This is a genomic window from Streptomyces sp. NPDC006332, assembly GCF_040612855.1.
In the GTDB taxonomy this organism is placed as follows: domain Bacteria; phylum Actinomycetota; class Actinomycetes; order Streptomycetales; family Streptomycetaceae; genus Streptomyces.
Genome location: NZ_JBEXRA010000019.1, coordinates 1 through 57,500, shown reverse-complemented (window position 1 = coordinate 57,500; position 57,500 = coordinate 1). Strand labels below are relative to the sequence as shown.

Below are 57,500 nucleotides of genomic sequence, written 5' to 3'. Positions count from 1 at the left end.
TGGCGCTGATGGCCGGCGCCGACCGGGTCGAGGGCTGCCTGTTCGGGCAGGGCGAGCGCACCGGCAACGTCGACCTGGTCACCCTGGGCATGAACCTGTTCTCGCAGGGCGTCGACCCGCAGATCGACTTCTCCGACATCGACGAGATCCGTCGTACGTGGGAGTACTGCAACCAGATGGAGGTCCACCCGCGCCACCCGTACGTGGGCGACCTGGTCTACACGTCCTTCTCCGGCTCCCACCAGGACGCCATCAAGAAGGGCTTCGACGCCATGGAGGCCGACGCGGCCGCGAAGGGCGTCACCGTCGACGACATCGAGTGGGCCGTGCCGTACCTGCCGATCGACCCGAAGGACGTCGGCCGTTCCTACGAGGCCGTCATCCGGGTCAACTCGCAGTCCGGCAAGGGCGGTATCGCCTACGTCCTGAAGAACGACCACAAGCTGGACCTGCCGCGCCGGATGCAGATCGAGTTCTCCAAGCTCATCCAGGCGAAGACGGACGCCGAGGGTGGCGAGGTCACCGGCGACGCCATCTGGGCGACCTTCCAGGACGAGTACCTGCCCAACCCCGAGAACCCGTGGGGCCGCATCCAGGTCACCAACGGGCAGTCGACGACGGACAAGGACGGCGTGGACACCCTCACCGTCGAGGCCGAGGTGGACGGCGTCGAGACCACGCTGGTCGGCACCGGCAACGGTCCGATCTCCGCGTTCTTCCACGCGCTGCAGGGCATCGGGATCGACGCCCGCCTGCTGGACTACCAGGAGCACACGATGAGCGAGGGTGCCTCCGCGCAGGCCGCCTCGTACATCGAATGCGCGATCGACGGCAAGGTCATCTGGGGAATCGGCATCGATGCGAACACGACACGTGCGTCGCTGAAGGCGGTCGTCTCCGCCGTCAACCGCGCGGCACGCTGATCAGCCTCACCAGCGGTTTAGGGCCCCGTTCGCCTGTTGTACGGCGGGCGGGGCCCCGTCGTATACCGGCCAATCCCTGTGGAGGTCACGGAAAGGTCTCCTCCGGGGTACTGACTCCACCTCACGGATGTGGCTAACATCACGCAAGCGCGGCGATGTTGCCGCGGGGTTACGGAGGTGCGACGTGCTGCCAGGACGGGGACGAACCGGCTCTGCTGCCAGGCATGCGCGCCTCCTGGGCACCCGTACCGCGTGGACGACCGTCGGCGACGGCGAATTCTTCTGCCCCGGCTGCGGCGGCGACCGCAACTACCAGCGGCTGACCGGGCGCCGCCGTTTCACCCTCCTCGGCATGCCGCTCGTCCCGCGTGGCGAGACCGGCCCGGTCGTCGAGTGCGCCGCCTGCCGCGATCACTTCGGCACCGAGGTCCTCGACCATCCGACCACCACCCGCTTCTCCGCGATGCTCCGCGACGCCGTCCACACCGTCGCCCTCGCGGTGCTCGCCGCGGGCGGCACCTGCTCCCGCACGGCCCTGGAGATGGCCGCCGCGACGGTCCGGGCGGCCGGCTTCGACGACTGCACCGAGGACCAGCTGGAGGCCCTGGTCGAGGCCCTCGCCGCCGACACCGGCCGGTTCTACGACCGCCCCTGCGGAACGGGCCTCGCCATAGAGCTCCACGAGGCCCTCGACCCGCTGGCCCCGCACCTCGCCCCGGCCGGCCGCGAATCGATCCTGGTCCAGGGCGCTCGTATCGCGCTCGCCGACGGCCCCTACACCCCCGCCGAACGCGACGCCCTCACCACCGTGGGTGCCGCGCTGACCATCTGCGCGGACGACGTGACCCGACTGCTGGCGGCGGCCCGCACACCGTCGTAGACCACCGCGGTCCGCCGCGGTCCGTCGCCGTGTGCCCGCCGTTACTCCCCGGGGAGTAGTCCCGGCCCGCCGTCACCCCGGGCAGTACTCCCCACCTCGTCCTCCCGCCCGACGAGTTGCCCCCGCCGCGCCGGAAGTCTGGAACCTGACCGGACACCGACCGGAGGGGAGGCCTGTCACATGGGGGCCGCAAGAGCTTGGACATCGAGGCACCGACGGAGCGTGCCGTGGCTCGTGCTCGGACTGTGGGTCGTCGTGCTGGCGATCGCGTCGCCGTTCGCGGCGAAACTGGCGGACGTCCAACGAGACCGGGCGGTGGACTATCTGCCGGCCAGTGCCGACTCCACGCAGGTGGCCAAGATCCAGGAACGGCTGCCCGGCGGGGCGGCCACCGAGATGGTGATCGTGTACCACCGCGACGGCGGGCTGACGGCGAAGGACAGGGCCACCGCGGCCGAGCAGCTGGAGCGGATCGCGGGGGCGCACCGGCTCACCGGTGAGCCGCGGGGCGTACCGTCCGAGGACGGGACCACGGTCATGTACCCGGTCGCCAGCACCGAGCCGGGGACGGACGAAAAGGCCCGCGACGCGCTGGTGGGCGACGTACGGGACATCGCCAGGGGCGCGGACGGACTGAGCGTCGACGTCGGCGGGGAGGGGGCGCTCGCCACCGACGCGAGCGAGGTCTACAACTCGCTCGGCGGGCCGCTGCTCTACACCACCGCCGCAGTGGTCGCGCTGCTGCTGATCCTGATCTACCGCAGCCCGTTCCTGTGGCTCGTGCCGCTCGCCGTCGCGGGCCTCGCCGACTACCTGTCGATGGGCGTCGCCTACGGGCTCAACCAGGGCTTCGGAACCTCCGTGTCCGGCCAGAGCTCCGGGATCATGACGATCCTCGTGTTCGGCGCGGGCACCGACTACGCGCTGCTGCTCGTCTCCCGCTACCGCGAGGAACTACGGCGCACCGAGCGGCCCTACGACGCCATGACCGCCGCCCTGCGCGGCTGCGGGCCGGCCGTGCTCGCCTCCTCCGGGACCGTCGCCGCCGGGCTGCTGTGCCTGCTCGCCGCCGACCTCAACAGCAGCCGCGGCATGGGGCCGCTCGGCACGGTGGGTGTGCTGTGCGCGCTCGTCGCCATGCTGACCCTGCTGCCCGCGCTCCTGGTGCTGCTCGGGCGGCGGGTGTTCTGGCCGCTCGTACCGCGCTACGGCAGTACGCCCAAGGCCCGCCGGTCGCTGTTCGCCGCGATGGGCAGCTCCGCCGGACGCCGGCCGCTGACCGTGCTCGCGGGTGGGGCCGTGCTGCTCGGCGCGCTGGCGCTGGGCGCGCTGAACCTGCCCGGCGGTCTCAAGCAGGGGGACTCCTTCACCAGCGAGCCCGACGCGGTCGCCGCCATGAAGACCCTGGCCGCCGCCTACCCCGGGCACGGCACCCAGCCGCTCACCGTCATCACGCCCACCGACCGCGCCGACGCCACCCTCGCCGAGGTCCGCCGCACCCCGGGTGTCGACAGCGCGGAGCGCGGCCGGGGCGGGGGAGGCTGGACGGAGCTCTCCGTCACCGCCGGCGCCCCGCCCCAGTCGGCGGGCGAGACCGCCACCATCGAGGCCCTGCGCGACCGGCTCGACGGCTCCTACGTCGGCGGGCCCAGCGCCGAACAGCTCGACCTGAGGGACACCAACGCCCGGGACCGTCTGATCGTCGTCCCGCTCGTCCTCGTCTCCGTCCTGCTGATCCTCGTCGTGCTGCTGCGCTCGCTCGTCGCGCCGCTGCTGCTGGTCGCCGCCGTGGTCGCGGTGTGGGGCGCGGCCCTCGGCATCGGAGGGCTCGTGTTCGGGCCGCTGTTCGGCTTCGAGGGCACGGACCCGGGACTGGGACTGCTGTCCTTCGTGTTCCTGGTGGCGCTGGGCGTCGACTACGGCATCTTCCTGATGCACCGGATGCGGGAGGAGTCCCTGAACGGCGCCGAACCGGTCGCCGCCGCGCTCACCGCGCTGCGCACGACGGGCGGGGTCATCGCCTCCGCCGGACTCGTCCTCGCCGCCACCTTCGCCGTGCTCACCAGCATGCCGCTCGTCCAACTCGTGGAGCTGGGCTTCGTCATCGCGGTGGGCGTGCTGCTCGACACGTTCCTCGTCCGTACCTACCTGGTCACCAGCGCGAGCGTGGCGCTGCGGCGGCGGGTGTGGTGGCCCGGAAGCCTGTCGCGGGAACCCGGGACGCCGGTACGGCCGGAACGCCAGCCGGAGCCGGTGTGAGCTCACACCCCCGCGGGGCGCCCCTCCCCTCCCGGAGGGGCGCCCGTGTGCCGCAGGATGAGCCGGTGCAGCAGACGACGAGAGCGAAAGCCCGCCCCCGCATCGGCGAGCGGATCATGGAGGCGATCAACCGCGACCCCCGCACCGCCCCGCACGGCACCCGCAACGACGCGCTGCTGACCGTGGCCCTCGCCGTCCTGGCCGTGTGCCTGGTGCTCCTCGGCAACGGGGACGGCCGCCCCGACGCACTCGACGAGGGCCACAGCCCGGGCGCCCTCGGCTGGACACTGCTGCTCGCCGCGCACGTTCCGCTCGTGTGGCGGCGTCGTCATCCGATGCTCGTCCTCGCCGCGGTGGTGGCGCTTGTCGTGCCTTACCACGCCTTCGACAACAACCACAACGGCCCCACACCGGCGGCCTTCGTCGCGCTCTACACGGTCGCCGTCACCGGCCGCCCCCTGCGCACGGTGCTGGCGGGGGCCACCGTCCTCGCCGTCTCCGTGAGCGCGATGCTCACCGTCGACACCAAACAGGCCCTCGAACTCCTGCGCATCTCCGGCTGGATCATCGCCGTCCTGCTGTGCGGCATCGACGTCCGCTACTACCGCCACTACGTCTCCTCCATCGTCGACCGCGCCGAGAAGGCCGAACGCACCCGCGAGGAGGAGGCCCGCCGCAGGGTCGCGGAGGAGCGGCTGCGGATCGCCCGGGACCTGCACGACCTGCTCGCGCACAGCATCACCCTCATCGGTGTGCAGACCTCCGTCGCCGCACACGTCCTGGCCGCCGACCCCGACCGTCTCGACCGGAAGACCGTCGCCAAGGCGCTCGACGACATCGCCGAGACCTGCCGCGGCGCACGCGGCGAACTCCGTACGACACTGGAGGTGCTGCGGGCGTCCGAACACGGCGAGTCCCGCGGCCCGTTGCCCGGCCTCGACGGGCTGACCGACCTGGTGGAGGCCGCGCGGCTCGCGGGCGCCCGGGTCGAGCCCGAGGTCCGCGTCCGGCAGGCTCCGCCCGCCGTGGGCGCCGCCGCCTACCGGATCGTGCAGGAGGCGCTGACCAACGCGGTCCGGCACGCCGGCCCCGAACCCGCCGTACGGGTCGAGCTGTACGAGGCCCGGGGCGCCCTGTGTCTGACGGTCACCGACGACGGCACCGGACCCACGCCGGGCACCGCCCCCGGCTACGGGCTGGTCGGAATGCGCGAGCGGGCCCGCAGCGTGGGTGGCACACTCGACGCCGGACCACGGGGCGGGGGCGGCTTCGAGGTGACCGCCGTACTTCCGCTGACCTCGACCACGCCCGAATGGGGGACCGGATGACCGTCCGGGTACTGCTCGCCGACGACCAGACCCTCGTACGGGAGGCGTTCGCGATGCTCGTCGAGTCGGCGCCGGACATGGAGGTGGTCGGACAGGCGGCCACCGGGCGGGAGGCCGTGCGGCTGGCCGGCGGCACACGGGCCGACCTCGTGGTGATGGACCTGCGGATGCCCGACCTCGACGGCATCGAGGCGACCCGGCTGATCGCCGCGAACGAGGACCTGGCCGGGGTGAGGGTGCTGGTCCTCACCACCTACGACACCGACGAGAACATCGTCGAGGCGCTGCGCGCCGGCGCTTCCGGGTTCCTGGTCAAGGACACCCGCCCGGCCGAACTTCTCGACGCGATCCGCACGGTGGCCGCCGGGGACGCGCTGCTGTCGCCCGGGCCCACCGCCCGGTTGATCGAGCGGTTCTTACGCAGCCCGTCCGCGCGGGTGGCCGGAGGCGGGCCCGGATGTCTGTCGCAGCGGGAGCGGGAGGTGCTCGCGCTGGTCGGGCGCGGACTCAACAACACGGAGATCGCCGAGCTGCTGGGGCTCAGTCCGCTGACCGCGAAGACCCACGTCAGCCGGATCATGGGGAAGCTGGGAGCGCGGGACCGGGCCCAACTGGTCGTCGTGGCCTACGAGTCGGGGGTGGTGACCCCGGGGAGCGTGTGACGGGGTGACGGCGCCCGGCCCGACCGGCTCCGGGGGCGCCGACCCCTGTGCGGCGCCCCCGGAGCTTCGCCTCACGGGAGGGTCTTCTCGTACGACGTGTCCTGGTCGGAGTCGTAGACCAGCGTGCCGGCGGCGTCGTAGCCCTTGAGCCGGGGTGCGCGGGTGACCTGCTGGTTCAGGGTGCCGGAGGCGACGAACCAGCCGTGGTCGAGGACGGCGTCGCCGGCGGCGTCGCCGTAGGAGACGGTCACCTTGGCCACGGACGGCTCGACCGTGCCGATCACACCCCAGCGGAACGGCAGCTTCCATCGGCCCTTGTCGAGGAACGACTGCTGGTACAGCTTGCCGCCGTTGATGTCGGCCAGCACGGGAGGGGAGTCCGGCCGCCGGTCATCGCCGACGCTGGTGTTGATCCCCGCGTCCTCGCCGGGCTTGACGTCGCAGATCAGCCGGGTCGGAGTCGGCTTCTCCCGCACGGCGACGACGAACATGCCGTCGCCGGGCGCGTTGGAGTCGCCGGTGCTGTTCATCGCCAGGATGATCCGGTAACGGTCGGCCTCGCCCAGGTCCATGCCGCCCATCCGGCCGGAGGCGTACTTGCGGCTGGAGGCGTACTCGCGGTCGTCGGCCAGACACTTCTCCAGCCCGTCCGAGGCCTGCGCCCACGTGATCCCGTCGAGCAGCTGCCCCGGCGTGGCGGGCCTAGCGGGACCGGTCGCAGTCGGCGAGGACGACGGCGGCGGTGTCGCCGTACGTGCGGCACTCGCCGACGGCTTCGAAGCCGTCGTCCGGGCGTCCCCGCCCGGCGCGCCCAGCGCGTACGCGCCCACCGGCACCGCGGCCAGCGTCACCAGCACCGCCCCGGCCGCCGCCACCCGGCGCCGCCGTTCGACCATGCCCCGGCGTCGGATCGCGGGGTACGGGGCCGGCGAGGGCCGGATCGTGTAGGCGTCCTCGGCGAGCAGCTCACGCACCTGTTCCTCGAAGTCCCCGCCGAGGTCCGCGTCGGCGGGGACCTCGCCGTCCTGTCCGCGCCACTGGTCGTCGTTCACCTGGTACCTCCCTGCCGGGACGGCATCTCTTCCTTGCCGGTGCGGGCGCGGCCGGATCCGTCCATGACCTGCGCGAGCCCCGGATACGCACGCAACTTCGCCAGCCCCTTGGACGCCTGGCTCTTCACCGTGCCGGTGGAGCAGCCGAGGACCTCGGCGACCTCCGCCCCCGACATGTCCTCCCAGTAGCGCAGGACGATCACCGCCCGCTGCTGGGGCGGCAGCCCGGCCAGCGCGCCGAACAGGGCGCTGCGCTCGTCGGCGTACGAGATCGCGTCGCGCGCCGCCACCTCCGGCGGCGCCGCCGTCAGTGCCTCCGTGACCCGCCGCTTGCGGAACCGGTCGCTGTTGCAGTTGACGAGCACCCGCCGGACGTACGCGTCCGGGTTGTCGCTGCGCGACACGCGCCGCCAGGAGCGGTACACCTTCGCCAGCGCCGTCTGCGTCAGATCCTCGGCGTGGTGCGCGTCGCCGGTCAGCAGATAGGCGGTCCGTACCAGACGGGACCACCGCGCTCTGACGAATTCCTGGAACCGTTCCTCTTGTTCGGCCTGCATCAAGCACCCTCCCCTCGCCCTCCAGACCACCGTTTCGGCGAATTCGGTTGCCCGGGATCCGGTACCGGGTTCGAATGGTTGCCGTGACGAGCGAAGCGGGCGGGGACAGCCGACAGGACCGGGAGCCGTGGGGCGAACGGGCCCCCGGTGTACTGCGGTTGCCGTCCGGGCGGCTGGTGCGGGGCCGGGGCCTGCGGCGTCCGCTCGCCCCGGGCGCGCCGACACCGTCGTACGGCGTCTACCTCCTCGGCAAGCGGCCGCCCGAGGTCGCCTGGGAGTCCCGCTGGATCCGCTGGCCCGACTTCCGGCTGCCGGCGGACCGGGACGCCGCCCAGGCGATGCTCACCGAGGCGTGGGCGCGGGCCGCCGACGAGCGCGTCGAACTCGCCTGCGGCGGCGGCCGTGGGCGTACGGGTACGGCGCTGGCGTGTCTCGCGGTCCTGGACGGCGCACCGCCGGAGCGGGCTGTCGCCTACGTCCGCGAGCACTACGACCGGCACGCGGTCGAGACGCCGTGGCAGGCGCGTTATGTCCGACGGTTCCGGAAGGGCTAGCCCTGCCGGTGCCCCTGACGCGGGGCGCCGTTCCGTAGCGGTACGAAGCGGACGGGGAGGCCCGGTGGGGCCTGGGCGGCGGCGGACAGATGGCTCTCCGGCACGACGCCGATGACGGGGTATCCGCCGGTGGTGGGGGAGTCGGCGAGGAAGAGCACGGGCTTGCCGTCGGGCGGCACCTGGACCGCGCCGAGCACCATGCCCTCGCTGGGGAGTTCGTCGTCCACCGCGCGTTCCAGGGCGGGTCCGTTCATCCGCAGGGCGATGCGGTTGCTGTTGGGGGACACGGAGAAGCGGCCCGCCGCGAGGGTGCGCACGGCGGCGGCGGTGAACCAGTCGTCGCGCGGGCCGAGCAGCACCGGGAGCACCAGTTCGCGCGGGGGCCCGTCCCACAGGGCCAGGTGGTGCGGGGGTGGGCCCGCGCCGTCCGGTTCGCCCAGGGGGAGGATGTCACCGTCCTTGAGGGGGGCGGGGCCCAGTCCGGACAGCAGGTCGGTGGAGCGGCTGCCGAGGACCGGGGACACGGCGACGCCTCCGCTCAGGGCCACGTAGCAGCGCAGGCCGAAGGTGGCGGTGCCCACGTCGAGCACCGCACCGGCCGGCAGGTGGACGGGGGTGCCCCAGGCGGCCGGCCGGCCGTCGCCGCGTACCGGGGCGGGTGCCCCGGTGACGGCCACGGTCACCGGCCGGGTGGCGCGTACGGCCACGCCTGTCAGGGTGGTCTCCAGGGTGGCGGCGTCGGCGGGGTTGCCCACCAGCCGGTTCGCCAGGCGGTGGGACGGCTGGTCCAGGGCGCCGGAGCGGGGTACGCCGAGTGCCGCGTGGCCGAACCGACCTTCGTCCTGGACGGTGGTCAGCGCACCGGCCCGCAGTACTTCCAGCTTGCCGTCACTCATGCGGTCCCCTCCTCTGCGAGAGGCACGAAACGCACTCGGGTCCCCGGTACGAGCAGGGCCGCCGGCTGCCGCTCCAGGTCCCACAGCGTCACCGAGGTCCTGCCGATCAACTGCCATCCGCCCGGCGAACTCCGGGGGTAGATGCCGGTGTAGTGACTGGCCAGGGCCACCGACCCGGCCGGCACCGAGGTGCGTGAGTCCGCCCGGCGCGGTACGACGTACGGCTCGCCCAGGCCCGTCATGTACGCGAATCCCGGGGCGAAACCGGAGAACGCCACCCGGTGTTCGGTGCCGCTGTGCACCCGTACCACCTCGTCCTCGCTCATGCCCCACAGTTCGGCCACCACGCCCAGGTCGGCCCCGTCGTACCGGACGGGTATCTCCACCAGTTCGCCGCTGCCCGCCGCCGGCGGGGGTGCGGACCAGTGGCGCAACTCCGCCTGGAAAGCGGGGAGATCGCGCACCCCGTACAGCAGGACGGTCTTCTCCCCGGGCACGATCTCCCGCACCGGCGCCAGGGCGCCCGCGCCGATGCGGCGCAGCAGTTCGGCGTGCCAGGCCTGCGCCTCGTCCGGTCCGTCCAGATCGACGAGCAGCGAGTCCTGCCCGACCGGCAGCAGTCTCATACGAACGCCTCCAGCCGGACTCCCGCGTCCCGCAGTGCCGTGCGGACCCGGAGCGCGAGGTCGACCGCGCCGGGGGTGTCGCCGTGCAGGCACAGCGACCTCGCTCGGATCTGTACCCGCTCACCGGTGAGCGCGGTGGTGTGGCCGTCGCGGGCCAGTGAGACCGCCTGCCAAACCACCTGATCGGGGTCACTGATCACGGCGCCCGGTGTGCCGCGCGGTACCAGGGTGGCCGCCGAGGTGTAGGCGCGGTCCGCGAAGGCCTCGGCGACCACGGGCAGCCCTTCTTCGGCGGCCGCTCGGTGCAGGGCCGAGCCGGGCAGGCACAGCACGGCCAGCCCGGAGTCGGCGCGCCTGGTGCCCTTCGCGACGGCGGCGGCCTGCTCGGGGTCGGCGACCACCCGGTTGTACAGCGCCCCGTGCGGCTTGACGTAGACGACGTCCGCCCCGGCGGCGCGGGCGAAGACCTGGAGGGCGCCGATCTGGTACGTGACCTCGTCGGCCAGTTCGTCGGCGGGGACGTTCATCGCCCGGCGCCCGAATCCGGCGAGGTCCCGGTAGGAGACCTGGGCTCCGATCCGCACTCCCCGCTCGACGGCCGTGTCACAGACCCGGCGCATGATGCCGGGATCGCCCGCGTGGAAGCCGCAGGCCACATTGGCGCTGGTCACCAGCTCCAGCATGGCCTCGTCGTCGGTGAGGACCCACCGTCCGTAGCCCTCCGCGAGATCCGCGTTGAGATCCATCACGACGTCTGTCATCCCTGGTGCCTGTTCTCCTCGCGACCGCACATGTTCCATACCCATCACCCGGCTCGCCTCACCCGACGCGGTAGTCGCTGTCCCGCGCGTCCGTGATCAGCATGTATCCGGGCGCGTGGGTGATGGCGAAGGGCGGCCGTGACGCCATCAGGGCGGCCTGCGGGGTGACGCCGCACGCCCAGAAGACCGGGACGTCGCCGGGCTCCGCCTCCACCGGGTCGCCGTAGTCGGGGCGGGCGAGGTCGTCGATGCCGAGGGCCGCGGGGTCTCCGGTGTGTACGGGCCCGCCGTGCACCGCGGGCATCCGTTCACTGACGCGGATCGCCGTGTCGACCAGGTCGGCCGGGATCTGGCGCATCGACACCACCATGGGGCCGTGCAGCCGACCCGCCGGCCGGCATGCGCGGGAGCTTCGGTACATCGCGACGTTGCGTCCCTGCTCGACGTGGCGCAGTGGTACGCCCGCCTCGGCCAGGGCGGTCTCGAAGGTGAAGCTGCATCCGATCAGGAACGTGACCAGGTCCTCGCGCCAGTGACCGACGACGTCGGTCGGCTCGTCGATCAGCCGGCCGTGCTCCCAGACGCGGTAGCGCGGCACGTCGGTCCGCAGGTCGGCGTCCGGGGCGAGCGCCGTGGACCACGAGCCGGGGTCCGTGACGTCGAGCACCGGACACGGCTTGGGGTTGCGCTGGCAGAACAGCAGCACGTCGTAGGCCCAGTCGGCGGGCACCGTGATCAGATTCGCCTGGGTGAAACCCCCGCACCACCCGGTGGTCGGCCGACTCGTGCCGCCTCGGAACAGTTCCCGGGCCTGAGCGGGGCTGAGGGCTGAGGGCTGAACAACGGTTTCCACCGGCGTTTCCTTTCGACAGGGGAAGCCAAGGACGAGTTACCCGTCCACAACGTCAGGCTAGAGTATTGTTGAACAATCCGACAAGAGCCGTGTTGTCTCATCCCCGACTTTTGGGTTGACTGGCCCCGGAGCATCACGACGGGGAGGACCAAGAAGATGGCTGCCGAACTGGATCCGGCCGTGCTGGTGGGGGATCGCGTCCTGCTGGGGCGCTCCAGCACCGCCGAGCGGGTCGCCGACATCCTGCGCACCCGCATCTCGGAGGGTCACCTCGCGCCGGGCAGCAAGCTCTCCGAGGACACCATCGGCAAAGCGCTCGGGATCTCGCGCAACACCCTCCGAGAGGCGTTCCGGCTGCTCACACACGAGAAGCTGCTGGTCCACGAACTCAACCGCGGCGTCTTCGTCCGGATGCTCACCGTCCAGGACATCAGCGACATCTATCAGGTGCGCCGGCTCATCGAGTGCTCGGTGGTCCGCCACCTGGGCAACCCGCCCTACGGCCTGGCCGGCGCCGAGGCCGCGGTCGCCGAGGCCGGACAGGCCGCCGAGGAAGGCGACTGGCTCCAGGTCGGTACCGCCAACACCCATTTCCACGGCGCGGTGGTGGCCCTCGGACAAAGCGACCGCCTGAACGAACTGATGCGTGGCGTGCTGGCCGAACTGCGCCTGGCCTTCCACGCGATGAGCGGTCTGCGTGACTTCCACGAGCCCTACCTGGTGCGCAACCGGGACATCCTCGCCGCCCTGAGAGCCGGGGCCACCGTGAAGGCGGAGCTCCTGCTCGCCGACTACCTCGACGACGCCGAGCGGGAACTCGTCCGGAAACACTCCGGGTTGGGCACGGCCGAAGAGGGCCAGGCCGGGTAGCGCCGGACGAGGCACCTACGACATGGGCCACCGCAGCCGCGCGCGGGCCACGTCGAACGGGTAGACCAGGCGGTAGCTTCCCTTCTGGACCTGCTCCACGACGCCTCGGGCTCCGATGTTCTGACGGTTGTCGTCGAACCTCACGCCGTCCCACGGCATGATCGTGTCCCGCCCCGGGACGTCGAGGTTCACCAAGGCGGAACGGATGTCCGCGGGGGAGGGGGAAGCCGCCTCGTCGACCGCCTGGGCCAGAGTCATCACCGCCGTGAACGCGCGCGCGGCGTCGTCGTTCATCGGGCGGTGGTACGTCGTCCGGTAGAGCTCGGCGACGGCCCGGGCCGCGGGATTGCGCGCGGCCAGATCCGCGGACCAGGCGAACCGACTGCACACTCCTTCCGCATCGTCCCCCTCGCGCTTGACGAAGTCCGGGTCGGCGTAGCCCGCTCCGAAGGCCATGAGCGCAGGCGGCTCGTACGAGGCGGCGCGGAAGTCCTCGCTCAGTGCGAGCGCTTGTGGCGTGTACAGCAGTGTCAGGACGACATCGGGATCCGAAGCCCTCACCTCTCCCACGGCCCTCGAAAGGTCGCTGGCCTTGGCACCGACCCCGACATCGGCCACGACATCGCCGTCGATCTGGGAGGCGAAGCGCTTGATCATGGACAGTCCGTCGTTGCCGTACTGGTCGTCCATGTGTACGACAGCGATGCGTCGTACGGCGGTGCCTTCGCTCTGGCGCTCCTTGAGCAGCGAGAACACCACCCGGCCATAGCTCAGTTCGGAGGGGCCCGTGCGGAAGAACCAGTCCAGGCCCCGCTCGGTCAGCGACGCCGCCGAGGATCCGCCGTTGACGAAGGGGACCTTCAGCTCGTCGGCCCGCGCACTGGCCGCTTGGGTGACCGCCGATTCGTACCCCCCGGCCACGGCCACCGCGCCCTGGTCGCTCACCAGGCGCCGCACCTGTCCGGCGGCGGTCGTGCCGGAAGCGGCGGTGTCGGCGGGCAGCAGCCTGATCCTCGGGTGGTTCGCCCGGGGAAGCCCTTCTCCCGGGCCGAGCGGCAGCGGGACGGATGTCAGATCCTCGTTGACGATCTTCACCGCCAGTTCGGCACCTCGTCGGGTGTCGGCGCCCACGGTCGCCGAGGGGCCGGACAGCGGGGCCAGGAACCCGATGGTCACGATGGCCGGGGTCCTCGCCACGGGCTCCCCCGTGCAGGCGGAGGTGAGCAGCAGGGCCGAACAGAGAACGGCGACCGTGCTGACAGCGGGTCTCGGCATCACGGTTGTCCTTCTGCGGTGAACGGTACGGATGGCGGTCTGTGGTGGGTGTCGGTGTGCAGTCCGTCGGAGAAACGGCGGTGGACCAGCCAGTCCTGCGCCGAGCCGAACGCGGGCTCCCCGGGGGAGGACTGCGACAAGAGGGCTTGAACAGGGTCCTCGGCCGCTGTCGGCCCGAACGCGACGGCGGAGGGATCCTCCAGCCTGGCCAGCAGATGTCCGGGCAACCGCACCAGAGCGGTCGTCCCCTGCCGGGGCGAGGGAACGAGGGTGACCGAGACACCGTGCTTGGACGCGAGGCGGCTGACCACGAACAGGCCCATGCTCTGGCCTGCCCCGGGATCGAAGGCGCGTACCGACGCCAGCCGGTGGTTCGTGGCCGCCATGTCCGCGGCGGTCATCCCCACCCCCTCGTCCACGATGCTGATCACCAGGTCGGCCGCACGGTCGTGCGTCACGCCGCACGTCACGGCGACGGTGGAGTGGGGGCCGGAGAAATGTGTGGCGTTCTCCATCAGCTCCGCGAGGAGGTGCACCAGGTCGGTCACGGCGTCACCCGCGACGTCCGCCTCGACAGCGGGCCGGCAGACGACGCGGGTGTACTGCTCCACCTCGGCGCTCGCGGCGAGCAGGACCTCCGACAGAGGCATCGGGCGGTCCCATCCGCGTCCGGCGTCAGAACCCGCGAGCACCAGCAGGCTCTCGTCGGTACGCAGCATCTGCGTGGCCAGGTGGTCCAGCCGGAACAGCCGCGCCAGACGGTCGGGGTCCCCCTCGTCCTGTTCGAGGTCCCCGATCTCGGTGAGCAGCTTGCCCACCAGGTGCTGGTTGCGACGGGACAGGTGCACGAACATCCCGTTGATGTGCGAGCGGAGCGCGGCCTGGTCGGTGGCCAGCCGTACGGCTGCGCTCTGCACGGCGTCGAATGCCTCGGCGACCTCGCCGATCTCGTCCTCGGACACCACCAGGGTGGGCGTGGCCCGGAAGTCGCCGAGGTCGTCGGCGTCCGCCTGCCGCAGTCGTTCGAGCGCCTCGGGCAGACGGTGGTGCGCGACGTCGAGTGCGGAGGCGCGCAGTGTCTGCAAGGGACGCGTCATCGACCGCACCACCGCGGTGACCACCCATCCGGTGGCCAGGAACATGGCCAGCATGCCTGCCGCACCCCACCACGCGAACGACAGCCGTGAGGCGTGCGACGCGTCGCTGACGGTGATCAGTTCGTCCAGGATCCGGGACTCGACCGTGCGCATCAGTTCGATCTTGCGGCCGGAGACCTTCTCCCACCGGGACGGCTCGATGCTGATCCGACTGGCCTGAGCCTGCTCGGCAGCCCGCTCCTGGATGGCCTGGGCGGTGCTGACCGAGGTCCCCTTGACCGAGTCGGCGTACAAGGTGCGCTGCGGCTGGCTGGTCGTGGCCAGGAAGTCGTCCACGGACTCCTGCTGACGAGCGACCGCGCCGGCGTAGTCCGGGAACTGGCCGACGAGGAACGTCCCGTCGGTCAGGACGGCGTTGAGCTCCGCCCGGACCCGGCTGGTGTTCTCCACGGCGATGGACAGGGCGTTCAGAGCCCGCGCCCGTTGTGCGGACGCGCCACCACCGTTGTGCTCGACGAGGACCGGGCCGAGGTCCATCAGTCTGCTGAGCATGACCGTGTAGCCGGAAACGGTCGCGCCCTGTGTCAGCCCGGCCTCGTCCACCGCCGTACGCAGCTCGCCAAGGGTGCGCAACTCCTCCGACGCCCTGCGCAACGCCGTCCGCAGGAGCGGATCACCGGAGGTGTCGACGGCGCCCGCCGCCTCGCGGTAGGCGACGGAAGCGGTGTCTGCCGCGGTGCGCCGCTCGCCGAGGTCGCCGTGGGAACCCTTGCGCCGTCCGGCGACGAACGCGGCCGTGGCATCACGCTCGTCCTGAAGAGCGTGGACCAGGCCGAGGGCAGGGCGCTGGAGACGGGCCAGGGCGGCGAACCGTCTGTAGTCGCCGGCGTCGCCTATGGTCCGGGAAAGGCTCACGGTCGCGAGGACGCAGGCGAGGAGACCGGGGACCAGGACGACGGCGGTGAGTTTGTTGCGTACTCGCCAGTTCTTGGGCCGGGCGAGGCGGCGCACTGCTTGCGGATCGGGCCGGCGCCGAGGACGAGGTCTCGTGCGGCGGGTCCGGCCGGCTCTCGGGAGCAAGGGATGAAGCCTCTCCTGTGCGCGGCGGCGCCCCGGGGGTCACGATTCACCAACTGTGACCCCCGGGGCGCCGCGCAAGACGATGCGCACCTGTGGCGGGGCGCCTCAGGTGAGTTCGGTGCCGCGGGTCTCCGGCAGTCCCAGGAGGGCGACCAGGGCGACGGCGTAGCCGATCACCCCGTAGATCAGGGCGTGGCCGACGCCCGCGCTGCCCGCGGTGAAGCCGACCGCGGTGGGGAAGAAGGCGCCGATGGCGCGGCCGACGTTGTACGTGAAGCTCTGGCCGGTGCCCCGGACCGCGCCCGGGTACAGCTCGGCCAGGAAGGCGCCGAACCCGGAGAAGATGGCGGAGGCACAGAAGCCCAGCGGGAAGCCGAGGAACAGCAGCGTCGTGTTGGCGCCCTGCGGGATGTTGATGTACGTCAGCAGCAGGGCGGCGCTGAGCACCGCGAAGAGGGCGAAGGTCTTCTTGCGGCCGAGCGCGTCGGTGATGTAGCCGGCGGCGAGGTAACCCAGGAAGGCGCCGCTGATCAGCATGAAGAGGTAGCCGCCGGTGCCGACCACGGTGAGACCGCGTTCGGTCTTGAGGTAGGTGGGCAGCCAGGTGGCGATGGTGTAGTAGCCGCCCTGCACACCGGTGGCGAGGATCGTCGCGAACAGCGTCTTGCGGGCGAGGCTGCCCTGGAAGATCGATGACAGCGGGACGCGCGGCTCCTTGCTCGCCAGTCGCTCGGTCACCTCGGGGGCGTCCTTGATGTTGCGGCGCACGTACACCAGCAGCAGCGCGGGCAGGGCGCCCGTCCAGAACATCACCCGCCAGCTGATGGAGGGGTCGAGGTTGTCCATCACGACCGTCGACACGATCACGGCGAGGCCCCAGCCGACCGCCCAGGAACTCTGGATGAACGCCAGCACCTTGCCGCGGTAGCGGGACTTGGCGTACTCGGCCACCAGGACGGCACCGGCCGCCCATTCACCGCCGAAACCCAGGCCCTGGAAAGCCCGGGACACCAGCAGCATCGGGTAGTTGACGGCGAAGCCGCACAGCACGGTGAAGAACGCGTAGGTCGCCACCGTGATCATGAGCGTCTTCACTCGGCCGACGCGGTCGATCAGCAGGCCCGCCACGATGCCGCCGAGTGCGGACACCAGCAGCGTGACCGTGGTCAGCAGGCCGGTCTGCGCCGTGGTGAGGCTGAAGTAGGCCGCCATGGCCACCATGCTGAGCGGGAGCACCTGGAAGTCGTAGGCGTCGAGGGCGTACCCGCCGAACGCTCCCTTGAAGGCGCGGCGCCCCTGCGGGGAGAACGACCGGTACCAGGCGAAGCGGCCGGTCGCGTCCTCGGCGACGGCTGGGGGACTGGTGGGCGTGGTTGTCATGGAGACCTCACGGGAGGAGGGAAGGGGAGCGGAGGCGGCTGGTGAGGGGGCGGTCCATCCCGTGTCTCCAGCCTCTTCGGGAAACCGGCCATGCCCGTCGGCCGGTCTCGACGTGGGAACAACCTAGGGATTGTTCAACGATCCTTCAAGGGGAAGGTGGCCGTTTTCTGCCTGGAGTTTCCCTCCGGATATGCCGGATGCGCCGGATGTGCCGGTCAGAGGCCCGCCGGACATCTCGACCCACACCACGAAGCCGTGCGGCAGGTGCCAGGCACCCCACCGCGAGGACAGCGCCTCGACCAGCGGCAGGCCACGGCCGCCACAGGCCAGGCTGTCTTCGCGTGCGCGCGCTGCGGGAGCACCGCCCCAGCCCCGCCCGTGGTCGCCGACCTCGAGGCGCACCACATCGGCGGCGCCGTCGCCCGGTACGCGCCGCAACGCGTGCCAGACGGGGCCCGCCCCATGGCAGACCGCGTTCGTGACGAGCTCGGACACGATCAGCGTCGCGTCGTCGGCCACCTGGGGCAAGCCCCAGTCATCCAGCTGGGTCGCGACCTGCCGACGGGCCGCTCGGGCGGATTCGGCGACCGCCGGAAGGGTCCACGTCGCACGATCCGCGGTGTTGGCACCCACGGCGACCGCTGTCGCCGGAGGTGAAGGGAAGGGAGACATCTTTTGCCTCGCGGGGAGTAGGCGCGACCCGGGCCGCTCGGAACGGTGAGTGGCCGCGCGGTACTCCGCCCCTCAGGAGCTCGGGGCGGAGGAGCGAGCCGAAGGGCGCCGACCGAACCGGGAGCGGGGAGACATCCCCAGCCGTGTCGCGGCCTTTGCCCACCATCAGAGGATCGTTCAACAATCCTCACAAATTGATACTCCCGGCCGCGGACTCCGTCAACCCCTTGGTGGGGAGAAGTCGACTTCGCCACCCGAGGGGAGGGTTGCGGACGCCGCGGACGCACGATTCGACGCTCAGCCGTTGAAGGATTGTTCAACAATCTCTAGGCTCTGCACGGCACTCTCTCGAGGACTCCCAAGGACTCTCAAGGACGGGAACACCCGGATGACCGTTGTGGACACCGAAGTCAGCAGGGCCCGTGAGCGGGTCGAGTCGCTGCTCGACGAAGGATCCTTCGTCGAGTTGGACGCCGTGGCCCGCCGCCCCGACAGCGTCGTCACCGGGTACGGCACGGTCGACGGCCGGCCGGTCGCCGTCTACTCGCAGGACGCGACCGCCTTCCGTGCCGTCCATGGTGAGGTCTCCGCCGCGAAGATCGCCAAAGCGATGGACTTCGCCCTGAAGACCGGCTGCCCGCTCATCTCCATCCAGGGCTCCGGCGTCGACGGAGGTGTCGTGGGCGTCCAGGGGGAGATCTTCCGCCGCGCCGTACTCGCCTCCGGAGTCATCCCCCAGATCGCCCTGGTCGTGGGGCGTGCGGACGGCGCGGTGCACCCCCCGGCCGTCAGCGACTTCGTGGTGACGAGCGATCATGCCTCGTACCTGTTCGTGAACGGGCCCGAGGCCGTCGGGGCCGTCACCGGAGAGCGCGTCGGGCCGGAGGAACTCGGCGGCGCCAGGACCTTGAACGCCGTGTCCGGCATCGCGCACCACATGGCGCACGACCAGCAGGACGCCATCGAGTACGTCAGGGCACTGCTGTCCTACCTCCCCTCCAACAACCTGGAGGATCCACCGGCCGATCCCGCGAGCCATGCGGACGCTTTCGAGGAGGAACTGCGGCCGGAGCTGAACTCGATCGTTCCCGACACGGCCAACCAGCCGTACGACATGCTCCAGGTCGTCGAAAGCGCCCTGGACGAAGACGAGTTCCTGGAGACGCAGCCGCTCTTCGCCCCCAACGTCATCACCGGACTCGGACGTGTCGAGGGCCACCCCGTCGGCGTCGTCGCCAACCAGCCGCTGCGTCACGGCGGTTGCCTGGACATCGACGCCTGCGAGAAGGCGGCCCGCTTCATCCGCACCTGCGACGCCTTCAACGTTCCGGTCGTGACCTTCGTCGACGTCCCCGGCTTCCGCCCCGGCGCCGACCAGGAGTTGAACGGCGTCGTTCGGCGCGGCGCCAAGCTGGCCTACGCCTACGCCGAAGCCACCGTGCCACTGGTCACCGTCATCACCAACAAGGCCCGCGGCGGCGCCCACGACGTCATGGGCTCCAAGCATCTCGGCGCCGACCTCAACCTCGCTTGGCCGACCGCCCGCATCGCCGTGCCCGGACCACGGCACGCGCCCGAAGGCATCTTCCTCGACCCCGACTCCGCGTGTGAGCACGGCTGTGTGGACGCCGTGATCACCCCGTCCGAGACCAGGCAGCACATCGTCCGAGGGCTGCGAGCCCTGCGTACCAAGCGCGAGACGCAGCCCGGCAGGAAGCACGGCAACGTCCCCCTCTAGGAGCTCACCCATGTCCCAGCCCCTCGTCACGGTTCTGCGCGGTCGACCCACCGCCGAAGAGCTGGCCGCCGTCATCGCCGTGTTCCAGGCCCGGGCCGCAGCCGCGCCGCTCCCCGTCCAGTCACTCCCCGTCGAGCCGCCCGCCAGGCACAGGCCGTCCGGCTGGAACGACCGTGCCTCGGCCATAGAAGCGCGCCGGCTGCCCAGGATGTCCCGGTATCTTTCTCCGGAATGAATTCCTCCAGAAAGCAGCGTTCAAAAAAAGCCAATTCCCGTACGAATCAAGGCTTGTTACGATCAGGCGCTTTCGCGGCGAGGTACTCGCGCGCCGCATCATCCGTGTCCGACCAGCACAGGAGATTACGCATGCGTATGCGCCGCAAGCTTGCCGCGCTCGGAGTCACCGCTGCCGCCACCGCGGGCCTTGTACTCGGTACGGCCCCGCAGTCCCAGGCCTCTGCATCGCTCACGTGTCCCGACTCCGAGACCTACTGCATGGTCTTCTACTACAACAGCGGTACGTCGGGCTCGAGAACCGTGTTCCGGGGCTTCGACCACTACAGCCTGAACGGCTACACCTTCCTGGGTGCGGGGGCCGGAAAGGGCCAGGCCGTCAAGAACAACGCCGCCTCCGCGGGCAACCTGGCGCCGTACAACCTGGTCATCTACTACAACAGCAACCTCGCGGGCGCCTGCGACTCCATCCCGGCCTTCAAGAGCACCGACAACGGCCCCGGTGGTCGCCTCCAGAAGACCTACAACAACAACGCGTCCTTCGGGTACGGCCGTTACGACGGCGACTGCTACAAGTTCTGATCCGCGTGCGACGCCTGGCACCCGTCTGCCTGGCCCTGGCCGCCGCCCTGCTCGGCTGCTCCTCCGGGAGCGGTTCGGACGAGGGCGGCCGCCCGGCCGGCGCGGCCAAGACCCCCACCACGTCCGGCAGTTCGACGGAACGGCTGGTCACCTACTCCAACCGCCTGCCGATGGCCCGGTACAGCTACACGGTCGCCGAGAACACCGCGATCGAGTCGGCCCAGCACGTCCTGACGCGGCGCTGCCTGAAGACGTACGGCATCGCGTACGAGCCGCCCAAGCAGCCCTCGGACACCACCCGGCCCGCCGACCGCCGCTACGGACTGTCGAGCGCGAGCGAGGCGGCACGCTTTGGCTACCATCCGAACCGCGACGCCGCCCAACTGCCCGAAGGGCCCCGCCTTTCGAAGGACGACCTCACGGTGTTCTACGGCAATCGAGGCGCACCGCAGGGCAGCGGCGAAAAACTCACGTACAAGGGGAAAGACGTACCGGACGACGGCTGCTTCGGCCAGTCGGTCTCCAAGCTCTCCGAGGAATACGACGATCCGGCCGGCGCGGCGGTCGCCAGCCGCATCGCCAACGGGAGCTACCAGGATTCCCTCTCGGACCCGGCGGTGAAGGAGGGATTCCGGAAATGGTCCGCATGTATGCGGAGTTCCGGATTCCGATATGCGTCGCCGATGGAACCGTTGAACAACTCCGCGTTCCAGGGCGACACGATCTCCGAGAAAGAGAAGGAGACCGCCTCCGCGGATGTGCGGTGCAAGGAGAAGACCGACCTGCTCGACATCTGGTTCAAGGCCGAGTCCGAAATCCAGAAGACCGACATCGAAAAGAACACCGCGGCTCTGCGGAAGCTGCTGACGGCCCACCACAAGAAGGCGCAGGCCGCGAGCCGCATCGTCGCGAAGGGGTAGCGGGCGGTCCAGCTGCCTCGACCATCTGTGTGCGCACCTCGCCCCCAGTAGACCCAGTCGCGGTAGACATCAGTCGCAGTAGACATCCCGCCGAGGCCGCTCACCCGTCGCCAGGAACCGCGAGACCGTCGCGTCGCCGCACGCGTTGCCGTTGGCGAGGTAGGCGTCGTGGCCGGTGGAGTTCACGGTGACCATGACGGCACGGTCGCCGAGGGCGCGACGGAGCTTGAGGGCACCGGCGAGCGGGGTGTTCACGTCGCGTTCGTTCTGCACGAGCAGGATGTTGGAGGGGCCGCGGTCGGTGATCCGTACCGGCGCCTCCTTCGGCGCGAACGGCCAGGCGGCGCAGGGCATCGCGTTGCGGGGCATGCCGGCGGTCAGTGGGTACGCCGCCCGGCTCTCGTCGACGCCCTTCTGGTAGTCGGCCTCGGAGGTGGGCCACGCGACGTCGTTGCAGAGGACCGCGGTGCCGACCGCGGTGACGTTCTGCAGCACGGCCTCCGGCGGCCCGGAGGGCAAGGCCGGCGTCTGTCCCGCGCGGGCGGCAAGGATCATCCGCGCGAGGACCGGGTAGGCGTCGGGGTCGGCGAGGCTGGTCAGCATCGTCTGGCGCAGCACGTTGCCGTTCAGCTCCGCGGGGTTGGCGCCGGGCCACGGGATCGGCGTGCGGTCCAGCCGGGCGGCGAGGCTCAGGAACAGAGGCCGCACCTCGGCCGCCGTACGGGCCACACGGTCCTTGTTGCCGGGCGTCGACGCCCACGCGGCGAACTCCGGGAAGTTGTCCTCGACGCCGACCTCCAACGCGGCCAGCCAGCCACGCCCCACCTTCGTGGGGTCGGGGTTGTCGTTGCTGTCCAGCACCACGCGGTCGGTGCGGTCCGGGAAGAGCCGACCGTAGACGGATGCGACGTACGTCCCGTACGACACCCCCCACGCGGAGATCCTGCGCTCGCCGAGCGCCGCCCGGAGGCGGTCGAGGTCGCGGGCCTCGTTGGCCGTGCTGAGGTGCCGGATCAGCTCGCCGCCGTTGCGGGCGCAGGCGTCGGCCATGCGCCGCGCCGTGTTCATGCTCTCGGTGACGGAGCCGTCGCGCGCGGGCCAGGGGCGCTGGGACGTCATGGAGAGGTCGCCGCGGTCGAGGCCGCAGCTGACGGACGTGGAGGGGGCGAGCCCGCGCGGCGCGAACCCGATCAGGTCGTAGGTGTCCCGCACGTCCTGCGGTAACTTCTGCCCCTTCCCCGAGGGGGCGTTGACGCTGGTCCCGCCGGGCCCGCCCGGTATCAGCAGCAGAGCGCCCCGCCGGGCCCCCGGCTTCTCGCTGGGGATCCGGGAGACGGCCATGTCGATCTGCGTCCCGTCCGGGTCGGAGTAGTCCATCGGCACCTTGAGGGTGGCGCACTCCTGACGGGGGTCGAGATCGGCGCCCGCGCACGTCGTCCACCGGAGGGAGGGGGCGGTGGAGGCGGCGGCGGACGTGGTCAGCGGGGCGGTGAGACCGAGGAGGACGGCGGAGGCGGCGACCAGGGCCGCATTTCTCTTGATCTGCGTCATGCCGACCAGCCTCGCGGAGGTTCGCCGCCCGTCCCATCCGGCCAACTGCCCCGTCGTTGCGGGGGTTTGCCCCAGGCCCACCTGGGGCCGGCGATGAGGGCGACGGGAAACAGCCGGCGTAGGCGAGAATGGGTCCATGAGTCTGTTCCGCGACGACGGCATCGTGCTGCGCACCCAGAAGCTGGGTGAGGCGGACCGGATCATCACCCTGCTCACGCGCGGTCACGGACGGGTACGGGCGGTGGCCCGGGGGGTCCGCAGGACCAAGTCGAAGTTCGGGGCGCGGCTGGAGCCCTTCTCCCATGTCGACGTGCAGTTCTTCGCGCGGGGCAGCGAGCTGATCGGGCGCGGGCTGCCCCTGTGCACCCAGAGCGAGACCATCGCGCCGTACGGCGGCGGGATCGTCGCCGACTACACGCGGTACACCGCCGGGACGGCCATGCTGGAGACCGCCGAGCGGTTCACCGACCACGAGGGCGAGCCGGCGGTGCAGCAGTACCTGCTGCTGGTCGGGGCGCTGCGGACACTCGCCCGCGGCGAGCACGCCCCGCACCTGGTCCTGGACGCGTTCCTGCTGCGCTCGCTCGCCGTCAACGGGTACGCGCCCACCTTCAGCGACTGCGCGAAGTGCGGCATGCCCGGGCCGAACCGGTTCTTCTCGGTCGCGTCCGGAGGGTCGGTCTGCGTGGACTGCCGGGTGCCCGGGAGCGTCGTACCGTCGCCGCAGACCCTGGAACTCCTCGGGGCGCTGCTTACGGGAGACTGGGAGACCGCGGACGCGTGCGAGCCGCGGCACGTGCGGGAGGGGAGCGGGCTGGTGTCCGCCTACCTGCACTGGCATCTGGAGCGCGGACTGCGCTCGCTGCGGTACGTGGAAAAGTGAGCGCCGAAAGCAAGAGGGACAAGAGGGAGACGAGAAGCACATGGCCGTACGCGGGATCCTGGGGCGCCAGCGCCGCGAGTACAAGACGCCTCAGCCGCACCCGTCCGGAGCCCGCCCGCCGAAGCTCCCGGGTGAGCTGGTCGCGAAGCATGTGGCGATCGTCATGGACGGCAACGGACGCTGGGCGAAGGAACGCGGACTGCCGCGCACCGAGGGCCACAAGGTCGGCGCCGAGCGGGTGCTGGACGTGCTGCAGGGCGCGATCGAGATGGGCGTCGGGAGTATCTCGCTGTACGCCTTCTCCACGGAGAACTGGAAGCGCTCGCCCGACGAGGTGCGCTTCCTGATGAACTTCAACCGGGACTTCATCCGCAAGACCCGGGACCAGCTCGACGAACTCGGGATCCGGGTGCGCTGGGTGGGGCGGATGCCCCGGCTGTGGAAGTCCGTCGCCAAGGAGCTCCAGGTCGCCCAGGAGCAGACCAAGGACAACGACAAGCTGACCTTGTACTTCTGCATGAACTACGGCGGCCGGGCCGAGCTCGCGGACGCCATGCAGGCCATCGCGGAGGACGTGAAGGCCGGGCGGCTCGACCCGGCGAAGGTCTCCGAGAAGACCATCCAGAAGTACCTGTACTACCCGGACATGCCGGACGTGGACCTGTTCCTGCGGCCCAGCGGTGAGCAGCGCACCTCCAACTACCTTCTCTGGCAGAGCGCTTACGCCGAGATGGTCTTCCAGAACGTGCTGTGGCCGGACTTCGACCGGCGGGACCTGTGGCGGGCGTGCGTGGAGTTCGCCTCCCGTGACCGGCGCTTCGGCGGGGCCATCCCGAACGAGGAGCTGCTGGCCATGGAGGCGGACATGAAGGGGCGCGTCGAGGGGCAGGCAGAGGCGCAGGTCGAGGGGCACGTCGAAGGTCGCTGATCACAGGCAGTACGATCCCGCCTCATGGTCATGGACATGGGGCGGGACGCCGCGCAGGAAGTGGTCGAGCTGGAGTACCGGCCGACCACGGAGGACTACGCGGCGGCGCTGTGGGAGCGGCGCCGGTTCAGCCGCGCGGGCCGGAGGATCTGGTGGCTGATCGGTCTTCTGGTGGTCCTTGCGGGGCTGAACGCCGCGCTCGGGCTGGCCGACGGAGACGTCGACCTCTTTCTCCTGATCTGGCCGTTGCTCAGCGCGCTCCTCCTGCTTCTGGCGCCGCGGTTGCAGGCCCGCCAGGTGATGCGCGTCGCCGCTCGCAACGGCCTCTACCGGGCGGCCGTGTCGGACGCCGGGGTGACGGTGACCACCGACAACGCCTCGTCGACGATCAACTGGGCGGCGCAGCCCCGCTACCGGGAGATCCGCGACGCCTTCGTCGTCTTCAGCGCCGACAAGAACGCGACCTGCTTCACCGTGCTCCCCAAGCGCGGTCTGCGGGAGTCCGCCGACGTGGACAGGCTTCGGACCCTGCTCGACCGTAACCTGACCCGCGCCTGAGACCTGTCCTGCAGCCGGCTACTTCCGCGCCGCGCACTCCGCGCACGTGCCGAAGATCTCCACCGTGTGGGCCACGTTCACGAAGCCGTGTTCCGCCGCGATGGCGTCCGCCCACTTCTCCACCGCCGGGCCCTCGACCTCGACGGCCTTGCCGCAGACCCGGCAGACCAGGTGGTGGTGGTGTTCGCCGGTCGAGCAGCGGCGGTAGACGGACTCGCCGTCGGAGGTGCGCAGGACGTCGACCTCGCCGGCGTCGGCGAGGGACTGGAGCGTGCGGTAGACCGTGGTCAGCCCGACGGAGTCGCCCTTGTGCTTGAGCATGTCGTGGAGGTCCTGCGCACTGCGGAACTCCTCGACCTCGTCGAGCGCCGCCGCCACGGCGGCCCGCTGCCGGGTCGCGCGGCCCTTCACTGGCGGTCCAGCGGTCGTCACCGGTTGCCTCCTCACGTCTGCACCTGCCGGGCCATTGTGCCAGCCCGGCCTGTCAGCGGTCAGACGCCGACCCTCCCGCCGGGCTCCCGGCTGGCCGGAATCACGCACTCCGCCGGGTCCCCGGCAGGCTGCCGGGCGGCGAGGGCCCGCGCGCGGCGCCGGGCCAGCGGGGTCGCCAGCACGGTCAGCGCGATGAACGCCCCGATGGTCAGCAGCACGATCGTCGCGCCGGGCGGTACGTCCTGGTAGTACGAGGTGACGGTGCCGCCGATGGTGACGCTCACGCCGATGGCGACGGCGACCGCGAAGGTCGCCGCGAAGCTGCGGGTGAGCTGCTGGGCCGCCGCCACCGGCACCACCATCAGCGCCGACACCAGCAGCAGGCCCACGACCCGCATGGCGACCGTCACCGTGACCGCCGCGGTGATCGCCGTCAGCAGGTTCAGCGCGCGCACCGGAAGACCGGTGACCCGCGCGAACTCCTCGTCCTGGCTGACCGCGAACAGCTGGCGGCGCAGGCCCACCGTGATCAGGAGCACGAACGCCGCGAGCCAGCAGATCGCGGTCACGTCCGCCGGGCTCACCGTCGACAGGGAGCCGAACAGGTACGACATCAGGTTGGCGTTGGAGCCGCCCGGCGCGAGGTTGGTGAACATGACGCCGGCGGCCATACCGCCGTAGAAGAGCATGGCGAGGGCGATGTCACCGCGGGTCTTGCCGTACCAGCGGATCAGCTCCATCACCACGGTGCCGAGGACGGAGACCGCCATCGCCATCCACACCGGGGAGGTGGACAGCAGGAAGCCGAGGCCGACGCCGGTCATGGCGACGTGGCCGATGCCGTCGCCCATGAGGGCCTGGCGGCGCTGGACGAGGTAGATGCCGACCGCGGGGGCGGTGACGCCGACCAGGACGGCGGCGAGCAGGGCCCGCTGCATGAAGGCGTAGTTCAGGAGGTCCATCAGCTCAGCAGTCCCGTCCGGATCGGTTCGGCGTCGTGAGCCGCGTGCGGGTGTACGTGGTCGTGGCCGGGCAGGGCGTGCTGGCCGAGGGCCTGCGGGGGCGGGCCGTCGTGCGTCACGCAGCCGTCGCGCAGGACGACGGCCCGGTCGATCAGGGGCTCCAGGGGGCCCAGCTCGTGGAGGACCAGCAGCACGGTCGTACCGGACTCCACCTGGTCGCGCAGTGTCCGGGCGAGGACCTCCTGGCTGGCCAGGTCCACGCCCGCCATCGGCTCGTCCATGATCAGCAGTTCGGGTTCGGCGGCGAGGGCGCGGGCGATCAGCACCCGCTGGTGCTGACCACCGGACAGGGCGTTGACGGAGTCCTTGGCGTGGTCGGCCATGCCGACCAGGTCCAGGGCCCGGCGTACGGCCTCGTGGTCGGCCTTGCGCAGCACGCCGAAGCGGGTCCGGGACAGCCGGCCGGAGGAGACGATCTCGGTGACCGTGGCGGGCACACCGCCCGCGGCGGTGGTGCGCTGCGGTACGTAGCCGACGCGCGCCCAGTCCCGGAAGCCGCGGCGCGGGGTGCCGAACAGCCTGATCTCGCCGCCGGTGAGCGGAACCTGGCCGATGACGGTACGGATCGCGGTCGACTTGCCGGAACCGTTGGCGCCGAGCAGCGCGACCACCTCACCGCGCTCCACGGTGAGGTCGATGCCGCGCAGGACGGGGCGCGAGCCCAGCTCGGCACGGACGCCGCGCAGGGACACGACGGGCTCGCTCACGAGGTCCTCCGTAGGGGTCATCGGGCGCCCAGTGCGGTCCGTAGCGCCTTGAGGTTGGACTCCATGACCTGGAAGTAGTCGTCGCCCTTCGACTTGGACGTGATGCCCTCGATCGGGTCGAGGACATCGGTCCTGAGGTGCGAGTCGGCGGCGATGGTCTTCGCGGTCTTGTCGCTGACGAGCGTCTCGTAGAAGACGGTGGAGACGCCGTCGGCCTTCGCCATCTTCTCAAGGTTCTTCACGCGGTTGGCGCTGGGCTCCGACTCGGGGTCGAGGCCGCTGATGGCCTCCTCGGTCAGGCCGTAGCGCTCGGCGAGGTAGCCGAAGGCGGCGTGCGTGGTGATGAAGACCTTGGTCCTCGTGTTCGTCAGGCCGTCCTTGAACTGGGTGTTCAGGGCGTTCAGCTTCTTGACCAGGGCGGCGGTGTTCTTCTTGTAGTCGGCCGCGTGGTCCGGGTCGGCCTTCTCGAAGGCCTTGCCGACGCCCGTGGCGACCTGGGCGTAGCGCACCGGGTCGAGCCAGATGTGGGGGTCGAGGCCGGCCAGTTCCTCGTCGGCGTGGTCGTCGTGCTCGGCCGCGTGGCCGCCGACCTCGTTGCCGTGTTTCTCCAGGGTGGTGAGGGAGGCCGCGTCGATCTTGGTCTTGATCTCGGACTGCGCCACCGCGTCGTCGACGGCGGGCTGGAGGTTCTTGAGGTAGAGCACCGCGTCGGACTCCTGGAGCTGCGCGGTCTGCTTGGCGCTGATCTCCAGGTCGTGCGGCTCCTGGCCGGGCTCGGTGAGGTCGGTGATGTGCACATGGTCCCCGCCGATCTCCTGGGCGAGGAACGCCAACGGGTAGAACGACGCGACGACGTCGAACTTGTCCGTGTTGCCCGCGGCGGCGCTGTCGGTGGAGCAGGCGGAGAGGGTGCCGAGACCCAGCGCGGTGACAGCGGTCACGGCGGCCGTGGATATGAGACGACGTCGTACGTTCATGACAGTCATTTTCAACTAACCTGGAAATGATTGTCAACAAGCCGGCCGGAAGGAAGCTGTCGGTGGCCGGAGCACGGACCGATTTGATTGGAGGGGAGCTGTCGCCGGTAACCTGAAGCATTCGCCGAGAAGCAATGCTCCGAAGCACGTTCTGAAGCATCTCGCTTTGTCGCCCGTCGTCGTAATGAAGAGAGCACCGTGGCCGCCGACAAGATCGACACCATCGTCAGCCTGAGCAAGCGCCGTGGCTTCGTATTCCCCTGCAGTGAGATCTACGGCGGACAGCGCGCCGCCTGGGACTACGGGCCGCTGGGTGTCGAGCTCAAGGAGAACCTCAAGCGCCAGTGGTGGCGCTACATGGTGACCTCGCGCGAGGACGTCGTCGGTATCGACTCGTCCGTGATCCTGGCCCCCGAGGTCTGGCAGGCGTCCGGTCACGTCGCCACCTTCACGGACCCGCTCACCGAGTGCACCTCCTGTCACAAGCGGTTCCGCGCGGACCACCTGGAGGAGGCCTACGAGGCCAAGCACAACCGCCCGCCGGAGAACGGCCTCGCGGACGTGAACTGCCCCAACTGCGGCAACAAGGGCCAGTTCACCGAGCCCAAGCAGTTCTCGGGTCTGCTCTCCACCCACCTCGGCCCCACGCAGGACAGCGGCTCCGTCGCCTACCTGCGTCCCGAGACCGCGCAGGGCATCTTCACCAACTTCGCCCAGGTGCAGACCACGTCGCGCCGCAAGCCGCCGTTCGGCATCGCGCAGATGGGCAAGTCCTTCCGCAACGAGATCACGCCCGGCAACTTCATCTTCCGCACCCGCGAGTTCGAGCAGATGGAGATGGAGTTCTTCGTCAAGCCGGGCGAGGACGAGACGTGGCAGGAGTACTGGATGGAGCAGCGCTGGAACTGGTACACCGGCCTGGGCCTGCGCGAGGAGAACATGCGGTGGTTCGAGCACCCCAAGGAGAAGCTCTCCCACTACTCCAAGCGCACCGCCGACATCGAGTACCGCTTCCAGTTCGGCGGCAACGAGTGGGGTGAGCTGGAGGGCGTGGCCAACCGCACCGACTACGACCTCGGCGCCCACTCCAAGGCCTCCGGCCAGGACCTGTCCTACTTCGACCAGGAGGCCGGCGAGCGCTGGACGCCGTACGTCATCGAGCCCGCGGCCGGTGTCGGCCGCGCGATGCTGGCGTTCCTGCTCGACGCGTACATCGAGGACGAGGCGCCCAACGCCAAGGGCAAGCTGGAGAAGCGCACGGTGCTGCGCCTCGACCCGAGGCTGTCCCCGGTGAAGGTCGCGGTGCTGCCGCTGTCCCGCAACCCGGAGCTGTCCCCGAAGGCCAAGGGCCTCGCCCAGGCGCTGCGGCAGAACTGGAACATCGACTTCGACGACGCCGGCGCCATCGGCCGCCGCTACCGCCGCCAGGACGAGATCGGCACGCCGTTCTGCGTGACCGTCGACTTCGACACCCTGGACGACAACGCGGTCACCGTCCGCGAGCGTGACTCGATGAAGCAGGAGCGGGTGTCGCTGGACCAGATCGAGGGCTACCTGGCGGCCCGCCTGATCGGCTGCTAGGAACCTCGACTGCTTGATTGGCCCTTGATACGGGTGCCGTGGTGGACCTGTATCAAGGGCCGACGCACGTCCAGGGTGAACGCATGAGCATCGCGTTCCTGCTGACCACCCTTGTCGTCGTCGTGACGCCCGGTACCGGGCTCCTCTACACCCTGGCCGCCGGCCTCTCCCGCGGCCGCCGCGCGAGTGCCGTCGCGGCCTTCGGCTGCACCCTGGCGATCGTGCCGCACGTACTGGCCACGGTCACCGGCCTCGCGGCCGTACTGCACGCGAGCACGACCGCGTTCCAGGTCCTGAAGTACGCCGGTGTGGTGTACCTGCTGTACATGGCGTGGGCCATGCTGCGCGACAAGCGCGCGATCGACCTCGACCAGAGCGCCGAGCCGTCCGGCACCCGCGACGTGATCGTCCGGGCGGTACTGATCAACGTCCTCAACCCCAAGGTGACGATCTTCTTCCTCGCCTTCCTGCCGCAGTTCGTCAGCGCCGACGAGCCGTACGCCATGGGCCGGATGCTGATGCTGGGCGGGGTGTTCATGCTGGTGACGTTCGTCGTGTTCGTCGCGTTGGGGTTGCTCGCGGCGTCCGTGCGCCGTCATGTGATCTCCCGCCCGCGCGTGATGACCTGGCTGCGTCGGAGCTTCGCGGGGTCCTTCGTGGTGCTGGGGGCGAGGCTGGCGTACGGCGGCTGACCGGGTCCTGTCCGGCGTCCGCGGCATGATCCGCCGGACAGGCCCTAACCTGCCGCGGCCCGCCAGAAGTCCCGCATCAGGTCCGTCGGGGTCGGGCTCCGCATGCCCAACTGGGTGAGCAGGATGGTGACCGTGCGGGTGGTCGGGACGATGTGGGCCGTGGTCCCGGTGCCGCCGACCCAGCCGTAGCGGCCGGCAACGTTCCAGGGGGCGACCGGAGCGACGTCGACCGAGCCGCCGTAGCCCCAGCCCTGGTCCTCCATGAAGAGGGCGCCGATCTCCCGTTGCCGCGCGGTGAGGTGGTTGGTGGTCATGCGGCTCACCGAGGTGGCGGACAGGAGCCGGCGCCCGTTCGCCGTGCCGCCGGCGAGCAGCATCCGGGCGAAGGCCAGCCAGTCGTCGGCCGTGCCGACCAGGCCCCCTTGGCCGGACGGGAACGTCGGCATCGTGCTCCACCCACCGTCCGGGGCGTCCAGGAGCTCCGGAACGCCGGTCGCGTCGACGCCGTAGTAGCTCGTGAAGCGGCCCCGTTTCGCAGCCGGCACCTCGAACGCCGTGTCCTCCATGCCGAGCGGCTCGAAGATCCGTTCCGCCAGGAACTCCGGGAGCGAGCGCCCCGACGCACGGGCGACCAGGATGCCCTGCAGGTCGGAGGAGGTGCCGTACAGCCACGCCTCGCCCGGCTGGTACAGCAGCGGCAGCCGGGCCAGTTCGGCCAGCCAGGTGTCCGGATCCGGGTAGGCGCTCAGGTCGCGACCGTCCCGCTGCACGTCGAACAGCGCATGGACCGCGGGCAGCGAGAAGTCGGACGGGAAGCCCCAGCCGGTGCGAGAGCTGAGCAGGTCCTCGACCGTGATCGGGCGGGCCGCGGGAACCACGTCGTCCACGGGGGCGTCCGGGGTCCGCACCACGACCGGCTTGGACAGCTCCGGCAGCCACTCCTCGACCGGGTCGTCGATCCCGAACAGCCCGTCCTCCACCAGCATCAGCACCGCCGCCGCCGTGATCGGCTTGGTGATCGAGGCGATCCGGAAGATCGAGTCCTGGGCCATCGGGGCGGTGCCCTCGACGTCCACGCCACCGACGGCCACCACCTCGACGTCGTCACCGCGCGCCACCATCGCGACGGCGCCCGGTACCGCTCCGTCGTCCACGTGCCGTCGCAGGGTGTCGTACAGCTCGCTCATGGCTGGGCCTTCCGGTTCGGGCGATCGTCGTACATACGACCTCCCTCGCGGCGAAAAGTCATCGGCGCGGACCCCGGAGATGGACGGAGGCGGCCCGGGATGTCAGGTCGCCGCCGGATCCACGGTCGCCTGGTGGACCTCCGCGAGATGCTCCTGTGCCTTCAACCAGGGCAGGAACTGCGCCGACTGCCGCCAGCCGCAGGTGTCACAGCTGATCGTGCGCTGAACTCCCGCACGCCGCACCCGCACGACGTGTTCGCGCCCGTGCAGGTCCCAGCGGCTCACCTTGCTCGTGTTGCTCTCCAGCATGCCGCCTCCAGAGGCCGGGCCCCGTGACTCGGTTGACGCAGCAAGGAGTGTGCAGCAAGACCAACATCAACGGGAGATCCTTCACATGGGCTTCGCCAACCCGTGTTCTGAACCGCGGCCTCCGGTCCTCAGGCGATCGTCCTCGGCAGGCGCAGGCTCAGCAGACCGGTCAGCGCGATCGCCGCCAGCTGCACGAGAAGCGTGACGACCAGGGCGTCGCGCATGCCCAGGCCCGGGACGAGGGAGAGGAACAGTGTGCCGAGGGTGGCGACGCCGAGCGCCAGCGCGGACTGCTGGGCGGTGGTCATCACGCCGCTCCCGACGCCGGCCCGAGCGGGCGGCACCTCGGACAGCACGATCCGGAAGAGCACCGGGAGTTGCAGGGCCTGACCCACGCCCGCGATCGCGCCGCCCGGCAGCAGGGCCACCAGGCCGAGGTCCGGCCAGGAACGCCAGGCGGCCAGCGCGATCAGGCCCACGCCCACTGCCTGGAGCAGAGCGCCCGCGGTCACCACCCGGGTGCCGTACCGGGCGATGAGACGTGGTCCGGCGATCGAGGTGAACAGGAACGTCACCGCCAAGGGGGCCAGGGCCAGTCCCGCCCGCACGGGGCTGAGGCCCGCGCCCTGTTGCAGGGCCACCGCGATGACGAACATGAAGCCGCTGAACCCGACGGAGAACGGCAGGATCATCACAAGACCGCGCCGCAGCGACACCAGCGCGAACAGACTCGGCGGCACCAGCGGCGTACGGCCCAGCCGGTCAGCCCTGCGCTCCACCGCGTAGAAGGCCGCCGCCACGAACGGGAACGCCGTCAGCGACAGCCACGTCCACAGCGGCCAGCCCGCCGCCCGGCCCTCGGTCAGCGGAGCCAGCAACGTGAGGAGAGCGGCGGCCAGCAGGACCGTGCCCGGGACGTCCACCGGCTCCGGACGCCGCGCCCGGGTCTCCGGGACCGTGCGGGCCGCCAGGACCAGGCCGACGAGGACGACCGGCACGTTCACCAGGAACACCGCCCGCCAGCCGCCGCCCGCGCCGAACAGGAACGACAACGGCGTCGCCGCCACCAGGACGCCGCCCAGGATCTGGCCGAGCACCATGGACAGGCCCGCCGTGGCCCCGTACAGGCCCATCGCCTTGGCGCGGCGGGCGCCCACGGTGGCCGCCTGGATGGTGGCGAGCACCTGCGGCAGCATCGCGGCCGACGCCGCGCCCTGGGCGATCCGGGCCACCACCAGGGTCCAGGCGGTGGGCGCGAGCCCGCAGGCAAGGGAGGTCAGGCCGAAGGCGGCCATGCCGCCGAGGAAGAACCGCCGCCGCCCGAACAGGTCGCCGAGACGGCCCCCGAGGACGAGCAGGACGGCGTACGCGACGCCGTACCCGGAGACCACGAGTTCGAGGACCGACTCGCCCGCCGAGAGGTCCGCGGCGATCGTGGGCAGGGCGACGTTGACGATGAAGAAGTCGATGAGGGGCAGTGCCGCTGCCAGCAGCACGGTGAAGAGTCCGAGTCCGCCGAGCGCGGGTGGTGCCACGGAGGAGGAGCGGACCTGGTGCGAAGGGATGGTTTCGGTCACGCTCCTCAGCCTGCGACCGCTCCGAAACAGGTACCAGAGTCTCCTTATCCTGGTAGCAGAACCACCTGGAAACAGGGTCCGGGGAGGTGCAGTCTGGTGGACATGACGACCACGGCCCAGGAGACGGCGCTCCAACTCCCGCGCGGTACCGCCGTGTCGGAGATCCGGCGGCACGAACTCGCCGCGTTCCTGCGCCACCGCCGCGAGCACATCGCGCCCGAGCGGGTCGGCCTGCCCCGTGGCAGCCGACGCCGTACCCCGGGTCTGCGCCGCGAGGAGGTCGCCCACCTCTCCGCGGTCGGCGTCACCTGGTACACCTGGCTCGAACAGGCCCGGGACATCCAGGTCTCCGTCCAGGTCCTGGACGCGCTCGCCCGCACCCTGCTGCTCGACCCCAGCGAACGCGCCCACCTCTTCCAGCTCGCCGGAGCCGTGGACCCGACGCCGGCCACCGTCTGCTCCCCGGTGACCCCCGCGCAGCGGGCGATCCTGGAGCAGTTGGAGCCGGTGGCAGCCTGTGTGCAGAACAGCCGGTACGACATCCTCGCCTACAACCGCACCTACGGGCTGCTGCTGTGCGATCTCGACGCGGTGCCGGCGGAGGACCGCAACTGCATGATCCTCTGCTACACCAACGCGGACTGGCGCTCCTCCATCGTGCACCTGGAGCAGACCCAGCGGCTGATGGCGGCCCGGTTCCGTGCGGCGATGGCCGGGCACCTCGCCGAGCCCGCCTGGAAGATGCTGCTGAAGCGGCTGAGCACGGAGTCCCCGGACTTCCGCGAGGCCTGGGAGCGGCACGAGGTCGGCACCCACCGGGTGAGGCGCAAGGAGTTCCTCAACCGCTACGTCGGCCGCGTCGCCGTCGATCACACCGACCTGTGGCTGGGGCCGGAGTCAGGCCCGCGCATGGTGACGTACGTGCCTTCGGACGAGGAGTCACGGCGACGACTGGAGCGGCTGCACACGATCGCGCTGGAACGGGAACGGGAAGGGCAGCGGGAGCCGGAGGGCGAGGCCGTCGCGCCTCGCGGCTGACTTTCGAGCCCCGCCCACGCCCGCACGGGACCCGCGCCCCCACGCTCACCGCACCTACGCGCCGACCCCCGCGGCCTGACGCACCTCCGTGGACGACAGTCGCTCGGCCGTCCGTTCGGCGGTCCCGCGGGCCCACCGCCCACTGGTCAGCGCCCCCACCACCAGCACGGCGAACCCGCATCCGGTGAGCACCCACCACCCCGGCCCCGCGGCGGACACGAACACCTCCCGGTACGACGAGGAACCGACCCTCGCCGCCAGCAGCGCCCCGATCACCGCGACCCCCAGCGTCTGCCCCAGCTGCCGGCTGGTGGACGCGACAGCCGCGGCCACCCCGGCCTGGGCGCGCGGCATCCCCGAGACGGCCGTATTGGTGATCGGCGCGTTCAGGAACCCGAAGCCGATACCGAACAGCATGTACCCGACGAACAGCGTGACGTTCGACGTCTCGGCCTCGAACGCGGCGAACAGCACACTGCTCGTGGTCATCGCGACCCCCGCGATCAGCAGCGGCACGCGCGGCCCGAGGCTCCCGAGCAGGCGCCCCGACAGTGGTGCGCACAGCAGAGTCGGTACGGCCATGGGCAGCATCCACAGTCCCGCGTGCAGGGCGTCCAGGCCCCGCACGTTCTGCAGGTACAGCGTCGACAGGAACAGGAACCCGCCGAGCGCGGCGAACCCGCAGACCGCTATCACCGTCGCGCCGCTGAACGGAGCCGACCGGAAGAACCGCAGATCGATCAGGGGCTCGTCACGCCGGGGTTCGTACCAGAGCAGACCCGCGAGCGCGGCCAGCGCGACCACGCCGAACGGCAGCACCGTGACCAGGCCCGCGTTCGGCGCCTCGATGATCGCGTACGTCAGCGCGCCGAACAGCGCGATCACCAGGACCTGGCCGACCGGGTCGGGGCGGCGGGCCTTCGGGGCACGGGACTCGGGGACGTAGCGGAGGGTGAGGAGGAAGGCGGCCAGGCCCACCGGCAGGTTGATCCAGAAGATCGAGCGCCAGCCGACCGACTCCACCAGCAGTCCGCCGACCAGCGGCCCGGCGGCCATGGAGATACCGACCACCGCGCCCCACACGCCGATCGCCCGCGCCCGCTCGCGCGGGTCGGTGAAGGTGTTGGTGATGATCGACATGGCGACCGGGTTCAGCATCGACCCACCGACCGCCTGAACCATGCGGAAGGCGATCAGCGCGTCGAGGTTCGGCGCGACGGAGCACAGCGCCGAGCCGACGGTGAAGACGACCAGCCCCGCCATGAAGACCCGCTTGCGGCCCAGCCGGTCGGCGGTGGAACCGGCCAGCATCAGCAGCGAGGCGAGCACCAGGGTGTAGGCGTCGATGGTCCACTGCAGACCCGCCGTACTCGCGTGCAGATCCCTCTGCACGGAGGGCAGGGCGACATTCAGGACGGTGTTGTCGAGGCTCACGATCAGCAGGCTCATACAGCAGATCGCGAGCACCAGCATGCGTCGGCGGTGGCTGAGCTCGGGCATGCGCCCCAGCGTACGCCTGCTTCGATAGTGCGTCTAACTAATGACCGCTACATGATCGTCGTCCGGTCACCCCCGGGCGTACGTGACACCGGCCCCCGGGCGTGCGTGACAATGGGGGAATGTCCACGATCGCGCCCACGCACAGCACTGCCCTGCGGATCGGCCCGCACGCCGTCCAGCCGCCCGTCGTCCTCGCCCCCATGGCGGGGATCACCAACGCGCCCTTCCGCACCCTGTGCCGGGAGTTCAGTGGCGGCAAGGGCCTGTTCGTGAGCGAGATGATCACGACCCGGGCGCTGGTCGAACGCAACGAGAAGACCATGCAGCTGATCCACTTCGACGAGAGCGAGAAGCCCCGTTCGATCCAGCTGTACGGCGTCGACCCGGCGACCGTCGGCAAGGCCGTCCGCATGATCGCGGAGGAGGACCTCGCCGACCACATCGACCTGAACTTCGGCTGCCCGGTCCCCAAGGTGACCAGGAAGGGCGGCGGCTCGGCCCTCCCCTACAAGCGCCACCTGCTGCGCTCCATCCTGCGGGAGGCGGTCAGCGGGGCCGGTGACCTGCCCGTCACCATGAAGATGCGCAAGGGCATCGACGACGACCACATCACCTACCTCGACGCCGGCCGTATCGCCGTCGAGGAGGGGGTCACCGCCATCGCGCTGCACGGCCGTACCGCCGCCCAGCACTACGGCGGCACCGCCGACTGGGACGCCATCGCCCGCCTCAAGGAACACGTTCCGGAGATCCCCGTACTCGGCAACGGCGACATCTGGTCGGCCGAGGACGCGCTGCGGATGGTGCGGGAGACCGGCTGCGACGGCGTGGTCGTGGGGCGCGGGTGCCTCGGCCGGCCGTGGCTGTTCGCGGACCTGGTCGCGGCCTTCGAGGGACGTACGGAGGCCGGTGCCTCAGACACCGGCGGGCGCGGTGCGCGGCCCTCCCTCCGGGAGGTCGCCGACATCATGGTCCGGCACGCCACGCTGCTCGGGGAGTGGATCGGCGACGAGGCCCGCGGGGTCATCGACTTCCGCAAGCACGTCGCCTGGTACCTGAAGGGCTTCGCGGTCGGTTCCGAGATGCGCAAGCGGCTCGCGATCACCTCGTCGCTGGCCGAACTGCGGGCCGGGCTGGACGAGTTGGACCTCAACCAGGCCTGGCCCCTCGGTGCCGACGGACCCCGCGGCCGTACGTCCGGCAACAACCGGGTGGTGCTGCCGGACGGCTGGCTGAAGGACCCGTACGACTGCGCGGGCATCGGCGAGGACGCCGAACTGGACACCTCAGGGGGCTGAACCGCCCGGTAGGGGTCAGTCCTTGGACGGATGGGGTGTCGAGCCGTACGCCGTCAGGAAGCGGTCGCGGAACGAACTCATCTTCCACACCGGCGCGTTCTTGGCGGGCTTCAGTCCCTCCGTCCACTTCCATCCGGCGATCTTGTCGAGGACCTTCGGGTCCTTGGCGACGATCGAGACGGGCACGTCACGGCTGGCGTGGTTGCCGCTGACCCGGGCGATCGGCTGGTGGTCGCCGAGGAAGACGAGGACGGTGTCGTCGGTGCCGTAGCGCTCCAGCCACTGGGTGAGGCTGGTGACGGAGTACTGGATCGACTTGCCGTACTCCTGCTTGGAGCGGGTGGTGTCGGTGATGATGTCCGACGGGTTGGTGCCGGCCTTCTGGATCGGCCCGAACAGCGAGCCGTCGCCGAGTTCGTCCCAGCCGACCATCTTCGGGATAGGGGACCAGGGCTGGTGGCTGGAGGTCAGGATGATCTCCGACATCAGCGGCTTGTCGCGCTTCTTGCCGTGCTCCAGGCGCTGGAACGCCTCCAGCGCGTACTGGTCGGGCATCGTCGACCAGCTGAACTTGGGGCCCTTGTAGCCCATCTGGAAGGCGTTGTAGACCTTGTCGAGGCCGTAGAAACTCTGTTCCGGCCAGCCCTTCTGGACTCCGGGCATCACCCCGACGGTGTCCCAGTCACCGGTCTTCTTGAAGGCCTTGGTGAGGCTGAGGTGGTCGCTGGACATGACCGTGCGATAGCGCTGCTGGTTGTCGACCCACAGGCCGGACAGGGTGGTGGAGTGGCCGAGCCAGCTGCTGCCGCCGTACGTCGCCGAGGTCAGCCAGCCGCTCCTGGCGTGGAAGCCGGCCTTCGCGAGTGACGCGGTACTGGCGTCGAGCGTCCTGTCGACGCCGGGCGCGATGCCCGGGTCCTCGATCGCGCTGCGGCCGTAGCTCTCGATGAAGGTGAAGATCATGTCCTTGCCGCGCAGGTCGGGCACCAGCTGGCCGGCGGGCGTGTTGCCGAACTGGTCGGCCTTGGCCTCCTTGCGGAACGCCGCCTCGTCGCGCACGGTGTCGACGACCCGATGCGCCTGCACCTTCAGGGCGCCGGCCGCCCGGTCGGAGGCGATCGGCATGCCGTCGACCTGGAGGCCGAGCGTGGAGCAGGTGATCCACACGGTGCCGGCGATCAGGGTGGCCCGGGTGGCGGTCTGCCTGTTGGACGCGAGCAGGTTGCTCAGCCGGACCGTCGCCAGGGCCATCAGGACGAGCAGCAGCACGACGAGGACGACGGCGCCGACGGCGGCACCGACGGCCGTCGCCCGGCCCATCGAGTCAGCGACGTAGGACTGGGCGTCGTCCAGCAGACCCCAGTCCAGAACGAGGTTGAAGGCCCGGCCCAGGTACTCGGTGAACCCCATGTCGAGGACGTTCACGATCGTCAGCGCACCCAGCACCGTCCCGGAGACCGCCGCAAGGATCACCCGCGGCCGCCGCGGCAGGACGAGCATCACCACCGCGGCCACGATCGCCTCCGCGGGCAGCCGCGTGAACCGGTTGGGCTGCAGCGCGGCGACCCGGTTCGGCATGACCAGCCCCGCGAAGACCAGGACGGCGGCGAGCACGGTGGTCGACCAGTGCAGGACGAGGGCGGCGGTGGGGTGGCGGGCGCGCCAGTCACGCCAGTGCGCGAGGCGGGGTCTGAGGGGGGCGGTGTCGTCCGCGCCGGGGTCTGTGCCGGCGTCCGTGCTGGGGCTGCCGTCCTCGGCGTCGGGCGCGGCTCCGTGGGGCGCCGCGTTGGCCTTTTCGTCAGCGGGGCCGGTGTCATCGAGGCCTGCGTCATCGCGGTCGGGCTTGTCAGGTGCGGCCTCGTCGGATGTGGCCTCGTCGGGTACGGCCTCCTCGGATGTGGCTTCCTCCGGGGGCGCTCCGATCGCGGCCGTGCTCACCACCGTCTCAGCAGCCTCCTCGCTCGCGGGTGGGACGGAGGATGTGTCGTCGACCGTGGCCGGCGGTCGGCGAAAGCGCGTGAAGACAGGCACCCGAAGGTCCTTCCGTACGAAGCCCGGCGGAGGGTGGATCCGGTCCGAGGGGGACCGGATCCACCGCATTTCCGTACGGTTCGCCTCCGTCCGGTGTTCAGCCCTTTTGCCCACCGCTCGGCAAACACCGCGCAAACCACTCCCCAACCGGCGCGCGTCAGGCGCCGCCGCCCCGAACGACGGTCGGCGCCGGGCGTGTGACCACCTCGTTTCCGGTGGTGTCTTCGTCCGGACGCGCGTCCGCATGGTGAAATCCCGGGGTCTGTGACAGCGTGATTATCGCCACCCTTGATAAGGCTTACGCTCAGATGAGCGGCTCGTGATCGACTGCACTTCTCCAAGGTGTGGCACTGAGTGCCATGGCTTGATCGTTCATCGATCGAAATCAGACGGGCTCGGTGCCGCTCATAAGAGCGATAACGAGGGTCCGTGAGCCGTCTTGCGTTCAAGAATTGAAAACATGGTCCTGTCTCCGCTTGCCAAGCTTTGACTTTCGATCCGGTGGCGGACGAGTGGTTACAGGCGTATGACGCGCAAGTGGACGTACCCAGGCGCCTTCGATCTGGGTATGTTCCTGGCCGTCAGGGCAGCCACCGCGTCCTCGAGGAGTCGAGACCCGTGTCGGAAAACAAAGATCTTCATGGAACCGAACCGACCGCGAGCGTTGAGGGCGTGAAGTTCGTTTACGACTTCACCGAGGGCAACAAGGACCTCAAGGACCTCCTCGGTGGCAAGGGCGCCAACCTCGCCGAGATGACCAACCTGGGCCTCCCGGTGCCTCCGGGCTTCACGATCACCACCGAGGCCTGCAAGGTCTACCTGGACAGCGGCGAGGAGCCGGCGGCACTGCGTGACGAAGTGAGTGCGCACCTCGACGCGCTGGAACAGCGCATGGGCAAGAAACTGGGCCAGGCCGACGACCCCCTGCTGGTCTCGGTACGCTCCGGCGCGAAGTTCTCGATGCCCGGAATGATGGACACGGTCCTCAACATCGGGCTCTCCGACAAGTCGGTGCAGGGCCTGGCCAAGCAGGCCGGCGACGACCGCTTCGCCTGGGACTCCTACCGTCGCCTCATCCAGATGTTCGGCAAGACCGTCCTCGGCGTCGAGGGCGACCTCTTCGAGGACGCGCTGGAGTCGGCGAAGGCGGCCAAGAAGGTCACGGTCGACACCGAGCTGGAGGCCGCCGACCTCAAGAAGCTGGTCAGCAAGTTCAAGAAGATCGTCAAGGCCGAGGCCGGCCGGGAGTTCCCGCAGGACCCCCGGGAGCAGATGGACCTCGCCATCCACGCGGTCTTCGACTCCTGGAACACCGACCGCGCGAAGCTCTACCGCCGCCAGGAGCGCATCCCGGGCGACCTCGGCACGGCCGTCAACGTCTGCTCGATGGTCTTCGGCAACCTGGGCCCCGACTCGGGCACGGGCGTCGCCTTCACCCGCGACCCCGCCTCCGGACACCAGGGCGTCTACGGCGACTACCTGCAGAACGCCCAGGGCGAGGACGTGGTGGCCGGCATCCGCAACACGGTGCCGCTCGCGGAGCTGGAGTCGATCGACAAGAAGTCGTACGACCAGCTGATGCAGATCATGGAGACCCTGGAGAACCACTACAAGGACCTCTGCGACATCGAGTTCACCATCGAGCGCGGTCAGCTGTGGATGCTCCAGACACGCGTCGGCAAGCGCACCGCGGGCGCCGCCTTCCGTATCGCCACGCAGCTCGTCGACCAGGGCCTGATCGACGAGGCCGAGGCGCTCCAGCGGGTGACCGGCGCCCAGCTCGCGCAGCTGATGTTCCCCCGCTTCGACGAGGACGCGAAGGTCCAGCAGGTCGGACGGGGCATCGCGGCGTCGCCGGGCGCGGCGGTCGGCAAGGCGGTCTTCGACTCGTACACCGCCGTGAAGTGGTCCCGTTCCGGCGAGAAGGTCATCCTGGTCCGCCGCGAGACGAACCCCGACGACCTCGACGGAATGATCGCGGCCGAGGGCATCCTGACCTCCCGCGGCGGCAAGACGTCCCACGCGGCCGTGGTCGCCCGAGGCATGGGCAAGACGTGTGTGTGCGGTGCGGAGGAGCTCGAGGTCGACACCAAGCGCCGCCGGATGACGGTGCCGGGCGGCCACGTGGTGGAGGAGGGTGACCTCATCTCCATCGACGGTTCCAGCGGCAAGGTCTACCTGGGAGAGGTCCCGGTAGTGCCGTCTCCCGTCGTCGAGTACTTCGAGGGCCGGATGCACGCCGGCGCCAACGACGCCGACGAACTGGTCGAGGCCGTGCACCGGATCATGGCGTTCGCCGACCGCAAGCGGCGCCTGCGGGTGCGCGCCAACGCGGACAACGCCGAGGACGCGCTGCGGGCGCGGCGCTTCGGCGCCCAGGGCATCGGGCTGTGCCGTACGGAGCACATGTTCCTCGGCGACCGCCGTGAACTGGTCGAGCGCCTCATCCTGGCCGACACGGAGGTGGAGCGCGAGGAGTCCCTCAAGGCGCTGCTCCCCCTCCAGAAGCAGGACTTCGTGGAGCTGTTCTCCGCGATGGACGGCCTGCCGGTGACGATCCGTCTGCTGGACCCCCCGCTGCACGAGTTCCTCCCCGACATCACCGAACTCTCGGTCCGTGTCGCCCTGGCGGAGTCCCGCCAGGAGCCGCACGAGAACGAGCTGCGCCTGCTCCAGGCCGTGCACCGCCTGCACGAGCAGAACCCGATGCTGGGCCTGCGGGGCGTACGCCTCGGCCTGGTCATCCCGGGCCTGTTCACGATGCAGGTCCGCGCGATCGCGGAGGCGGCGGCGGAACGCAAGGCGGCCAAGGGCGACCCGCGCGCCGAGATCATGATCCCGCTGGTGGGCACGGTCCAGGAGTTGGAGATCGTCCGCGAGGAGGCGGACCAGGTCGTCGCGGAGGTCGAGGCGGCGACGGGCACCAACCTGAAGCTGGCCATCGGCACCATGATCGAACTCCCGCGGGCCGCGCTGACCGCCGGTCAGATCGCGGAGGCGGCGGAGTTCTTCTCCTTCGGCACGAACGACCTGACGCAGACGGTGTGGGGCTTCAGCCGGGACGACGTGGAGGCCTCGTTCTTCACGGCCTACCTGGAGAAGGGCATCTTCGGTGTCTCCCCGTTCGAGACCATCGACAAGGACGGGGTCGGCTCCCTGGTGAAGCTGGCGTCCGAAGCGGGCCGCGCGACCCGCCCCGACCTGAAGCTCGGCGTCTGCGGCGAACACGGCGGCGACCCCGAGTCCGTCCACTTCTTCCACGAGGTGGGCCTGGACTACGTCTCCTGCTCACCGTTCCGGATCCCGGTGGCGCGACTCGAGGCGGGCCGGGCGGCGTCGAACTCCACGGGCAGCGATCACCGCTAGGTCCTACGGCCCTTGCTGACCGGGGCCTGCGCACGGCCCCACCTGAACCCCGGAACCGCCGACCGTCCCCGACCGACCCTCACCGATGGTCGGCGTTTCCGGACCGCGAGGAGAGGGCGGCACCCTGTGCGGGGGTGCCGCCCTTTCGGCGTTGCGCCTGTGGAATCGCCGCCAGGTCCCTCCGCACCCCTCTTGTGGGTGATGGCGCCCTCGTGAGTTTCGAAGTAGTTTCAAAGTTGTGGGTACTGAAAACGCTGCCGTGAACTTCTCCGAGCTGGTGAACAAGAACAAGCAGACGCTCGCCCGGCTCCAGGAATCGCCGAGACTGCTCCTGCACCGGAGAGACGGCGAGGATCTGGTCCTCACCACCGCGGCGCGGGCCGAGCAGGATCAGACGGTGGTGTCGGCCGCCACCCGGATGCTGTCCGCGATGGCACGCCGGGAGCCCGGAAGCACAGAACTGCTCCTCGACATACTGCCGGACGCGTTCCCCTGGGTCCGTTTCCTGCCCGAGCCCGATCTGCACGCCTTCGCGGTCGAGCTGGTCGACACCATGCGCGCCGCCGACTCGCTGGCCAACAGTGCGTCCGTCGCCCAACTGCTCATCGCCTGGCAGCACACCGCCGAGGTCCACTCCGACCCCGCCCTGCTGACGGCTCTGACCAAGGACCATGGCGAGGACTACGGGCCGGCTCCGGACCCACGGGACGTCGCATGACCGCAGGCCGAGGTGACCGCGCCGCACCACCGGCGCCGGCGGGCCACTGGGAAGTCCGCTTCGCCGACGCGGCCTCCGCCAAAGGCTGGGACAGCCTCGCCCAACAGGCCAGGGAGAACACCTACCGCGCCTGGACCACCATGCGCACCGACCCCCGACCGGTCACCGAGACACCTCGGCACCACCGGCTCAAGGGCAGCCTGGCGCACGGCACCCACCGCGGACAGACCTGCGAGCAGTGGCAGATCGAGGTGACCGGCGGCGGCCGCATCTGGTACCTGCTGGACACAGCCCGTGACACCTGTTGGATCACCTTCGCAGGCACGGGACATCCACGAGCCACAGACCGCCGCTGAACCGGCACGGCGAAGTACACCGCGAAGGCGGTGCGGCACGGGATCTCCTTACGGTGGCCGCAAGCGCCGTGCCAACCTGCGGCCCCAGGCCTGGCTCGGCGCTTCGACGTAACGGTGGGTCAGCAGGCACAGGGGCAGCAGTACGCCGAAGAACGCCACTTCGAGCGCGAGGCTGTCCTGCCGCCGCCGGCCGATCGTGCAGTCGATCACTGCCAGCAGCACCGGATGCACCAGGTAGATCGAGTAGCTGATCGTTCCCAATGCGGTGAGTATCCGCGGTATGCGCCGGCGGCGAGACAAAAGTGCGGCGCCGAAGGTGACCACAGCCAGAAGGAAGGCGAGGATCCAGCCGCGCCGCGTGAAGTGGTCGTCGTCGCCGTACCGGTACGCACTCGCCACAGCACACGCGATCACCATGACGGCAGTGCTGGCTGCGCAGCGCCAGGTGCTCTGACCGTTCTCGGCACGGTAGACGGCGGTGCCGAGGAACATCACGGCGAGGATCACCAGGCCCTCCCACAGAGGGACCGTGCCGTTGAACAGGACCAGGACGAGCGCCAGCACCCCGCCCAACACACCCCCGAATCCCCGGAGTACGGGTGACCTGGCGCTCGCACAGCAGATGGCGACGCCCATGGCAATCGAGGAGACCGCGATCAGCGGGCCCGTGCCGGCCAGGCCGGACAGGGCGGAGGTCGGCAGCGCAACCCCTGCCATCACGCTCACGGCGGCCAGCACGGCCATGATGACTGCGACCGCTGCCGTCTGCCGGTGAAGGCGGACCGTGAACAGAGCGACGACCAGGAAGTAGAAGGACATCTCGTAGGAGAGCGTCCACAGGACGAGCAGGAGATTCGGTGTCCCCAGTAACTCCTGGAGCATGGTGACGTGGGCTACGGCAACGCCGGCAGCGCTCTGCTGACCGAAGTCACGCATCTCCGCGATGCCCAAGAGGTTGGCGGCAAGGAACACAGTGACCACAGCCGCCCACAGTGGGTACACACGGAAGATCCGTCCGATCCAGAACGTCCGGACGCAGCCCCGTCGTTCCAGCGAAGCGGGGATGATGTAGCCGCTCACCAGGAAGAACACCATGATGCCGTAGCGGCTGGTGTTGAACTGCGGCATCAGCTCCCTCCGGAAGTCCGCCATGAAGGTGTACGACGAGTGGTCGAACACCACGACGAGTGCCGCGATGCCGCGCAACGCGTCCAGCCAGCCCAGCCGCGACGGACCGGCCCTCGAAACGGTCATCCGTGATCGCGAAGTGGCGGCACTTGAATGTCCTGGTGAAGCGGGGACCTGGGGCGGCGATGACATACGTAGACGGAGTCCTCTTCAGTGAGCTGTTCGTTGGGCTTGTCGTGAAGCGGGGTGCCGGTGCGGACCGCAACGGGCGGGGGAGATCACCAAGCCTTCGATCCGGCCGACGTGCCGAGGATCAGCAAGGCGTTTCCCGCAGAGCGGCCCCCCGTCGCTCGCATCACCGAGTTCAGCGGCCGGCGCATTGTTCGGCACTACCGATCTCCCGGCCGAACAATGGAACGGGGCGCTAAGAGGCGCATGGATCGGCTGCCTGCTCTGATGCGGGGCAGCTGGAGGGGGTGCAGGTGTGGCGGGGCGTCGTGAGGTGCCGGTGGATCCGACGGCGGGTCCGGTGCAGCGGTTCGCGTTCGAGTTGCGCAAGCTGAGGGCGGAGGCGGACGGGATCACCTACCGGTCGTTGGCTCAGCGGGCGGGCTACTCGGTGACCACGCTGTCCCAGGCGGCGGCCGGCGAATTGTTGCCGACGCTGCCCGTGGTCCTGGCCTATGTACGGGCCTGCGGCGGTGAGGCGGCGCAGTGGGAGGCCCGGTGGAAGGAGGCGGTGGAGGAATTCGCCCGTGACGGCTCCCGGGACGAGGACGGATCACGCACGCCGTACCGGGGCCTGGCACGGTTCGAGACCGGGGACAGCGGTCTGTTCTTCGGCCGGGAACAGCTCACCGCCGACCTGGTCGACCTGCTACGCCGTCGGCGGTTCGCCGCGGTCTTCGGCCCCTCCGGCAGCGGCAAGTCCTCCCTGCTGCGGGCCGGCCTGATACCCGCCCTCCGGCAGGCTCAGGAGCCGGACCTGCGCCCTGCCGCCATCCGGATCCTGACCCCTGGCGAACGCCCCGCCCGCACCCACGCGCCCATCCTCACCCCCGCAGTTCCCGGCGATGGCAGCGCCGGGACGGACACGTTCCTGGTCGTCGACCAGTTCGAAGAGGTCTTCACTCTCTGCCACGATGCCGCCGAGCGTGCCCGCTTCATCGACCTGCTGCTGTCCGCCCGGCGGCCCGAAAGCCGCTTACGGGTGCTGCTGGCGGTGCGCGGCGACTTCTACGGCCGCTGCGCCGAGCACCGCGACCTCGCTGACGCACTGCGCGACGCCAACCTCCTGGCCGGTGCGATGAGCCCTGCGGAACTGCGCGACGCCGTCGTCAAACCGGCCACGGCCGCCGGACTGGCCGTGGAACGCGCCCTTACCACCCGGCTTGTCAAGGAGGTCGCGGACGCTCCGGGCGGACTGCCGCTGCTGTCCCACGCCTTGCTGGAGACCTACGGCCGCCGCCGCGGCAAGACACTGACCATGGCGGGTTACGAGGCGGCCGGATGCCTGGACGGCGCGATCGCCAAGACCGCCGAGAAGGTCTACGGCCGGTTCACCGAAGATCAGGCGGCTGCCGCCCGCCGGGTGTTGCTGCGCCTCGTCGCCCCCGGAGGGGGGTCCCCCCGTTCGAGCGAAGCCGAGAGTGGGGGAGGCACTCCAGACACCCGCCGGCCCGTCGAGCGCGCGGAGCTGCCCGGCACAGGCCGGGACGACACTGCCCCGGTGGTGGAGGCACTCGCCGGGGCGCGGCTGCTCACCCTCGACGGCGACACGGTCGAGATGGCCCACGAGGCACTGATCACGGCCTGGCCCCGGCTGCGCGGGTGGATCGAGGAAGACCGCGAACGTCTGCGTGTGCACCGGAACCTGACCGAAGCGGCCCACGCGTGGCAGGAACTGGGCCGCGAACAGGGCGCCTTGTACCGAGGAAGCCGTCTCGCCGCCGCCCAGGAACACTTCGGCAACGCACCGCGCGCGGACCTGACCGACTTGGAGCACGCCTACCTCGACGCAAGCCGCGCCCACGAGCAGAAGGACCGTCGCCGGTACCGGCTGGTGCTCACCGCGGTCACCGTGGCCCTGTGCCTCGCCCTCGTCGCCGTCGGCCTCGCCGTGGGGCAGTGGCAGAGCGCTGTCACCGCCCAGCACCTGGCCCAGTCCCGGCAACTGGCCGCCCAGGCCGGCGCACTGCTGGACACCGACCCCGATCGCGCCTCACTGCTCGCCGTCCGGGCCTACCGCACCAGCCCGACCCGCGAAGCCACCGCCGCCCTGTACGCCGCCGCTGCGCTGCCGCTGCGCAAGCGCCTGACCAGCGGCACCGAACCCGTGCAGTCCATCGTCCTCAGCCCGGACGGACACACCCTCGCCGCCCAGAGCCCGGACGGCAAAGTGCGGATCTGGAACCTGCCCGAAGGCCGGCTTCGACGGACGTTCACCGGCGACCACATCGACGAAGTCCTGGCGTTCAGCCCCGACGGACGCACCCTCGCCGTCGCTACCGCCGACAACACCGGCGGGATGGAGCTGTGGGATCCGGTCGCAGGCAGGAAACTCAGAACCTTCACCGTCCCCGACGGTGCGGTGGGCGGGGCCGCTTTCAGCCCTGACGGTCGTACCGTGGCCGCCGCCTCCTCGGCGGCCGTACGGGTGTGGGACGTGGCCACCGGCCGCAAGCGGCACAGTTTCACTGGTCTCCCGGACCCACAGGCGGTCGCTTTCGGCCCTGACGGACGTACCGTCGCCGCGGTGAGCCTCAGCGGACTGGTGCGGGTGTGGGACGTGGCCACTGGGCGCACCCGGACCGCCCACGACAGCCAGGTTGAGGGCGCCGCGGTGGCGGCTTTCACGCCTGACGGCCGGACCTACGCGCTTGTCCGCGCCGACGGTTCGGTGCAACTGCGGGAGGTGGCCACCGGCAAGGTCCGGCGCACCATCAGGGACGGTTCCGTTCATGAGGACGAACTGGCCTTCGCCCCGGACGGGCGGACCCTCGCCATCCCGGGTCCGGGTGACAAGGTGCGGCTGTGGGACACCGTCTCCGGTGAGTTGCGGGCCACCATGACCGCCGGCCACCGCGGATCCGGGGCCGCGGAGGTGGCCCTCGGCGCGGACGGCCGCACCCTGGTGACCAGCAGCACATCTGACCCCGCCATCCGCGTCCACCGCCTTTCCGCCGATCGCCCGCAGACCACTCTGCCGGGCCAGGACGGCACGTACGTCGCAGACATGGCATTCAGTCCGGACGGACGCACCATGGGCACGGTTCGCCAAGGGCCGCCAGGCCGTGGCTCGGTAGAGCTGTGGGATGTCAGTACCGGCGACCGCGAAGCTTCACTCGCGCTCGATGCCGCCCCGGCACCCGGTGGACAGCAACTGCCTTTCCCGGTTTCCCGCCTCGGGGTTGTGGGGTTCAGCCCGACCGGGCGCGCCCTGGCTGCAAGGGTCGCCGAGAACGGGGTGATCGAGGTCCGGGATGTCGCCACGGGCCGCCTTCGACGGAGCCGTGCCCTGGACGTCGGCGACACAGCGGTCTTCAGTCCCGACGGGACCCGGCTCGCCTTCGTCGGCGAGAAGGGATCGGTGCGGATCTGGCACCTCTCGACCGGCGCGCTGCACACCGCCCGTACCGGCCACGGCCAATCCGTCAGGGCGTTGGCCTTCACTCCGGACAGCCGCACCCTTGCCGTCGTGGACATCGAGTCGGGCGGCGAACAGGTCAGGCTGCTCGACGCCGCGACGGGGCGCGCACAGCGCACCATCAAGCCGAGCACCGGGAGCATGCTGTCCCTCGCGTTCAGCCCGGACGGCCACACCCTGGCCACAGCAGGCGGCAGTAACGGATCCCTGAGGACATGGGATGCGCGCACCGGTCAGCTCCAGAACAGTCTCAGTGTCAGCGGTGAGGTGGCGTCGCTGGCTTTCAGCCCTGACGGACGCACGCTGGCCGCAGGCACCGTCAGAGGAGTCCAGCTGTGGGACCTCGCCACCAGTCAGACCAGAATCACCCTGCCGACCCGCCCGGTCGCAGAAGTGGCGTTCAGCCCGGACGGACGGACCCTGGCCGTCGGAACGGGCAGCTCCGTCGGGCTGTGGAACGTCGACCTGCCCGACCCGGCCCGCGCGATCCGCAATCTGTGTGAGGCCATCGATGGGAAGAGGTCAGCCCCGAAATGGCCCCCGCACCTCATACGTGATCCCGCCCGACGAACTCCCGCTGGTGCCCCGCTGGCTGGAGAAGTACAGGCGGGTGCCGTCAGGGGAGAAGGCCGGGCCGGTGATCTCCGAGGCTGACTGGCCGTCGATGCGCAGGAAGGGGGCGATCACGTCGTCCGGGGTGATGACGCAGATCTCCATGGTGCCGCCGTCCTCGGCGACGAACAGGTCGCCGGAGGAGGTGCCGGTGATGTTGTCGACGCCGGTGAGGGGGGCGGTGCCGGAGGTGACGAGGGAGTCGTCGTAGGCCAGCTCGTAGGTGTTCGCGGTCAGGTTGAGCTGCCAGACGCGGTTGTCGCCCTTCGTGGTGAACCAGACCGTGTCGTCGGCGTAGTGGCAGCCCTCGCCGCCGTTGAAGGACTTGGAACCGGAGACCTGGGTGCGGGTGGTGGTGGGGGAGCCGTCCGGGTCGGGGATGTCGGCCCAGGTGAACGAGCCCGACGTGGCGCTGCCCGCGACCATGACCTGGAGCTTGCCGGCGGACAGGTCGCCCCAGGTCGCCGGGATGAAGCGGTAGAAGCGGCCGTTCGTCTCGTCCTCGGTCAGGTAGACCACCTTGCGGACCGGGTCCGCGGCCGCGGCCTCGTGCTTGAAGCGGCCCATCGCGTCCCGGCGCACCGCGGGCTGCACGCCCCAGGGATCCGTCTCGTAGACGTAGCCCAGCGACACCTCCTCGCAGGACAGCCAGGTGTTCCACGGCGTCCTGCCACCCGCGCAGTTCTGCCGGGTCCCGGACAGGACGCGATAGGCGGAGTTGATGGCACCCGTCGACGAGAACCGCACCGCGCTCGCGCCGCCCGACGGGTTGATCTCCGAGTTGGAGACGTAGATCCAGCCCGTGTCGTCCGCGTAACAGGCGCCGCCGTCCGGGGCGTTGTGCCAGGTGTACGACGTTCCGGTGACCGTCTGGCCGGAACGGGCGATCACCCGGCTGGTGAAGCCGCTCGGGAGGCGGACGCCGTTCGTGTCCGGTGCGCCGAGCGCGCCGTAGGGGCCCGTGCCGGGCTGGGCGGGGGCCGCGTAGGCGGCGCCGCGCCACAGGGTTCCGCCCAGCACGGCCGAGGAGCCGCCGACCGCGGCCGCACGCAGGAAGGTACGACGTTCCACGCTTGCTCCAGGTGTGTCGTGACCGGCCCGCCGCCGATCGGCGGCGGGGTCGCGCGGTCACGGACCTTAGGCGATCGGGGTAGACGTGTCATGGACGCGTCGTGAATTGGGTGAACGGCCCACATGGCCACCGCCACCGGTCACCGACGGCTCCCGGCTCACCGACGTTTCCCGATTCACCGACGGACTCACCGACGGCTCCCGGCCGAGCCGCGGTGCGGGCTCCCGGCGGCGCGGGCTCGTTCGGCCCGCAGTGGGACCACCGGGCGGCGGCTGTGCGGACGGCAGGCGGATGACCACGTCCAGGCCGCCGGTGCCGGCGGTACGCAGGCTCGCCTCGCCGCCGCTGGCGTGCGCGAGCCGTTGGACCAGGGCGAGGCCGAGGCCCGTACCTCCCTTGGGGGCGCCCGGCGCGCGCCAGAACCGGTCGAAGGCGCGGGCGCGTTGCTCCGCCGTCATGCCCGGACCCTCGTCGGCGACGTGCAGGTCGACCCAGGACGGGCGGGTGCGGGCGTCGCGCAGCGCGCGCCGGGACGGGGTGTGCGTACGCAGTTCGATGGTCACCGTGGTGGCGGGCGGGGAGGCCCGCAACGCGTTGGAGAGCAGGTTGTCGAGGATCTGCTCGAGGGACCCCGGCAGCGCGAGGACCGAGCCCTCACCGCCCGCGAACAGCACCAGGGAGACGCCCTGCCGGGCGAAGAGCGGCGCCCAGGTGTGGTGGCGTTCCGCGCAGACCGCGCCGATGTCTACCGGCCCCGGCGTCGCCGCGTCCTCCTCCAGCCTGGCCATCGCCAGCAGTCCCTCGACCATCCGGGCCAGCCGGTCCGTCTCGGTGACGGCGGCGGTGAGGCTGGAGCGGCCACGGTCGGAGATGTTCGGCTCCAGGTTCTCCAGGCGCAGCCGCAGTGCCGCGAGAGGGGTCTTGAGCTGGTGCGAGGCCTCGCCCGCGAACGCGTGCTGGGAGTCCAGGAGATGGGCGAGGCGGGCCGCCGTACGGTTGAAGGCGGCGGCCAGGCTGCGGACCTCGGGCGGGCCCTTGGTCACCGTCACCGTCACCGGGGCCGCGCGGCCACCGAACGCCAACTCGTGGGTGGCGCGCTCCAGTTCGCGGATCGGGCGACCGGTCCAACGGGCGATGGCGAACGCCGCGAAGGTGACCGCGGTGAGGACGCCGAGACCGCCGAGGGCGAGCAACAGCCAGATGTGGTGGACGCGTTCGTGCACCGTCCGGGTCGGCACCGTGAGCCACACGGCGCCCTCCGGCCGGACACTGTGGCCGACGGGCGCGGCGACCGACAGGTACTGGACTCCACCGATGGTGGAGGTGCGGACGTCCACCGTGGACGTGCCGCGCAGCGCCGCCGCGATGCCCGGGCGGGAGGCCAGCGACTGCGAGGTCTGGGCGGAGAGCGGGTGCGAGGTGGCCAGGGGGGTGCCGGTACCGTCGACGACCACCACCTTCCCGCCGATCCGGGTGGCGCAGTGCACCACCCGGCCGGGCAGGTCCTGCGCGGCCCGCCCGGCGGCCAGGGACAGTGCCGCGTACGCCGAGACCGACTCGGCCTCGTCCTTCGCCGCGGTGACCACCCGCTCCCGCTCACCGCGCGAGTACAGGAAGCCGAGCGGGATCTCCAGGCAGAGCAGGACGAGCGCCGCCAGGCTGAGATAGCTGACCAGCAGTCGGCGGGTCACGGCCGCGCGTCCCAACTGGAGTGCGGGCCCACGGTCGGCTGGCTGCGCGAGCTTTCGGCGGACCTGGAGGGTGATTTGTCGAAGGGACGGAAGTGCCGGCTGTCGTAGGCCCGGGGTTGCGGACCGTCGTGGGGCCGAGGGCCCTGCGGACCGTTGTGGGGCTGAGGGTCGTGCGGACCGTCGTAGGGCTGAGGGTCGTGCGGACCGTCGTAGGGTCGGGGGTGGTGCGATCCGTCGAAGGGACGGATGTGCGGGCCCTCGTCCGGTCCGGTGTGCGGGCCGCCGAACGGCCCGCCGTGCACGCCCCCACCCGACCCGACGTGCGCGGCGTCGTTCGGCCCGGTGTGCACCGCCAGCCGGAAGCCGACCCCGCGCAGGGTCTGGATCCACCCGGGGTGGCCCAACTTCCTTCGCAGGGCGGCGACATGGACGTCCAGCGTCTTCGTCGGGCCCTCGTAGTGCGGGTCCCACACCCGGTCCAGGATCTGCTGCCGGGAGCAGACCGCGCCCGGGTCCTCGGTGAGCAGCGCCAGCAGGTCGAACTCCTTCGGGGTGAGCGAGACCGGCACCTCGCCGACCCAGACCTGCCGGGTGCGGCGGTCGACGACCAGGGGGCCGGGCTCGTCCGACGACGCCGCCGCGACCGGCGCCGGCATCGGTTCCGGCCGGGACGGCGTCGGCTTGGGCGCTCCCTGCCGTGTCCCTTGGACCGTCCCTGGGGCCGTCCCCTGCGCCGCTCCCGCGCCTTGCGTCGCCCATTGGGTCCGCCGCGTCACCGCCCTTACTCGTGCCACCAACTCCCGTACACTGAAAGGTTTCGCCAGGTAGTCGTCGGCGCCCAGCTCCAGGCCCAGCACCCGGTCGGCCTCCTCTCCGCGCGCGCTGAGGATGAGGATGGGAACGTCGGAGACCTGGCGGATGCCCCGGCAAACGTCGATGCCGTCCATGTCCGGCAGCCCCAGGTCGAGCAGGACGACATCGCCGTAGGGACCTCTCAGGCCGTCGGTGCCGGTGGCCACGTGATCGACCGTCAGCCCGAAGTGTCCGAGCCCCTCGGCCAGCGGTTCGGCGATCGTCTCGTCGTCCTCGATGAGCAGCACTCGTAGGCCCATGCGCCCCGTCTCTCCATGAATACGTGAATCGGTGTGAATCCAGGCAGCCCGTATCTGCATTTCGGCATTTCGCATCCTGGCACCGACACGCTACAAGACGACAGTACCCGTGCGCGCCCCGACAAAGAATGTTCAATTCCTGTCCGGGCTCTGGGGTTCACTTAACCTTCCGCTGGTGTGCGCTCCCCTACGGTGTGGTCAACGGAACGAACTCCCTGATGAGGCGGCTGAGTTGAAGGCACTGTTGGATCGCGCCCGCACATTCACGCAGCGGGTCGAAAGTGAGCGCGGAGAATACCGGAAACTGGCCGACGGGCAATATCCCGAGGCGCTCTTCATTACCTGCTCGGACTCGCGGGTGATACCCGCACTCATAACCGGCGCCCGGCCCGGTGAGATATTCGAACTGCGGAACGCGGGCAATATCGTCCCGTCGTACGGGCGGCCGGGGGCGTCGGGTGAGGCCGCCACCATCGAGTACGCGCTGGAGGTGCTCGGGGTTCAGGACATCGTCGTGTGTGGTCACTCACACTGCGGGGCGATGGGCGCGCTGAACTCCGGCGACGACCTGACCGCGCTGCCGGGCGTGGACGCCTGGCTCGACCTGGCCCGCCCCGACCTGGCCGGGGTGCTCACCGGCACGTCCGGCACCTCGGCGACCTCCCCGGCCCCTTCCCTGTCGGACGTGGCGCAGCGCAACGTCGTCAACCAGCTGGCTGCGGTGCGTAGTTACCCGATCGTGCGGCAGCGGCTGGAGGAGGACCGGCTGCGGCTGCACGGCTGGTACTACGAGATCGACACCGGGCGGGTGTACGAACTCGACGACGACGGCAGCTTCCGGGTGCACACCGGATGAGCGGGGCGCACGCGCGGGGCCGGGCGTGGGGCGGGCCGCCGACCGCGACCAGGAACGCGGCGAACGCGGTGAACGAGATGACCGCAACGAACACGTCGTACGCGACGGACATGACGAAGCCGCCGCCAACGCCGACGGCGGCAGAAGCAGCGACAGCAGCGGAGGCGGACACCCCGGCGTCCCGCCCCGGCAAGGGTCCCAAGGCCGACCTCGGCACCGACATCACCGCCTCCCTCGTCGTCTTCCTGGTCGCGCTGCCGCTGTGCATCGGCGTGGCCGTCGCCTCCGGGGTGCCGCCCGAGCTGGGGATCATCTCCGGGGTGATCGGCGGGTTGGTGGTCGGGGCGGCGCGAGGCAGCACGCTCCAGGTCAGCGGGCCCGCCGCCGGACTCGCCGCGCTGGTCGCGGAGACCGTCGGGGAGCACGGCGTGGCCATGCTCGGGGTGATCGTGCTGTGCGCCGGGATCCTGCAGATCGTCCTCGGGCTGGTCCGGCTCGGCCGGATGTTCCAGGCGATCTCCCTCGCCGTGGTCCAGGGCATGCTGGCCGGCATCGGACTGCCGCTGATGTTCAGCCAGGCCTACCCGATGGCCGACAGCAAGGCGCCCGGCGTCCCGATCGAGAACATGGCCGGGATCCCCGGGCTGGTCGCGGACATCCTGACCGACCGGCAGGCGATGATCGCCACGCTGCTCGGCGTCGTCACCATCGTGTTGAGCTTCGTGTGGAAGAACGTGCCCGGGCCGGCGAAGAAGATCCCGGCCGCGCTGGTCGCCGTCGGTATCGGTATCGCGGTCGCGGCGCTGCCCGGGGTGGACGTCAAAACCCTCCAGGTCGGCAATCTGCTCGCGTCCGTGCAGGTGCCGGGCGCCGAGCAGTTCGCCCGGCTGACGGACGGGGCGATCATCACGTCCATCCTCACCTTCACGGTGATCGCCTCCGCGGAGAGCCTGTTCACGGCGGCCGCGGTGGACCGTATGCACAGCGGCCCGAAAACCCGCTACAACACCGAGCTCATCGCCCAGGGCGCCGGGAACACCGTCGCGGGTGTCCTGGGCGCGCTGCCCATCACGGCCGTGGTCGCCCGCAGTTCGGCCAACGTCCAGGCAGGCGCGAAGACCCGGCTGTCCCGGACGCTGCACGGGCTGTGGCTGCTCGCCTTCGCGATGCTGCTGCCGCAGGTGCTCGCGCTGATCCCGATCTCGGTGCTGGCCGGCGTTCTGGTGCACAGCGGCTGGAAACTGTTCGGGCCGGCGGAGTTCCCGAAGATGTGGCGCCAGGACCGCGGCGAGTTCGCGGTGATGACCCTCACCACGCTGGTCATCGTGGCCACCGCGCTGCTGGAGGGCGTCCTGATCGGGCTCGCCGCGGGGATCGTGCTGGCCGCGCTCAGGATGTCGCAGACGGTGATCCGGCAGCATGTCGAGGACGACACCGCCAAGGTCGTCATGGCCGGCAACGCGACCTTCCTGCGCCTGCCGAAGGTCATCGAGGCCCTGGAGGCCGCGGCGGCCTCCGGTAAACCGAGGATCCGCCTCGACCTGACCGGCGTCACCCACCTGGACCACGCCTGCCGCAGCCAGATCGAGGAGTTCACCACGCAGCAGCGGGGGAGCGGGCTACGGGTGGAACTGCTGATGCCGGGTCCGGCAACAGGTCAGGCCACGCCCGACCCGATGGAGGAGCAGGCACCCGTACGACCCCCGGCGCCCACCCCAACCCCCACCCACGATCACCACGCCACCGCCTTCGCCCCGAGCCCCGACGTGGGCCCGGGCCCCGATGCCGAATGGTTCTACCTGGACACCCGTCCCCTCCCGGACGATTACGCCGGGCGCCCCCCGCTCGTAAGCTGAACCGACCGTTCAGCCGAGGGAGGTCGGGCATGTCCGGCTGGAGCGCGAAGGACGTCCCGGACCAGAGCGGCCGGGTCGCCGTCGTCACCGGAGCCAACAGCGGCATCGGGTACGTCACCGCTCGGGAGCTCGCCCGCCGGGGCGCCCGGGTGGTGCTGGCGTGCCGCAGCGAGGCCCGGGGCGCCGAGGCGGCCGGCCGGCTGGCCGCCGAGGTCCCGGGCGCACGGGCGGAGCTGGTCCGGCTGGACCTGGCGGACCTGACCTCCGTACGGGAGTTCGCGGACGGCTTCTCCTACGACCGGCTCGACCTGCTCGTCAACAACGCGGGCGTGATGGCGCTGCCGTACGCGACGACGGCCGACGGGTTCGAGACGCAGTTCGGTGTGAACCACCTGGGTCACTTCGCGCTCACCGGGCGGCTGCTGCCCAGGATGCTCGGCACCCGGGGCGCGCGGGTGGTGACCGTCGCCAGCGCGGCGCACGTGCTGTCCAACATCGACCTCACCGACCTCAACAGCGAGCGCCGCTACCGCCGTTGGACGGCCTACGCCCGCTCCAAGACCGCCAACCTGCTGTTCACCCACGAGCTGGCGCGCAGGCTGGCCGCTCACGGTTCGGACGTGGTCGCGGCGGCGGCCCACCCCGGGTACGCCGACACCAACCTCCAGAGCGCGGCGCCCCGGATGTCCGGCCGTAAGGGCAGCGAGCGGTTCATGCGGATCGGCAACCGGTACTTCGCCCAGTCCGCCGAGGAGGGCGCGCTCCCCACGCTCTACGCGGCGACCGCGCCCGACGTACGCCCCGACTCGTTCACCGGACCGTCCCTGGCGATGTGGCGCGGGGCCCCGGGACGGTCCCGGCGGGCTCCGTGGACCCTCGACGACCGTGCGGGTGAGCTGCTGTGGGGTGCTTCCGAGCAGCTCACGGGGGTGACGTACGAGGCGCTGAAGGCCTGACGGGCCGGGCGGGCACGGGGTGCCCGGCGCAGGCGTCGTGCATGGTGTGCAGCCGACGCAGGTCCTGTAACGCCGCCATCGGGAACGCGTGCTCCAGCCACAACTCGAGGTAGCCGTCCTCGCCGTGCCGCTCCAGGGCCCCCTCGGCCGCCCGCAGGACCGCATGGGCCAGCTCGGCCCGGGCATGCGTGGACCGCCATGCCAACTCGCCCGCCGAATCCGGGAGGCCCGGGCTCACGGCGAGGTCCTGGAACTCATAGATCGACAGCACCACGGTCGTCTCGTCCGTGCGACGCAGGACCCAGCGGATCTCCGTCGGCTCGGCGTCGAAGAAGAACCTCTCCGTGCGCCACGGACCGTAGAGGGACGTCATGCCGAACAGGAGGTCGGCGAGGGCGTCGGTGAGGTAGCCGAAACGGAACGACTTCGCCGAGACCCCGTCGGCGAGCTCACATGAGGCCCAACCGCTGGAGCTCACTGTCCAGGTGAACCGCAGTGCCACAACGGCTGTACCCCCGTGCCGGTCCGATGGTCGCCGACCATTATCGATCAGGCGGCCCCGGCTGCCCCCCCCATTACCGTCTTCGTAGCCCCGCAACGGGGTTACCGGCCTTCGGAGTTGGCATGACTACCTCCCCTTGTCGAGTGCATGGCCTGGGGG

At 70.6% G+C, this 57,500-nt stretch carries 48 protein-coding genes and 2 pseudogenes (1 of these 50 running past the window's edge); 25 read left to right on the top strand and 25 right to left on the bottom strand.

The features are described 5' to 3' along the window. The 5 genes from leuA to ABZ027_RS18975 all read left to right on the top strand — a co-directional run. Window positions 1-923, top strand: partial view of a 2-isopropylmalate synthase gene (gene leuA, locus ABZ027_RS18995; RefSeq protein WP_356769669.1) — the 3' portion only. The gene continues 799 nt to the left of window position 1, outside the view; 923 of the gene's 1,722 nt are visible here — the last part of the coding sequence; the start codon falls outside the window, past its left edge; it ends in the stop codon at window positions 921-923. A 184-nt stretch (window positions 924-1,107) separates the two neighbouring features. Then, complete coding sequence (locus ABZ027_RS18990; protein WP_356769667.1) at window positions 1,108-1,803, top strand: TerB family tellurite resistance protein; 696 nt, start codon at window positions 1,108-1,110, stop codon at window positions 1,801-1,803. Between the two features lie 180 nt (window positions 1,804-1,983). Beyond that, window positions 1,984-4,062, top strand: a complete 2,079-nt coding sequence (locus tag ABZ027_RS18985; RefSeq protein WP_356769665.1) for an MMPL family transporter — start codon at window positions 1,984-1,986, stop codon at window positions 4,060-4,062. Window positions 4,063-4,127: 65 nt separating this feature from the next. Continuing rightward, a complete protein-coding gene (locus ABZ027_RS18980) occupies window positions 4,128-5,390 on the top strand; it encodes a sensor histidine kinase (protein WP_356769664.1) in 1,263 nt (420 codons plus the stop codon). Then, on the top strand, window positions 5,387-6,052 hold the full coding sequence (locus tag ABZ027_RS18975) for a response regulator transcription factor (RefSeq protein WP_356769662.1): 666 nt from the start codon (window positions 5,387-5,389) through the stop codon (window positions 6,050-6,052). Before ABZ027_RS18980 ends, ABZ027_RS18975 begins: the two co-directional genes overlap by 4 nt. 71 nt (window positions 6,053-6,123) lie before the next feature. Here the strand turns inward: ABZ027_RS18975 and ABZ027_RS18970 are convergent, their stop codons facing one another. Continuing rightward, a complete protein-coding gene (locus tag ABZ027_RS18970; protein WP_356769660.1) occupies window positions 6,124-7,104 on the bottom strand; it encodes a hypothetical protein in 981 nt (326 codons plus the stop codon). Further along, window positions 7,101-7,661, bottom strand: a complete 561-nt coding sequence (locus ABZ027_RS18965) for a SigE family RNA polymerase sigma factor (RefSeq protein WP_356769658.1) — start codon at window positions 7,659-7,661, stop codon at window positions 7,101-7,103. Before ABZ027_RS18965 ends, ABZ027_RS18970 begins: the two co-directional genes overlap by 4 nt. Before the next feature lie 83 nt (window positions 7,662-7,744). On the opposite strand from ABZ027_RS18965, the gene ABZ027_RS18960 reads away from it, so the two are divergent. Then, entirely contained in the window at window positions 7,745-8,215 is a 471-nt protein-coding gene (locus ABZ027_RS18960; protein WP_356769656.1) for a protein phosphatase, read from the top strand. Here the strand turns inward: ABZ027_RS18960 and ABZ027_RS18955 are convergent. From ABZ027_RS18955 to ABZ027_RS18940, 4 genes are read right to left on the bottom strand one after another with little or no spacing between them, the layout of a single operon-like run. After that, a complete protein-coding gene (locus tag ABZ027_RS18955; RefSeq protein ID WP_356769654.1) occupies window positions 8,212-9,111 on the bottom strand; it encodes a biotin-dependent carboxyltransferase family protein in 900 nt (299 codons plus the stop codon). The genes ABZ027_RS18960 and ABZ027_RS18955 overlap by 4 nt on opposite strands. After that, on the bottom strand, window positions 9,108-9,737 hold the full coding sequence (locus ABZ027_RS18950) for an allophanate hydrolase subunit 1 (protein ID WP_356769652.1): 630 nt from the start codon (window positions 9,735-9,737) through the stop codon (window positions 9,108-9,110). Before ABZ027_RS18950 ends, ABZ027_RS18955 begins: the two co-directional genes overlap by 4 nt. Next, window positions 9,734-10,498 carry a 5-oxoprolinase subunit PxpA gene (locus ABZ027_RS18945; protein WP_356769650.1) on the bottom strand — a complete coding sequence of 255 codons (765 nt, stop codon included), beginning with the start codon at window positions 10,496-10,498 and terminating at the stop codon, window positions 9,734-9,736. Before ABZ027_RS18945 ends, ABZ027_RS18950 begins: the two co-directional genes overlap by 4 nt. A 58-nt stretch (window positions 10,499-10,556) precedes the next feature. Then, on the bottom strand, window positions 10,557-11,351 hold the full coding sequence (locus ABZ027_RS18940; protein ID WP_356769648.1) for a putative hydro-lyase: 795 nt from the start codon (window positions 11,349-11,351) through the stop codon (window positions 10,557-10,559). Window positions 11,352-11,507: 156 nt separating this feature from the next. On the opposite strand from ABZ027_RS18940, the gene ABZ027_RS18935 reads away from it, so the two are divergent. Then, complete coding sequence (locus ABZ027_RS18935; RefSeq protein WP_356769646.1) at window positions 11,508-12,221, top strand: GntR family transcriptional regulator; 714 nt, start codon at window positions 11,508-11,510, stop codon at window positions 12,219-12,221. Window positions 12,222-12,236: 15 nt separating this feature from the next. Here ABZ027_RS18935 and ABZ027_RS18930 read toward each other — a convergent pair whose 3' ends face one another. The 4 genes from ABZ027_RS18930 to ABZ027_RS18915 all read right to left on the bottom strand — a co-directional run bounded on the left by ABZ027_RS18930 (window position 12,237) and on the right by ABZ027_RS18915 (window position 17,686). Next, complete coding sequence (locus ABZ027_RS18930) at window positions 12,237-13,496, bottom strand: ABC transporter substrate-binding protein (RefSeq protein WP_356769644.1); 1,260 nt, start codon at window positions 13,494-13,496, stop codon at window positions 12,237-12,239. Continuing rightward, on the bottom strand, window positions 13,496-15,604 hold the full coding sequence (locus ABZ027_RS18925) for a sensor histidine kinase (RefSeq protein WP_356769642.1): 2,109 nt from the start codon (window positions 15,602-15,604) through the stop codon (window positions 13,496-13,498). Before ABZ027_RS18925 ends, ABZ027_RS18930 begins: the two co-directional genes overlap by 1 nt. A 174-nt stretch (window positions 15,605-15,778) precedes the next feature. Beyond that, window positions 15,779-17,053 (bottom strand): MFS transporter, encoded by a 1,275-nt coding sequence (locus ABZ027_RS18920; protein WP_356769640.1) that lies wholly within the window; start codon window positions 17,051-17,053, stop codon window positions 15,779-15,781. Window positions 17,054-17,176: 123 nt separating this feature from the next. Then, complete coding sequence (locus tag ABZ027_RS18915; RefSeq protein WP_356769638.1) at window positions 17,177-17,686, bottom strand: ATP-binding protein; 510 nt, start codon at window positions 17,684-17,686, stop codon at window positions 17,177-17,179. 427 nt (window positions 17,687-18,113) lie between these two features. Here ABZ027_RS18915 and ABZ027_RS18910 point away from each other — a divergent pair, with 427 nt between their 5' ends. The 4 genes from ABZ027_RS18910 (at window position 18,114) to ABZ027_RS18895 (ending at window position 21,199) form a co-directional block, all read left to right on the top strand. Further along, entirely contained in the window at window positions 18,114-19,463 is a 1,350-nt protein-coding gene (locus ABZ027_RS18910; RefSeq protein ID WP_356769636.1) for a carboxyl transferase domain-containing protein, read from the top strand. A gap of 10 nt (window positions 19,464-19,473) precedes the next feature. Continuing rightward, window positions 19,474-19,698: an acyl-CoA carboxylase subunit epsilon gene (locus tag ABZ027_RS18905; protein WP_356769634.1), complete on the top strand. Its 225-nt coding sequence runs from the start codon at window positions 19,474-19,476 to the stop codon at window positions 19,696-19,698. 131 nt (window positions 19,699-19,829) lie between these two features. Next, on the top strand, window positions 19,830-20,279 hold the full coding sequence (locus tag ABZ027_RS18900) for a hypothetical protein (protein ID WP_356769632.1): 450 nt from the start codon (window positions 19,830-19,832) through the stop codon (window positions 20,277-20,279). A 5-nt stretch (window positions 20,280-20,284) separates the two neighbouring features. Beyond that, window positions 20,285-21,199, top strand: coding sequence for a hypothetical protein (locus ABZ027_RS18895; protein ID WP_356769631.1), 915 nt, complete (start codon window positions 20,285-20,287; stop codon window positions 21,197-21,199). Window positions 21,200-21,268: 69 nt separating this feature from the next. On the opposite strand, the gene ABZ027_RS18890 is transcribed toward ABZ027_RS18895, so the two are convergent. Then, window positions 21,269-22,750: an alpha/beta hydrolase gene (locus tag ABZ027_RS18890; protein WP_356769629.1), complete on the bottom strand. Its 1,482-nt coding sequence runs from the start codon at window positions 22,748-22,750 to the stop codon at window positions 21,269-21,271. 136 nt (window positions 22,751-22,886) lie between these two features. On the opposite strand from ABZ027_RS18890, the gene recO reads away from it, so the two are divergent. The 3 genes from recO to ABZ027_RS18875 are packed head-to-tail and all read left to right on the top strand — an operon-like array spanning window position 22,887 to window position 25,119. After that, a complete protein-coding gene (gene recO, locus ABZ027_RS18885) occupies window positions 22,887-23,633 on the top strand; it encodes a DNA repair protein RecO (protein WP_356769627.1) in 747 nt (248 codons plus the stop codon). Between the two features lie 40 nt (window positions 23,634-23,673). Beyond that, a complete protein-coding gene (locus tag ABZ027_RS18880; protein WP_356769625.1) occupies window positions 23,674-24,561 on the top strand; it encodes an isoprenyl transferase in 888 nt (295 codons plus the stop codon). Window positions 24,562-24,585: 24 nt separating this feature from the next. Next, window positions 24,586-25,119 carry a YcxB family protein gene (locus ABZ027_RS18875; protein WP_356769623.1) on the top strand — a complete coding sequence of 178 codons (534 nt, stop codon included), beginning with the start codon at window positions 24,586-24,588 and terminating at the stop codon, window positions 25,117-25,119. A gap of 18 nt (window positions 25,120-25,137) precedes the next feature. Here the strand turns inward: ABZ027_RS18875 and ABZ027_RS18870 are convergent, their stop codons facing one another. The 4 genes from ABZ027_RS18870 to ABZ027_RS18855 are packed head-to-tail and all read right to left on the bottom strand — an operon-like array spanning window position 25,138 to window position 28,257. Next, window positions 25,138-25,551, bottom strand: a complete 414-nt coding sequence (locus ABZ027_RS18870) for a transcriptional repressor (protein WP_356769621.1) — start codon at window positions 25,549-25,551, stop codon at window positions 25,138-25,140. Window positions 25,552-25,610: 59 nt separating this feature from the next. After that, window positions 25,611-26,513 (bottom strand): metal ABC transporter permease, encoded by a 903-nt coding sequence (locus tag ABZ027_RS18865; protein WP_356769619.1) that lies wholly within the window; start codon window positions 26,511-26,513, stop codon window positions 25,611-25,613. Beyond that, window positions 26,513-27,301 (bottom strand): metal ABC transporter ATP-binding protein, encoded by a 789-nt coding sequence (locus ABZ027_RS18860; protein ID WP_356769617.1) that lies wholly within the window; start codon window positions 27,299-27,301, stop codon window positions 26,513-26,515. The genes ABZ027_RS18865 and ABZ027_RS18860 overlap by 1 nt, the downstream gene beginning before the upstream one ends. Then, window positions 27,298-28,257, bottom strand: a complete 960-nt coding sequence (locus tag ABZ027_RS18855; RefSeq protein ID WP_356769615.1) for a metal ABC transporter substrate-binding protein — start codon at window positions 28,255-28,257, stop codon at window positions 27,298-27,300. The genes ABZ027_RS18860 and ABZ027_RS18855 overlap by 4 nt, the downstream gene beginning before the upstream one ends. Before the next feature lie 198 nt (window positions 28,258-28,455). Here ABZ027_RS18855 and ABZ027_RS18850 point away from each other — a divergent pair, with 198 nt between their 5' ends. Continuing rightward, a complete protein-coding gene (locus ABZ027_RS18850; RefSeq protein ID WP_356769613.1) occupies window positions 28,456-29,838 on the top strand; it encodes a glycine--tRNA ligase in 1,383 nt (460 codons plus the stop codon). An 83-nt stretch (window positions 29,839-29,921) separates the two neighbouring features. Next, a complete protein-coding gene (locus ABZ027_RS18845) occupies window positions 29,922-30,530 on the top strand; it encodes a LysE family translocator (RefSeq protein WP_356769611.1) in 609 nt (202 codons plus the stop codon). 44 nt (window positions 30,531-30,574) lie between these two features. Here the strand turns inward: ABZ027_RS18845 and ABZ027_RS18840 are convergent, their stop codons facing one another. The 3 genes from ABZ027_RS18840 to ABZ027_RS18830 form a co-directional block, all read right to left on the bottom strand. Then, complete coding sequence (locus ABZ027_RS18840) at window positions 30,575-31,717, bottom strand: serine hydrolase domain-containing protein (protein ID WP_356769609.1); 1,143 nt, start codon at window positions 31,715-31,717, stop codon at window positions 30,575-30,577. Between the two features lie 102 nt (window positions 31,718-31,819). Continuing rightward, a complete protein-coding gene (locus ABZ027_RS18835; RefSeq protein ID WP_356769607.1) occupies window positions 31,820-32,026 on the bottom strand; it encodes a hypothetical protein in 207 nt (68 codons plus the stop codon). Window positions 32,027-32,154: 128 nt separating this feature from the next. Beyond that, window positions 32,155-33,603: an MFS transporter gene (locus tag ABZ027_RS18830; protein ID WP_356769606.1), complete on the bottom strand. Its 1,449-nt coding sequence runs from the start codon at window positions 33,601-33,603 to the stop codon at window positions 32,155-32,157. Window positions 33,604-33,705: 102 nt separating this feature from the next. Here ABZ027_RS18830 and ABZ027_RS18825 point away from each other — a divergent pair, with 102 nt between their 5' ends. Then, window positions 33,706-34,641: a helix-turn-helix transcriptional regulator gene (locus ABZ027_RS18825; RefSeq protein ID WP_356769604.1), complete on the top strand. Its 936-nt coding sequence runs from the start codon at window positions 33,706-33,708 to the stop codon at window positions 34,639-34,641. A gap of 54 nt (window positions 34,642-34,695) precedes the next feature. Here the strand turns inward: ABZ027_RS18825 and ABZ027_RS18820 are convergent, their stop codons facing one another. Further along, window positions 34,696-36,141, bottom strand: a complete 1,446-nt coding sequence (locus tag ABZ027_RS18820; protein WP_356769602.1) for an MFS transporter — start codon at window positions 36,139-36,141, stop codon at window positions 34,696-34,698. A gap of 119 nt (window positions 36,142-36,260) precedes the next feature. Here ABZ027_RS18820 and dusB point away from each other — a divergent pair, with 119 nt between their 5' ends. Then, complete coding sequence (gene dusB / locus ABZ027_RS18815; RefSeq protein ID WP_356769600.1) at window positions 36,261-37,439, top strand: tRNA dihydrouridine synthase DusB; 1,179 nt, start codon at window positions 36,261-36,263, stop codon at window positions 37,437-37,439. Window positions 37,440-37,454: 15 nt separating this feature from the next. Here dusB and ABZ027_RS18810 read toward each other — a convergent pair whose 3' ends face one another. Continuing rightward, window positions 37,455-39,470, bottom strand: a complete 2,016-nt coding sequence (locus ABZ027_RS18810; RefSeq protein ID WP_356769599.1) for a CDP-alcohol phosphatidyltransferase — start codon at window positions 39,468-39,470, stop codon at window positions 37,455-37,457. 672 nt (window positions 39,471-40,142) lie between these two features. Between ABZ027_RS18810 and ppdK the strand changes: the two genes are divergently transcribed. The 3 genes from ppdK (at window position 40,143) to ABZ027_RS18795 (ending at window position 43,910) form a co-directional block, all read left to right on the top strand. Next, complete coding sequence (ppdK, locus tag ABZ027_RS18805; RefSeq protein ID WP_356769597.1) at window positions 40,143-42,836, top strand: pyruvate, phosphate dikinase; 2,694 nt, start codon at window positions 40,143-40,145, stop codon at window positions 42,834-42,836. Window positions 42,837-43,074: 238 nt separating this feature from the next. After that, window positions 43,075-43,554, top strand: coding sequence for a hypothetical protein (locus ABZ027_RS18800; protein WP_356769595.1), 480 nt, complete (start codon window positions 43,075-43,077; stop codon window positions 43,552-43,554). Next, a complete protein-coding gene (locus ABZ027_RS18795; RefSeq protein ID WP_356769593.1) occupies window positions 43,551-43,910 on the top strand; it encodes a hypothetical protein in 360 nt (119 codons plus the stop codon). The genes ABZ027_RS18800 and ABZ027_RS18795 overlap by 4 nt, the downstream gene beginning before the upstream one ends. A gap of 48 nt (window positions 43,911-43,958) precedes the next feature. On the opposite strand, the gene ABZ027_RS18790 is transcribed toward ABZ027_RS18795, so the two are convergent. After that, window positions 43,959-45,164: an acyltransferase gene (locus ABZ027_RS18790; RefSeq protein WP_356769592.1), complete on the bottom strand. Its 1,206-nt coding sequence runs from the start codon at window positions 45,162-45,164 to the stop codon at window positions 43,959-43,961. A gap of 358 nt (window positions 45,165-45,522) precedes the next feature. On the opposite strand from ABZ027_RS18790, the pseudogene ABZ027_RS18785 reads away from it, so the two are divergent. Beyond that, window positions 45,523-48,894, top strand: a pseudogene (locus ABZ027_RS18785) (hypothetical protein); the annotation flags it as partial. Between the two features lie 312 nt (window positions 48,895-49,206). On the opposite strand, the gene ABZ027_RS18780 reads toward ABZ027_RS18785, so the two are convergent. The 3 genes and pseudogenes from ABZ027_RS18780 to ABZ027_RS18770 form a co-directional block, all read right to left on the bottom strand. Next, a complete protein-coding gene (locus tag ABZ027_RS18780) occupies window positions 49,207-50,367 on the bottom strand; it encodes an alkaline phosphatase PhoX (RefSeq protein WP_356769590.1) in 1,161 nt (386 codons plus the stop codon). Between the two features lie 66 nt (window positions 50,368-50,433). Further along, window positions 50,434-52,059 carry a HAMP domain-containing sensor histidine kinase gene (locus tag ABZ027_RS18775; RefSeq protein WP_356769588.1) on the bottom strand — a complete coding sequence of 542 codons (1,626 nt, stop codon included), beginning with the start codon at window positions 52,057-52,059 and terminating at the stop codon, window positions 50,434-50,436. A gap of 347 nt (window positions 52,060-52,406) precedes the next feature. Further along, window positions 52,407-53,171 (bottom strand): annotated as a pseudogene (locus tag ABZ027_RS18770) (response regulator transcription factor); the annotation flags it as partial. Window positions 53,172-53,403: 232 nt separating this feature from the next. On the opposite strand from ABZ027_RS18770, the gene ABZ027_RS18765 reads away from it, so the two are divergent. From ABZ027_RS18765 to ABZ027_RS18755, 3 genes are read left to right on the top strand one after another with little or no spacing between them, the layout of a single operon-like run. After that, window positions 53,404-54,027 carry a carbonic anhydrase gene (locus ABZ027_RS18765; protein ID WP_356769586.1) on the top strand — a complete coding sequence of 208 codons (624 nt, stop codon included), beginning with the start codon at window positions 53,404-53,406 and terminating at the stop codon, window positions 54,025-54,027. Next, window positions 54,024-55,883 (top strand): SulP family inorganic anion transporter, encoded by a 1,860-nt coding sequence (locus ABZ027_RS18760; RefSeq protein ID WP_356769584.1) that lies wholly within the window; start codon window positions 54,024-54,026, stop codon window positions 55,881-55,883. The genes ABZ027_RS18765 and ABZ027_RS18760 overlap by 4 nt, the downstream gene beginning before the upstream one ends. A 29-nt stretch (window positions 55,884-55,912) precedes the next feature. Continuing rightward, on the top strand, window positions 55,913-56,839 hold the full coding sequence (locus ABZ027_RS18755; protein WP_356769582.1) for an oxidoreductase: 927 nt from the start codon (window positions 55,913-55,915) through the stop codon (window positions 56,837-56,839). On the opposite strand, the gene ABZ027_RS18750 is transcribed toward ABZ027_RS18755, so the two are convergent. Further along, complete coding sequence (locus ABZ027_RS18750) at window positions 56,805-57,317, bottom strand: hypothetical protein (RefSeq protein ID WP_356769580.1); 513 nt, start codon at window positions 57,315-57,317, stop codon at window positions 56,805-56,807. The two genes, ABZ027_RS18755 and ABZ027_RS18750, sit on opposite strands and share 35 nt — an antisense overlap. Window positions 57,318-57,500 lie beyond the last annotated feature (183 nt).

Coding starts and splice junctions, on each gene's coding strand:
- ABZ027_RS18985 (WP_356769665.1), top strand. CDS start 1,984: ATGGGGGCCGCAAGAGCTTGGACATCGAGGCACCGACGGAGCGTGCCG.
- ABZ027_RS18975 (WP_356769662.1), top strand. CDS start 5,387: ATGACCGTCCGGGTACTGCTCGCCGACGACCAGACCCTCGTACGGGAG.
- ABZ027_RS18965 (WP_356769658.1), bottom strand. CDS start 7,661: ATGCAGGCCGAACAAGAGGAACGGTTCCAGGAATTCGTCAGAGCGCGG.
- ABZ027_RS18955 (WP_356769654.1), bottom strand. CDS start 9,111: ATGAGTGACGGCAAGCTGGAAGTACTGCGGGCCGGTGCGCTGACCACC.
- ABZ027_RS18950 (WP_356769652.1), bottom strand. CDS start 9,737: ATGAGACTGCTGCCGGTCGGGCAGGACTCGCTGCTCGTCGATCTGGAC.
- ABZ027_RS18945 (WP_356769650.1), bottom strand. CDS start 10,498: ATGACAGACGTCGTGATGGATCTCAACGCGGATCTCGCGGAGGGCTAC.
- ABZ027_RS18935 (WP_356769646.1), top strand. CDS start 11,508: ATGGCTGCCGAACTGGATCCGGCCGTGCTGGTGGGGGATCGCGTCCTG.
- ABZ027_RS18930 (WP_356769644.1), bottom strand. CDS start 13,496: ATGCCGAGACCCGCTGTCAGCACGGTCGCCGTTCTCTGTTCGGCCCTG.
- ABZ027_RS18920 (WP_356769640.1), bottom strand. CDS start 17,053: ATGACAACCACGCCCACCAGTCCCCCAGCCGTCGCCGAGGACGCGACC.
- ABZ027_RS18910 (WP_356769636.1), top strand. CDS start 18,114: ATGACCGTTGTGGACACCGAAGTCAGCAGGGCCCGTGAGCGGGTCGAG.
- ABZ027_RS18905 (WP_356769634.1), top strand. CDS start 19,474: ATGTCCCAGCCCCTCGTCACGGTTCTGCGCGGTCGACCCACCGCCGAA.
- ABZ027_RS18900 (WP_356769632.1), top strand. CDS start 19,830: ATGCGTATGCGCCGCAAGCTTGCCGCGCTCGGAGTCACCGCTGCCGCC.
- ABZ027_RS18890 (WP_356769629.1), bottom strand. CDS start 22,750: ATGACGCAGATCAAGAGAAATGCGGCCCTGGTCGCCGCCTCCGCCGTC.
- recO (WP_356769627.1), top strand. CDS start 22,887: ATGAGTCTGTTCCGCGACGACGGCATCGTGCTGCGCACCCAGAAGCTG.
- ABZ027_RS18880 (WP_356769625.1), top strand. CDS start 23,674: ATGGCCGTACGCGGGATCCTGGGGCGCCAGCGCCGCGAGTACAAGACG.
- ABZ027_RS18875 (WP_356769623.1), top strand. CDS start 24,586: ATGGTCATGGACATGGGGCGGGACGCCGCGCAGGAAGTGGTCGAGCTG.
- ABZ027_RS18865 (WP_356769619.1), bottom strand. CDS start 26,513: ATGGACCTCCTGAACTACGCCTTCATGCAGCGGGCCCTGCTCGCCGCC.
- ABZ027_RS18860 (WP_356769617.1), bottom strand. CDS start 27,301: ATGACCCCTACGGAGGACCTCGTGAGCGAGCCCGTCGTGTCCCTGCGC.
- ABZ027_RS18855 (WP_356769615.1), bottom strand. CDS start 28,257: ATGAACGTACGACGTCGTCTCATATCCACGGCCGCCGTGACCGCTGTC.
- ABZ027_RS18845 (WP_356769611.1), top strand. CDS start 29,922: ATGAGCATCGCGTTCCTGCTGACCACCCTTGTCGTCGTCGTGACGCCC.
- ABZ027_RS18840 (WP_356769609.1), bottom strand. CDS start 31,717: ATGAGCGAGCTGTACGACACCCTGCGACGGCACGTGGACGACGGAGCG.
- ABZ027_RS18835 (WP_356769607.1), bottom strand. CDS start 32,026: ATGCTGGAGAGCAACACGAGCAAGGTGAGCCGCTGGGACCTGCACGGG.
- ABZ027_RS18825 (WP_356769604.1), top strand. CDS start 33,706: ATGACGACCACGGCCCAGGAGACGGCGCTCCAACTCCCGCGCGGTACC.
- ABZ027_RS18820 (WP_356769602.1), bottom strand. CDS start 36,141: ATGCCCGAGCTCAGCCACCGCCGACGCATGCTGGTGCTCGCGATCTGC.
- dusB (WP_356769600.1), top strand. CDS start 36,261: ATGTCCACGATCGCGCCCACGCACAGCACTGCCCTGCGGATCGGCCCG.
- ABZ027_RS18795 (WP_356769593.1), top strand. CDS start 43,551: ATGACCGCAGGCCGAGGTGACCGCGCCGCACCACCGGCGCCGGCGGGC.
- ABZ027_RS18790 (WP_356769592.1), bottom strand. CDS start 45,164: ATGACCGTTTCGAGGGCCGGTCCGTCGCGGCTGGGCTGGCTGGACGCG.
- ABZ027_RS18760 (WP_356769584.1), top strand. CDS start 54,024: ATGAGCGGGGCGCACGCGCGGGGCCGGGCGTGGGGCGGGCCGCCGACC.
- ABZ027_RS18755 (WP_356769582.1), top strand. CDS start 55,913: ATGTCCGGCTGGAGCGCGAAGGACGTCCCGGACCAGAGCGGCCGGGTC.